A 56,897-nucleotide genomic window follows, 5' to 3' on the forward strand; every position below is an offset into this window, starting at 1 on the left:
GACCGCTTCGCCCCCGCGCGGGTTCACTGCCACCAGCGGTGATGTGATACTGCCGATTCCATCACTCATGTCGCTGTCCTCTTCAGAAGGAGAGGATGGCGCCCTCGCCATCCTCCCTCAACCAGAAGCCCGAGTGATCGAGCTTACTGCAGCAGGGCCAGCACGTTCTGCGGAACCGCGTTGGCCTGCGACAGCACCGAGGTACCCGCCTGCTGCAGCACCTGGGCGCGGGTCAGCTCCGCCGTCTCCGCCGCAAAGTCCGCATCCCGGATCCGCGAACGCGCGTCCGAAAGGTTCTCGGAACTCACGCTCAGGTTGTCGATGGTGGACTCGAACCGCACCTGCACCGCACCCAGCTCCGCGCGCAGGCTGTTCACCTGGGTCAGCGCACCGTCCAGCGCACCAATCGCCTGGGTCGCAGATTCACGCGTGATCACATCAATGTCGTTCAGGTTGACATCCTCGGACGTGGCGCCATCGAACAGATCGACCGTGGTTGGCGTAGTGCCGTCATCCAGGGTCACCAAGCCCCCGGTGACGCCCAAGTCTTCGGTCTCGAAGGCGGAGGTGATCGCAATGGTCGTCTCGCCGTCGTTTTTCACGCGCAGGGAGGCCTGCAGGTTGGCGTCGGCCACCTCCAGCGCGTTGGTATCGCCCTCCGCTACCACATCGGCAATCTCGCTGTTGATCGCTCGAATGGCATCTTCCAAGGTTTCCACGCCGCTCAAATCAACAACGATGTCAGCGAAGTTCTCCCCGGTTATCGTGATATCCCCGATGGAGGCAATGCCGTCGTCATTGATCTGCTCCTGACTCAGGCCGTTAGTACCCGCCACTTCGGTCACGCCCAACTCGGACGTCCGCGAGTCCACGCCGCTCACCGCAATGGTCTGACCCTGGTTCGCACCCACCTGGAAGAACAGGTCCTGCACACTGCCGTCCAGCACTCGCCCACCATTGAACTCGGTGCTGTTGGCAATCCGCGAAACCTCGGACATCAGCTGCTGAACCTCATCGTTCAGCGCCTGACGGTCCGAAGCCGAGTTGGAATCGTTCGCCGCCTGCACCGCCAGCTCGCGCGCACGCTGCAGCGCATCACCCACGGTACCCAGGGCCCCTTCCGCCGTCTGCGCGAAGGAAATCCCGTCGTTGGAGTTACGCACCGCCTGATTCAGACCGCGAATCTGGGTGCTGAAACGCTCGGAAATGGCCAGACCGGCCGCGTCGTCCTTGGCGCTGTTAATCCGCAAGCCCGAGGACAGACGCTCCAGACTCTGGGCCAGAGCCCCCTGCGAGTTCCCGAGGTTGCGTTGGGCGTTCAGGGACAGAACGTTGGTGTTAATCACTTGAGACATGGTCGCTCTCCTGTAGAGTCGTACTCGCCGCCTCGGGCGGTTCAGTCGACGGACTCAGCCCGCCTTCAGCACCGTTAACGACACCTCACCACCATCCTTTAGCCCCAAGCCGAAAATTTTTTTCTGACCTGCTGCTTCCTGCTCATCCACTCGCTGGGAACACCTTCGCTCGCGCCACGTCTACTGCGCGCTCGAACGCGGGTCGATAGGCCGCATACTGCTCGCCAATTCTTGCGAACGCCGGGTTCACGCGGCTGCGCCTCCCCAGGCTCCCTGATACGCCGAGCTTCGCCGGATCCGCAACCTCGCCCTCTGCGTCCGCACATTCCGTTTCCCATTCCAGCCCGTGAGACGACAACACACCCGCGATATTGCTATCGGGATCTTCAAGCATCGCTTCGTAACGGATACGCTCGACGCGATCGGGGAAAAGACCTTCCCAATGAGCAGCGAGTCGCCGATACAACATGACGTATTCGGCGATCGTATCGATCGCCCATGCGTACGGGAGCCGTTGCGCAAACCAGCGCATGTAAATCGCCATCGTGTTTTCTACCGGGTCGCGCTCACAGAAAACGACGCGAGTGCCCGGGTAGAGGCTCATAAACGTCCCGACGTGGAAGACGTTTCCAGGGTTGGTGACCAAATGGGTGCGGATACTTTCGTCCCTGGCTTCGCCCCACATCGAATCGACTCGAGCCCGCAACTGCGCTCGCCCCTCCTGCTCCAGTTCCCGGACAAACAACGGATATCGGTCCCGCACCTCCTTGGGGAGCTGGGAGAGGACTTCCTGAAGGACAGCCAGCTCGCCGTAGTGACGGACTTTCGAATGCCCTGATAGTGGCCCTTCCAGCAACGATTTGCCTGAGCGAGGGGGGCCGAGCACCAGGGTTAGGGGGCGCGGGGATTTTTCCGGATCATCGATACCCTCGGCCCAATCCGCCGTAAAGACTTTCTCCGTCGCCGCCACGCTCTTCCGGAGGGCACCTTTGCGCACCCGTTCGACCTGCGCGACAATTGCCTCAGCCTGGCGCTCATTCCCTCGCTCGAATGCCGAGAACGCCCGATCGATATCGCCGGCATCCTGATGAAGTTTTGCCAACGCAAAATACAGGCGCCCCTGATCCCGCAGGTCGAACTTTCCCTTTTTGATCACCTTTTCCAGGTCTTTCCGCGGCGATTCACTCGCAGGGAAATGCCGCGAATGCGCCAGCGAGAACCAGAGCTTGGCACTAGTCGGGTCGGCCGCCACCAGCGACTCCAGGATCTCAGTCGCTTCCTCCCAACGACCTTCCGCCTGGAGAACACGCGCGTAATTGTCCAGCGCCAGGCGCATATTGGGGTCCAGCCGCAAAGCCTCGCGCAGTGCGGCGCCCGCGGCATCGAAGCGGTCCCTGAGAATCAGGACCCCCGCAAGTGCGTTGTAGCTGGCAGCGTCCTCCGGGCACATCTGCACCAGCTTCGATGCATACAAGGTGGCCGTGCTGTACTGATGCCGGTCAAACGCCGCCTGGATCAGCAACCGCAGCGCATCGGTACTGTCGGGCTCGATCCCGAGCACTTCCCCACACAGGGTTTCCAACTCTTCGAATGCGCCGTCATCCAGCGCACGCCGGGCCTTCTTGAGCAACCCTCCGACCTTCGAGGGCTTCGCTTTCGTCTTTTTTCCTGCCTTCCCCGCCGCCATACGACTCCCGGTCATCCATTCGTTTCCGGCCAGTATAGCGGTGCGCGCGCGTACCGACGCGAGACCCCGAACAGCCGCCTCCCCAGCACCGCCAGTCCGCCTCATCGATGATCTTTACCGGAGTCCTTCCCCGTCGTTGCGAGGAGCCGCAGGCGACGTGGCAATCGGCTGGTTGGGCGCAAGGCGTTTGAATGCAGCACCCTGTTCGTCACGAACGATTGCTTCGTCGCTCCGCTCCTTGCAATGACAGAGGTGGTGGGTGCGCCGTACTGGGCGTACTAGATCAGCCAGGTGGTGCCGATGCGGTGCTCGGGGGTGGCGCCAGGGATCAGGTCCATCAGGGCCCAGCCGAAGATGAGGGTGATGAGGACGCCGCAGAAGACCGTGGCCACGAACAGGCCGATGCGGTTGCCGCGGCGCAACCCGAGGATGCCACGCAGCGACCAGTACAGCAGCCACAGCGAATACAGGATCAGCAACAGTCCGATGCCGTTGCCCCACGGCCAGGGAAAGGCGGCGGCCACCTTGCCAACCCACGCCGGGAGCAGGCCGATACTGACCGCCAGCATGGCCCGGTCCGGGTCCCCGCGCCCCTGGAAGAGTTCGGCCAAGTAGTGCGCGGACCACGCCAGGCCCAGCACACCGATACTCATGGCGAGCACGCTGTAGACGCCAAACCCCCATACGCCGGGCATCGCCTCGGGCGGCAGACCGGTGGGAATGATCTGGTACAGGACCTGGCTGATCACCACGCTGAGCAGCAGGACCGGTAAGACAAGTCGCAGGAAGGTCTGCCACCAGGCCGGGGCGAGGCCCAGCGCACCGACCTCACGCACCATCCCCAAGGGATTGAGCAATGCGCCTAGGAGCAATCGGGGAAGATTCAGGCAACTGGGGTACCGGCTCATGCCGCGAGTATGTGGCAATTCTGTGACGTTCTCGTGACAACCTTCACGCGCCCTGGCGACACCTCAACCGGCGAGCGTCAGTACCAGAATCACGAACGTCAGGGTCTCCACCAGCTCCAGCGTGGCGCCGGCGGTGTCGCCGGTGAAGCCGCCCAGCCAGTGTTTCAGGAGGCGGGTGGCACCCCACAGCAGCGCCCCGGCGGCGAGGACGGCCACGATCACGCCCCACAGCCCCGACACCAGCCCCAGCACCAGTACCAGCAGGGCCGCGACACCGACCGTGCCCTTCGCGGCCCCGCGCGGCAGGTGTTGCGCCATCTCCGCGCCCAGGCCCACCGGGTTCACGTAGGGCGTAGTCAGAAACAGCACCGGCGGCACCAGGCGCGCCAGCACGATGGCGAGCAGGACGGCCATCCACGCGCCGGCTTCCACCACGGCCACCAGTGCCGTGCCCTTCAGCGCCAGCACCAGGATCATTGCCGCGACGGCCATGGGACCGCAGGCCGGGTCCTTCATGATCCCGCGGGCGCGCTCCGGATGGCGTTGCCCCCCGACCCAGGCATCCACCGTGTCCGCCAGCCCGTCCAGGTGCAGCGCGCCCGTCAGGGCCACCCAGAACGTCAGCACCAATGCCGCGACGAGGAGCGTCGGCGCGCCGGGAATGGCAGACAGCCCGATGCCGACGATCACCACGATCAGGCCCAGGATGAGCCCGACCAGCGGATAGGTCAGTACCGAACGCCCCAGATCCTCGGGGCGCGGCTCCAGCGCGGGGGTCGGCAGGCGTGTGAGGAACTGGATGGCCAGCCAGAGGGGCGCCATCACGGGGTTCATGCGACCCCTCCGCCATTCCTGCCGGTAGGCGGCCAGCCCCCTGGCCGATGGGGCGCTGGCATTTTCCCGATCGGCCAGAAGCGAGCCAATACCGAGTTCATACGGCCCCCTCCGTCACCCCTGCCTGTAGGAGGCCAGCCCCTGGCCGATGGGGCGCTGGCACGTTCCCGATCGGCCAGGGGGCTGGCCTCCTACATGTTTCGTACCCGATCACGCGGGCAGCGAAACGTCCGTCAGAGGCAGGCGCGGGCCGGGGCTTCGCGTGCAAGCACGCTCCCGCAGAACCGCACGCAAGTGCCCGGGCGCGGGTTGGCTCGGGGTCCTGTTGCAGTGCGGGATGGGTAATCATCAGTAGGCCTGCCATGGCTCGACAATATGCAGGGACGCGAGCGGGACGTCGATACTCAGGAGTTTTTCCAGCGGCCAGCCCTCGTGCAGGGCACGGATCAGGCGGATGACCCCGCCGTGGGCGATCACGAGCACGCGCTCCCCTTCGTTGGGCGCCAGTTCATTCCAGCCGGCGACCACACGCTCGCGAAACGCCCCAAGCGACTCGCCATTGGGCGGCGCATGATTCAGTGGATCTTCCCAGAAGCGACCCAGGGCATTGGCCTGCGTCTCCATCAGCGCTGCCGCCGTACGGCCTTCCCAGTCGCCGAAGTCGAGTTCGGCCAGCCGTTCGTCCACGGCGAGTGGCACGCCTGCCTGCCCGGCGAACGCCTCGGCAGGCCCGAGGCATCGCATCAACGGCGAGCAGACGACGCGATCCCAGTCGGCGTCACGCGCGAGTGTCTCGCGCATTGCGTGCCAGCCTGCTGCCGTCAGCGGGACATCGCTGCCACGCCCACAAAACCCCTGGCCCGTCGTCTCGCCGTGCCGCAGCAGGCCGATGCGTGTGGCGTCCGTGCTCAACTGCCCTCTCCGCTCACACCCGCCTCGGCGAAAGTCGCCATCCCCGAATGCAGCTCGCAGGCCAGGCGCAGCAGGGGCACGGCGGTGGCCGCCCCGCTCCCCTCGCCCAGGCGCATGCCGAGATCGAGCAGTGGCTCGGCCGCCAGCGCCTGCAGCAGTCGCTGGTGGCCCGGCTCCGCCGAACTGTGGGCGTAAAAGAACCACTCCGCGGTGCCCGGGCACAGGCGTTCCGCCACCAGCGCCGCCGAGGTGCTGATGAAGCCGTCCACCAGTACCGGCAACCCGATCTGTGCCGCGGCGATATAGGCGCCGGCCAGGCCCGCGATCTCGAAGCCACCCAGACAACGCAGGCTGCCCAGCGCATCGCCGCGCACATCGACGTGAGTGCTCAATGCCTGCTCGATCACCTCGGCCTTGTGGCGCACGCCATTGGCATCCAGACCCGTGCCGGGCCCGGCCAGATCGGCCGGCGGCAGGTCCAGCAATGAACAGGCAAGTGCGGCGGCCGCCGTGGTATTGCCGATGCCCATCTCGCCACCGATGAACAGTTGCGCCCCGCCCCTTCGGGCGCGCTCGGCGCACTGGCGGCCGGCGTTCAGCGCGCGCTCCAGCTGCGCCGGCATCATCGCCGGTTCGCGGGCCAGGTTGGCGGTGCCGGGACCCAGATTGAGTTGCTGCACGCCGCTGACGGCCGGTGGCTGAGCCACGGTACCCAGATTGATCACCTCGATGGACGCGCCCAGGTGCCGTGCCAGCACCGAGATTGCCGCGCCGCCGTTCGCGAAGTTCGCGACCATCTGCGCGGTCACCGCCTGGGGGAATCGCGAGATCCCTTCGGCGACCACGCCGTGGTCACCGGCGAACACCGCGATGTGCACCTGCTCCAGCGTCGGTTGGCCCACGCCCTGCATGGCGGCCAGGCGTTCGGCGATCGCCTCCAGCTGGCCCAGTGAGCCGGGCGGCTTGGTCAGTTGGGCCTGCCGCTCGGCCGCTGCCTGGCGCGCCTCGGCGCTCAGGGGCGCCGGCGGCACCTGCAGCCAGTCACAGTCTTCGGTCACATGTTCTCCCTATTCGATCCGTCTTCGCGGGCAAGCCCGCTCCCACAAACAAACTCGCTCCCACAAAGGCATGTGCGGCAGCCTTGTGGGAGCGGGCTTGCCCGCGAACCCTTGTCACCCTGGCTACAGCAAAGCCCGCCCTGGATCACAGAAGGTCACCCTTGAGCACATGCGGGAGACCGGCGACGGTGAGGACCACGCGGTCCATCTCGGGGGCCAGGCGCTGGTGCAGCCAGCCGGCCTCGTCGGCGAAGCGGCGGGACAGTGCATCCATGGGGGTAATGCCCATCCCCGTCTCGTTGGAGACGAAGACGAGCGTGCCCGGCAAGCCCGGGATCGTCTCGATCAGGGCCTCGCGCTCGCGTTCGATCCGGGCCTCGTCATCGGTGCACAGCAGCTGGGTCAGCCACAGGGTGAGGCAATCGACCAGCAGGCACTGGCCCGGGCCAGCGGCCTGTTCCAGTGCCCGCGCCAGCCCCGTGTCCGCCTCGACCAGGCCCCAGTCGCCGGGGCGGTCGGCGCGGTGGCGTTCGATTCGGCGCGCCATCTCGGCATCGTCGGCCCGTGCCGTGGCGACATAGGTGACCGGCAGGCCGGATTCCGCCGCCAGGCGTTCGGCCAGTCGGCTCTTCCCGGAACGCACGCCGCCCAGGACCAGGGTCTTCATGCCACCGGCTCTCCCGATTCCGCCCGCAGCAGGGTCAGTACACGCTTCATGTCCAGGTGTTCCTCCAGGGTATCCGCCAGGCGTGCAAGACCGCGTTCGCGCGCCGCGGCCAGGTCTTCTCCCTGTCCCGCACCGGGGCGCAGACCCGCCCAGTTCAGCAAGGCATCGGCGGCCTCCGAACGGTCGAATACGCCATGCACGTAGGTGCCGGCCACCGTACCGTCCTCGCTGCACGCGCCATCCGGCCCGTGCGCCAGATGCAGCAGCGGCCGCTCCAGTCCGGGCCCGGTCGTGATGCCCGCATGAATCTCGTAGCCTTCCACGCCTGCCTCCCGGCCCAGCACACGATCCCCGTGAACACGCTCCAGACGCTTTTCGGGGGCCAGGCGGGTCTCGATATCGAGCCAGCCAAGCCCCGGCGCGGAACCGGGCCGGCCCTCGACGCCGTCGGGGTCGTGCACGGCGCGCCCCAGCATCTGGAAGCCCCCACAGATGCCCAGCACCTTGCCACCGTAGCGCACATGCCGTTGCAGCGCGGCCTCCCAGCCCTGACCGCGCAGCCAGGCGAGGTCGTCGCGCACCGACTTGGAGCCCGGCAGGATCACCAGATCCGCCGGCTGCAACGACTCGCCGGGCCCGACAAAACGCAGATCCACCGCCGGGTGCAGGCGCAGCGGGTCGAAATCAGTGTGGTTGGAGATGCGCGGCAGGGCCGGGACGACCACCTTCAGCGCATCCGTAGCCTTCTCCGGCACCGCCTCGCGCGGAAGGGCGTCCTCGGCATCGAGATACAACCCCTGCAGGTACGGAATCACGCCGAGCACCGGCTTGCCGGTCTCCTGTTCCAGCCAGTCCAGCCCCGGCTGCAGCAGGCTGATATCGCCGCGAAAGCGGTTAATGACGAAGCCCTGAACCCGCGCACGCTCGGTCTCGCTCAGAAGCGCCAGCGTGCCCACCAGATGCGCGAACACCCCGCCCCGGTCGATATCCGCGACCAGGATCACCGGGCAGTCCACCGCCTCGGCGAAGCCCATGTTGGCGATATCGCCCGCGCGCAGGTTGATCTCCGCCGGCGAGCCCGCGCCTTCCACCAGCACGTGGTCGTACTGATCGGTCAGGCGCCCGTGCGACGCCAGTACCGCCTCGCGGGCCACCGGCTTGTAGTCGTGATAGGCCCGCGCATCCAGTTCCGCCGCGGGCCGCCCGTGGATGATCACCTGCGCGCCCTGGTCCGAGCTGGGCTTGAGCAGTACGGGATTCATGTCCGTATGCGGTTCCAGGCCGCAGGCGGCGGCCTGCAGGGCCTGGGCCCGGCCAATCTCGCCGCCATCGGCGGTGACGGCGCTGTTCAGCGCCATGTTCTGCGGCTTGAACGGCACCACCGACAGTCCACGGCGGTGCAGCACCCGCGCGAGCCCCGCCACCAGCACGCTCTTGCCGGCATCCGAGGTCGTCCCCTGCACCATCAGCGTCGTGCCCGTCATGCCCGCTGCAGCCCCGCTTCGAGACGCTGCCACTCGGCCGCGTCACCCGGCAGGCCAAACCGAAGACTCCCGGGCGCATCGAATCGACGCACCAGGATGCCCTGCCGGCCCAGATGGTCCTGCCAACCCGCGGGATCATCCACCCGGCACCACTGGAACAGCGCGGTGCCGCCGGTGGGCGCCAGCCCGTGCGCACGCAGCCGTTCCGCCAGGCGCTGGCCGCGCGCCTGCAGCTGGCTCCGAGTCTCGGCTTGCCAGGCGCGGTCGGTCAGCGCCCGGGTAGCAATCCAGCGCGAAGGTCCGGCAAGACCCCACGGACCCAGCCGGGCGGCCAGCTGCGCGCGCATCGCGTCGTCGGCGATCACGAACCCGACCCGCGCGCCCGCCAGCCCGAAGAACTTGCCGAGAGAACGCAGCACCACCAGGCCTTCGCGCGGTGCGTCCTGCGCGAGACTGGCCCCCGGCGTCACATCCATGAAGGCCTCGTCCACGATCAGCCAGCCACCACGCGCCGCCAGTTCCGCATGCCAGGCCAGCAGGTCCGCACGCTCGAAGCACTGCCCGGTCGGGTTATTCGGGTGGACCAGCACCAGCACGTCCAGCTCGGGCAGCGCCGCGGCGATCGCCTCGCCGTTTAGCGGGCGTACCGTGTGTCCGGCCTCCCGCCAGGCCCGGGCGTGCTCGTTGTAGCTGGGTTCGAGGATGCCGACGCGCGCCGTACCCGAGCGCAGCGCCGGCAACAACTGGATCGCCGCCTGCGAGCCCGCGACGGGCAAAGGCGCCGCGGTGCCGTAATAGTCAGCGGCCGCGGCCTCGAGCCCGTCCTCCGGTTCCGGCAGCCGCGCCCAGACCCGCTGCGGGACCTCGCCCACGGGATAGCCATGCGGGTTGATGCCGGTGGAAAGATCCAGCCACTCTGTTGCCGGAATGCCGTAGCGCGCTGCTGCCTGGCGCACACCACCCCCGTGCACTTGCACGAGCGCCCGGGGTTCGGGCATGGGAGCCTTCTGCGGATCAGAACAGGACAACGACAATCACCCCCACCACGATGAATGCCATCCAGATCGCCAGCGCCCGGTCCACCAGCGCCACCGCCTGACGAATGCCCGCGGCATCGGCCAGGCGGCCCATGCCCAGGCGCGGGCGCCACTCGCGCTGGCCGCCATAGGGCGCCGGGCCGCCCAGCACCACGCCCAGCGCACCGGCCCCAGCGGCCATCACCGGCCCGGCATTCGGGCTCTTCCATCCGGCGGCCTGTTCACGCCAGCACTGCAATGCGTCCCGCCCGCGCCCCGCCAGGGCATAGGCCAGGGCCGTCAGACGCGCCGGGATCAGGTTCATGGCGTCATCCAGCCACGCGGCCGCCCAGCCGAACGTGGCATACCGCTCGTTACGGTACCCCCACATCGCATCCAGGGTGTTGACCAGCCGGTAGGCCACCACGCCCGGTGCCCCGGCGACCAGGAACCAGAAGATCGTGGCAAACAGCGCATCGTTGCCGTTCTCCAGGACCGACTCGATGGTCGCCCCGCTCACCCCGCGCACGTCCAGGGCCTCCGTGTCCCGACTGACCAGCATCCCCACGCCCGTGCGGGCACCGTGCAAATCATCCGTCTCCAGGGCCCGCGCGACCACCTCTGCGTGTTCGTCCAGGCTGCGCCAGCCGATCGCCAGGGTCAGGATCGCCAGCGACAGCAGCCAGCCCCACGCCAGCGACGCCCCCAGAGCGGCCAGCGCCACCCATGGCAGGACCAACGCCGCGAGCAGCAACGCCCCGCGCAGGCGACTGGGCGCATGCCAGCGCGCCTCGGCCCAGGCCGCCAGCCGACCGAACCCGGCCAGCGGGTGGAATCGCCGCGGATCGCCGAACAAGCGATCGAGGATCAGGGCGCCTATCAGGATCAGGAAAGCGCTCATGCGCTGTCGGATCCGGTCCGTTCGTCCGCCCCGTTTCCGGCGCCTGCCGCATCCGGGGCGGCTGCCAGCTCGCCGCGCACGCCCCAGCGATCCTGAAAGACCAGTTCTTCCAGGGGCCGCCGGCGATCCCAGCCCGCGGTCTCCAGCATCGGCCGCTCGTAGAAACGCTCCACATGGCCGAGGCACAGCACCGCGATCGGATAGCCGCCCTCCGGCATGTCCAGCTGCCGCGCCAGCCAGTCCGGATCGAACAGCGAGACCCAGCCCATGCCCAGCCCCTCCGCGCGGGCCGCCAGCCACAGGTTCTGAATCGCGCAGGCCGCCGAGCACAGGTCCATCTCCGGTAGCGTACGCCGCCCCAGCACATAGCGTTCGCGGCCGTCGGTCAGGGCCACGACCAGCAACTCCCCCGCCTCGCGGATCCCTTCCAGCTTCAGGCGGTGCACCTCCGCCGCGCGCTCCCCGCAGGCCTCGGCGGTGCGGGCCTGCTCGTCCGCGGCGTGGGCATGCAGGGCCTCGCGCAGGGCCGGGTCGGTTACCCGCAGGAAGCGCCAGGGCTGCATGTACCCGACGCTAGGCGCGCGGTGGGCGGCCTCCAGCAGCCGGCGCAGCGTAGAGCCATCCACCGGATCCGGACGGAAATGGCGCATGTCGCGGCGTTCCCCGATCACGCGATAAACCGCCTCGCGCTCGGCCGAGGCGAACGCGTTCGGATGCTCTGCTGTCGGTTTGGGGTCTGGGTTCGTCATGCGTTTCCGTCGGGGCGACGGCACGGCGAAACCACGAAGGAACGGGCACCGCAGATGGTGCCCGTGCCCTCGATCGTTGCCCGCCGCACGATCGCAGGATGCGTCATCACCAGGCCGGTCTCCGGGCTTGCGAGCGTCGGCGGCTGCCGATGCCACAGACGCCTTCCCGTGACCCGTGGGGGCACAGTGGCCAAGCCTGCGGTGTGGTTCGCCGCTCACTTACCGTTGCGGGGGCAGCGCCGGATTTGCACCGGCTTCCCGTTTCACCTGCGCATTGCAGGCACCTGATTCAAGCCGCCGTATGATACGCGTTCGGCGCGCCCCCGACCAATTTGGGCACCAAACCATCTTGCCCATGCTGCTATGATGAAACGCTTTTGCGGCTTGCGCGCAGTACCGCGGCCACCCTCGATTCCACCTTCAATCAATTCCACAACCTTCGGATTTTCAATGGATTACAAGGCCCTCGGACGTTACCCCGCGATGCTCGTCGCGATGTTGCTGTGCACCGCGCCCGCACTGGCCGACCCGATCTCGGTGACCGACGACGACGGTCACGAGGTCCGGCTGGAACAACCCGCCGAGCGCATCGTCAGCCTCGCCCCGCATATCACCGAGGTCCTGTTCGCCGTCGGGGCTGGCGACAAGCTGGTGGGCGCGACCCAGCACAGTGACTTCCCGCCGGAGGCGGAGATGCTTCCCCGCGTGGGCGGCTACAGCCGCATCGATATGGAGCGCGTCGTGCAGCTCGATCCGGACCTGGTCGTTGCCTGGCGCAGCGGAAACTCGCAATCCCAGATCGAACACCTGCGCGAGCTCGGCTTCCACGTCTACGTGTCGGAGCCCCGCAGCTTCGATGGCGTGTCCGCCAGCATGCGCCGCATGGCACAGCTCGCCGGCACCGAGACGCAGGGCGACGAGGCGGTGCGAAGCTTCGAGGAGGCGATCGACACCCTTCGCCAGGACTACGCCGAGCGCGACCCGGTACGCCTGTTCTATCAGGTGTGGGAACAGCCCCTGATGACGGTGAACGACGACCACCTGATCAGCGAGGCGATCCGCCTGTGCGGCGGGGTGAACGTGTTCGGCCACCTGGACCGGCTGGTCCCGCGCATGGATCGCGAGGCGGTCATCGAGGCCGACCCGGAGGTTATCATTGGCGGCGGCATGGGCGAGGATCGGCCCGACTGGGTCATCGCCTGGACGCAATGGGAGGACATGACCGCGGTCCAGCGCGACAACCTGTTCTTCATCCCGCCGTCCCTGCTGCAGCGCCATACCCCGCGCATCGCCGAGGGCACCCGCCTGATGTGCGAGGAGCTCGAGCGGGCCCGACTCCGCCGGGTGGACTGACCCCTCGTGACCCGCGCCTTCCTCCTTGCCGCCGCGGTCCTGCTGCCGGCGTCGCTGCTGGCGGTGCTGATCGCGCTGGCCTTCGGCAGTGTCGCGATCGCGCCCGGCGACCTGCTGGCGGTGATGCTCGGCGAGGGCAGCCGCCTGCACGACACGCTGGTGCTGGAGCTGCGCCTGCCGCGCGCCCTGGCGGCCTTTGCCGCAGGCGGGTTGCTGGGTCTGGCCGGCGCGCTGATGCAGGTGCTGCTGCGCAACCCGCTGGCCGATCCCTACGTGCTGGGCCTCTCCGGCGGCGCCTCCGTCGGCGCCCTGCTGGCGATGCTCGCCGGCCTGTCGATGTTTTCCGTCTCCCTGGCCGCGTTCGCCGGTGCCCTGCTGTCCACGGTGATCGTGTTCGGCCTGGCACACGGTACCGGCAGCTGGACCCCCACGCGCCTGCTTCTGACGGGCGTGGTGGTCGCGGCGGGCTGGGGCGCCATGATCAGTTTCCTGCTCGCAGTCAGCCCGACGGCCGAGCTACCGGGCATGCTGTACTGGCTGATGGGCGATGTGTCCCACGCGCGCAACCCCTATCCCGCCTGGATCCTGCTGGTGCTGGTCGTGTTCCTCGCCCTGCCGCTGGGCCGCACGCTGAACGTGCTCGCGCGCGGCCCGATGCAGGCCGCGGCACTCGGGGTGGCGGTGCGCCCGGTGGAATGGAGCATCTATGTCGCCGCCGCGCTGATCACCGCGACCGCAGTCATGCAGGTCGGCGCGGTCGGCTTTGTCGGGCTGATCGTGCCGCACATGCTGCGCCTGGTCTTCGGCAACGACCAGCGCGTGATCCTGCCGGCCTCCGCGCTGGGCGGCGGCATCCTGCTGACGCTGGCCGACACCCTCGCCCGCACCATGATCGCCCCGGAGCAGTTGCCGGTCGGCGTAATCACCGCGATGCTGGGGGTCCCCGTGTTCCTGTTCCTGCTGTACCGGAGCCGCTGATGGCACCCCGTCCACCCATCGCCCCCGCCCACAGCCGGCCGCATGAAGCCCCGGGCCTGGGCGCGCGCAGCGTCCACCAGAAGCCGGGCCCGGATACGCTGCTTGCCACCCGCGACCTGGTGATCGACATCCCGGGGCGCGCACCCGGCGCCCCGCTGGAACTGACCGTCGACCCCGGGCAGTGCTGGGGCATCCTGGGCCCCAACGGCGCGGGCAAGAGCACGCTGCTGCAAACGCTCGCCGGCCTGCGGACCGCACGCGCCGGCACCATCGAGGTCCGTGGCCAGGCAATCACCCGCCTGCCCCGCGCGGAACTGGCGCGGCGCATCGGCCTGGTCTTCCAGACCCACCACGACGGCTTCCCCGCGACGGTGCTGGAGACCGCGCTGATCGGTCGGCACCCCTACCTGCGCCCCTGGGACATCGAGACCTCCGAGGATTACGCCCGCGCCCGGGCCGCCCTGGCGGAGATGGACCTCTCCGACCTGGAGCACCGCATGGTGGACACGCTCTCCGGGGGCGAGCGGCAGCGCCTGGCCATCGCCACCGTGCTGACCCAGGACCCCAGCCTGCTCCTGCTGGACGAGCCCACCAGTCAGCTGGACCTGCATCACCAGGTCGCCGTGCTGAACCGCGTGCAGGGCATCGTTGCCCAGGCGCACCGGGCCGCCGTACTGGTCCTGCACGACGTCAACCTGGCCGCGCGCTACTGCGACCATCTGCTCCTGCTGTTCCCCGACGGCCAGGCATGCTGGGGCCCGACCGCCACCATGCTCGTGCCCAGTGCCCTGGAACGCCTCTACAACCAGCGCCTGAGCGTAGGCGAGGTCGACGGCCTGCCCGTGTTCCTGCCGCGCAACGAGTGACCGCCATGGAATTCTTCCGCAATCTGCCCGCGACCCTGGATGCCGAAACCTTGCAGCGGCGGCTGAACGTCCCCGCCCTGCCCGCTCACAGTGATGCCATCGACACGCTGATCCAGGACGACGGTCCCGATGCCGGCGTGGTCTACTGCCTGTGGGGCGAGTTCCGGGTGCACCGCGAGGTCATCAACGGTGGCGTGCGCCTGTCCCTGCCCGACTGCCCCAACGGCCTGGCCTGGACGCTGACCACCGGGCACCCGCCCGACCCGCAGGCCGTCGTCCTGCACCTGACCATCAACCGTCAGGAACACGATCCCGATTTCATCGAGAGCCTGGAGGCGTTTGCCGATTCCTGGGATCTGTCCACCGCCTGACAAAAGGCCCCATGACGGGAAACGATGCAATTTTCTTTTCGTTTCATGGTCGGTATGGTGCAGACCTGTTGCGAAGGAGAACGCCATGAACCCGACACCGCCGGACAGCGTGAAGACCTCCCATCCCACCCAGGACGGGGCCGGGGTGAAGATTCGGCGCATCCATGACTTTCGTGGCGGGCTGGACCCCTTCCTGATGCTGGACGAGCTCAAAGCGAGCGCGCGCGAGGACTACATCGGCGGCTTTCCCGCCCACCCGCATCGCGGCTTCGAGACCCTGACCTATCTGGTCCATGGCGGCCTGACCCACGAGGACTCCATGGGCAACCAGGGCCGCGTGGAGGCCGGCGAGGCCCAGTGGATGAGCGCCGGCCGCGGTGTGATCCACTCCGAGATGCCCCTGCTCGACAGCGAGGGCCTGCACGGCTTCCAGTTGTGGGTGAACCTGCCCGCCCGGCGCAAGATGGACCCGCCGCGTTATCGCGACGTGCACGCCGACGCAATGCGCCACCTGCCGGAAGACGACGATCCGCTGCGCTTCAAGGCCATTGCCGGATCCTGGCAGACCAGTGCCGGGGATACCGAGGGCCCGCTGGCGCAGATTGGCGAAGGCGCCGCGATGGCCGACCTGACGCTGCCCGCCGGCTATCGCCTGTCGCTCGCCGTGCAGCTCGAGGACCGCGTGCTGGCCTATGTGTTCGACGGCGAGCTCATCGGCCTGCAAACCGGCCAGATGGGTGTGTGGAGCGGCCAGACCCAGATCCACCTGATCGCCCAGCAGGATGCCCGCGTGCTGCTGTTCAAGGGGCGGCCGCTCGGCGAACCGATCGCGCATTACGGCCCCTTCGTGATGAACACCTCCGACGAGATCGAACAGGCCATCAGCGACTACCAGTCCGGCCAGCTCGCCGCCGAGCCGGCCAGCATGGACTGAGCCCCGGGCCCAATCCGGGCCTGGCAGGGGCTTCGCCGCCAAGGCGGCCCCCACAGGGGGCTGCAGATGGGCCGATGCCTTCGACAGGCAGCCCGGCCCAGATCACCGTCGGAGCGGGCTTGCCCGCGAAGCCCCCGCCCGCGTCGGCAAGGCCCCAGACCATCACCCGCTACGGCGTCGAGTCGCTGTCGTCCTCGCGCGCCCAGCCCATCGTGCGCTTCACGGCCTTCTTCCAGCCCCGGTAGTAGCGATCGCGCGTGGCCGCCTCCATCTGCGGCTCGAACACCCGGTCCAGGGCGCCCTTCTGCCTCAGTTCGTCACGGGTCCAGAAGCCGACCCCCAGCCCCGCGAGCCAGGCGGCCCCCAGCGCGGTGGACTCGGTCACCGCCGGGCGCTCCACCCGCACCCCGAGCATGTCGGCCTGAAACTGCATCATCAGGTTGTTGGCCACGGCCCCGCCGTCGACCCGCAACGCCTTCAGCCCGATCCCGGCATCCTGCGCCATGGCATCGATCACATCGCGCGTCTGGTAGGCCAGCGCATCCAGCGTGGCGCGGGTAATGTGCTCCTTGCGCGTACCGCGGGTCAGGCCGAAGATGGCGCCGCGCGCGTACATGTCCCAGTACGGGGCACCCAGCCCGGCGAACGCGGGCACCACGTAGACCCCGTCGGCGTCGGGCACCTTGCCCGCGTAGTACTCGGAATCCTCGGCCGCATCGATCAGGTGGAGCTCGTCGCGCAGCCACTGGATCGCGGCCCCGGCGATGAAGATCGAGCCCTCCAGCGCGTATTCCACCTGGCCATCCAGCGACCACGCGAGGGTAGTCAGCAAACCGGACCGGGACTCCACCGGCGTATCGCCCGTGTTCATCAGCAGAAAACAGCCAGTCCCGTAGGTGTTCTTGGCCATGCCGGGCTCGAAACAGCCCTGGCCGAACAGGGCCGCATGCTGGTCCCCCGCCACGCCGGCGATCGGGACCTCCGCGCCGCCGAACATCTCGGCGCCGGTCACGCCCAGCACGCCACTCGAGTCCACCACCTCGGGCAGCATCGCGCGCGGGACCCCGAACCGCTCCAGCAGCTCGGAATCCCATTCCAGGGTGTGAATGTTGAACAGCTGGGTGCGCGCGGCATTCGTCACATCGGTCACGTGACGTTCCCCGCGGGTGAGGTTCCAGATCAGCCAGCTGTCCACGGTGCCAAAGGCGAGTTCGCCCCGTTCCGCGCGCTCGCGCGCCCCGTCCACGTGATCCAGGAGCCAGCGCAGCTTGCTGGCCGAGAAATAGGCATCCACGACCAGACCGGTACGCTCGCGCAGCAGGCCCTCGAGGCCCTGCGCCTTCAGTCCGTCGCAGAACGCGGCGGTACGCCGGTCCTGCCACACGATCGCATTGGCGATCGGCTCCCCCGTGGCGCGGTCCCATACCACCGTGGTCTCGCGCTGATTGGTGATGCCGATCGCCGCCAGTCGGGAGGGCTTGATGCCGCGCGTCTCCAGTACTTCGCGCGCCACGCCGATCTGGGTACCCCAGATCTCCATCGGGTCGTGTTCCACCCAGCCGGGCTGCGGATAGATCTGGGCGAAATCCTTCTGCGCCACGCCGACGATCGTACCCGCGCGGTCGAACAGGATGGCCCGGCAACTGGTCGTGCCCTGGTCCAGGGCGAGGATGTAGCGCGCGTCGCTCATGAGGCGACTCTCTCTGGCCGATTCAGGCACCGTCCTCGATCAGCTCGATGGCGTTGCCGTCGGGATCCCGTACGAATGCCGCGGGGCGGCCGGAGCGACTGCGTTCCACCGCAAACCCCGCGGCCTCCAGCCGCGCGGCGAAGGTCTCCAGCTCATCCACGCGCAGCGCCAGGTGGCGGTCCTGCCCACACCGTACCGCACGCTCGGTCGGGTCCGGGTTCGGCACCCGCAGCAGGTGCAGGGCCTGGCCGTTGCCGAGGTCGTACCACAGCCCCGGAAATCCGAGTTCGGGCCGCTCCAGCGGCGCCAGCCCAAGGTGGTGCCCGTAGAACTCGCGCGCGGCCTGAACGTCCGCAATGACCAGGCTGGCGTGATGCAGGCCGAGGACTCCCGCAGTTCCGCGCCCGGCCCCGGTCATACCCGCAGCATCCCCGAGGCCGGTTCCAGCAGCACGATTGCCTGCGCCGCCACGCCCTCCTTGCGCCCGGTGAACCCGAGATGTTCGGTCGTCGTGGCCTTCACGCTGACGGCCTCGGGCACCAGGCCGGTATCCGCGGCGATATGATCGCGCATGGCGGGGACGTGCGGCGCCAGCTTCGGCGCCTGCGCGATCACGGTGGAGTCGATGTTGACCGGGCGCCAGCCGGCCGCCGCGACGCGCTGGAGGACCTCCCGCAGCAGGGCGCGGCTGTCCGCGCCGCGGAACGCGGGATCGGTATCCGGAAAGTGCTGCCCGATATCGCCCAGCGCAGCGGCGCCGAGCAGGGCATCGCAGATCGCATGCAGCAGCACGTCGCCGTCCGAATGCGCGACGAAGCCACACTCGAACGGGATATGCACGCCGCCGAGGACCAAGTGATCCCCTTCGCCGAAGGCGTGCACGTCGAAGCCCTGGCCGATGCGCAACCCGCTCATGCGCTGAACCGTCCTTCCAGCCGGCCCTGCTGCATCAGGTAGAGACGGGCCAGCTCCAGGTCCTCCGCCCGGGTGATCTTGATATTCATCGCCGAACCCTCGATCAGCCGCGGGGCCTGCCCCAGAAACTCGATCGCGCTGGCCTCGTCAGTCACCGCATGACCCGCATCGCGTGCGCGCGCATTCGCTTCTCGCAGCATCCCCAGCCGGAACATCTGTGGGGTCAGGGCGCGCCAGACCCGCTCCCGGTCCAGCGTCCGCTCCACGCGGCCGCCGCCATCGCTCCACTTGATGGTGTCGGTACTGGGGCTGGCCAGCAACCCGCCCACCGCGTCATCCCGCAACTCACGCAGCAGGCGGTCCACATCCGCCTGCGGCAGACAGGGACGGGCCGCATCATGGACCAGCACCCAGTCGTCCTCGTGCGCCCGGTCGGCCAGGAAATCCAGGCCGTTCTGCACGGAATCCACCCGCTCCGCTCCGCCGGCGGCACGGAACAGCCGCCCGCCCGCCAGCGGCAGATCCAGGGCGTCGGGATCCACGTCGGGTCCCAGCACCAGCACCACGCCGCGAATGCGCGGATGCTCGAGGAAGATCGAGAGGGTATGCGACAGGATCGTCCGCGAACCCAGCGTCAGGTACTGCTTGGGACGGTCGGACCCCATGCGCCGGCCAATGCCGGCCGCCGGGATCAGTGCCCAGAAGGCCGGTTCGCGCGCCGCTGCGCCCCCGGTGTCAGCCATCAAAGGGATCCTCCGGTGGCAGGGTGTCGGTGGCCGGCTCGGCCTCCTCGGGCACCCGTGAGTCGGGACCGGGCTCGGTCTGCCCGGCCGATCCGGGGAGCGGCTCGATGTCCAGCGTGGCGGGTTCGTCCTCGCCCACCACGAAGAAGAAGACCTCGTCCTCGCGGATCATCCCCAGGTCGCGCCGGGCCCGTTCTTCCACCGCCTCGGTTCCGCCGCGCAGGTCCCGCACCTCCGCCTCCAGGGCCTGATTGCGCTGCTCGAGTTCGGCGTTCGAGGCCCGCTGGCGCTCGACCTGCTCGCGCAGGTCGCGCACGTCGCGCCAGCTCCCCTCGCCCAGCCACAGGGGCCATTGCAGTGCCAGCAGCACAAGCGCCAGCCCGATCAGCAGGCCGCGCATCACCCGCACTCCATCGACTTGAACCCAAAGAAAAGCCCTCGCCCGCGCACCGCGCCGAGCGCGGGTACAACGGAACGAGGGCTTTTACGAGTGGCCGGCATGCCCGGCATTCTACGAGGCCCGGACGCCCCGGGACAGGAACCGCGCCGCAGGCTGCGGACTGCATCCTCGACACGGCCGCCCCGCAACCGCCTCAGCGCCCGAAGGTGAACGCCGACATACCCGGGTAGCTGGCCCGGCTCCCCAGGTGTTCCTCGATCCGGATCAGCTGGTTGTACTTGGCCACCCGGTCGGAACGCGACAGCGAACCGGTCTTGATCTGGCCGGCTCGAGTGGCGACCGCCAGGTCCGCGATGGTGACGTCCTCGGTCTCGCCCGAGCGGTGCGAGATCACCGCTGTGTAGTTGGCCTTGCGCGCCAGTTCGATCGCTTCCAGCGTCTCGGTGACGGTGCCGATCTGGTTGAGCTTGATCAGGATGGAGTTCGCGATGTCCTTGTCGATGCCTTCCTGCAGGATGCGCGTATTGGTGACGAACAGGTCGTCGCCCACCAGCTGCACGCGCTTGCCCAGGCGCTCGGTCAGGGTCTTCCAGCCATCCCAGTCATCCTCGGCCATCCCGTCCTCGATGGTCAGGATCGGGTACTGGTCCACCCAGTGCGCGAGATAGTCGGAGAATTCGTCCGCCGAGAAGGCCTTGCCCTCGGAGTCCAGGTGGTAGCGGCCGTCGCGGTAGAACTCGGAGCTGGCGCAGTCGAGGCCGATCCAGATGTCCTCGCCCGCCTTGAAGCCGGCATTGTGGATGGCCTCCAGGATCACCTCGATCGCCGCGGAATTGGACGGCAGATCGGGGGCGAAGCCACCCTCGTCGCCCACCGCCGTGGCCAGGCCGCGCTTGGCCAGGACCTTCTTCAGCGCATGGAAGACCTCGGCGCCGTAGCGCACCGCCTCGCGCACCGAGTCCGCGCCCACCGGCAGGATCATGAACTCCTGCATATCCACGCTGTTGTCCGCGTGGGCCCCGCCATTGATGATGTTCATCATCGGCACCGGCAGCAGCGTGGCGTCTTCCCCGCCCAGCGTCTCGAACAGCGGCTGCTCGCGATCGGCCGCGAGGGCATGCGAGGTCGCCATGGAGACGGCCAGCAGGGCGTTCGCCCCCAGGCGCGACTTGTTCTCGGTGCCGTCCAGTTCCAGCATGCGGCGATCCACCGCGGTCTGGTCGAGCTCCATGCCGCGCAGCGCGTCGCGGATCTCGCCGTTCACGTGGCTCACCGCCTTCAGTACGCCCTTGCCCCCGTAGCGCTTCTCGTCATCGCGCAGCTCCAGGGCCTCGCGGGCCCCCGTGGAGGCACCGGACGGGACCGCCGCGCGCCCCATGGCGCCGGAATCCAGGACAACATCGGCCTCGACCGTCGGGTTGCCCCGGGAGTCGATGATCTCGCGGGCGTGAATCTCCGCAATCTGGGACATGCTCTCTCCTTGAAAAGTACCCGCCCGGACGGAGCCGCCCGGGACGCATTATCGAAAAATCGGGGGTCAGCCGAGGCCGTATTCCGCCTCCGCGAACGGCTGCGCCTTGGTCGCGGCGTCCAGCGCCTTCAGCGTCTGCAGCAGCTCGGCCATCTTTGGCAGCGGCCACGCATTGGGGCCATCCGACAGGGCCCTCTCGGGATCCGGGTGGGTCTCCATGAACAGCCCGGAGACCCCGGCCGCCACCGCGGAGCGCGCGAGCACCGGTACGAACTCGCGCTGGCCACCGGAGGACGCGCCCTGCCCACCCGGCTGCTGCACCGAATGGGTCGCGTCGAAGACTACCGGGCAGCCGGTCTGGCGCATCTGGGCCAGGCCGCGCATGTCGGAGATCAGGGTGTTGTAGCCGAACGAAACCCCGCGCTCGCAGACCATGATCTGGTCATTGCCCGCCTCGCGCGCCTTGTCGACGACATTGCCCATGTCCCAGGGTGCGAGGAACTGGCCCTTCTTGATATTCACCGGACGCCCCTGGCGCGCCACATTCTGGATGAAGTTGGTCTGACGGCAGAGGAACGCCGGCGTCTGCAATACATCCACTACGCTGGCGACCTCGTCCAGCGCCGTGTCCTCGTGCACGTCAGTCAGTACCGGCACGCCGATCTCCGATTTCACCTTGTCGAGGATGCGCAGACCCTCGGCCATGCCCAGGCCGCGGAAGCTCCGGGTGGACGACCGGTTGGCCTTGTCGAACGACGACTTGTAGATGAACGGGATGCCCAGGTCATCCGCCATCGCCTTCAGGGCCCCGGCCGTCTCCAGCGCCATGGCCTCGGACTCGATGACGCAGGGTCCGGCAATCAGAAAAAAGGGCCGGTCGAGGCCGACTTCAAAACCACAAAGCTGCATGTCCTGTCCTGTACGGCGGCCGCCACCCTCCGGGCGCGGCCGCGATAAATCGTGTGTCGGCGCCCTATTCCGTCAGCGCCGTGGTGGTTTCGGGTTCGCGCGCTTCCTGGTAGTCCCGGGCGGCACGCACAAAACCGGTGAACAGCGGGTGGCCATCGCGCGGCGTGGAGGTGAACTCCGGGTGGAACTGGCAGCCGACAAACCACGGATGCCCCGGGAGTTCCACGGCCTCCACCAGTTCGCCGGATTCCGACACGCCCGAGATGCGCAGCCCGGCCGCCTCCAGCCGTTCGCGGTAGGCGTTGTTGAACTCGAAGCGATGGCGGTGGCGTTCTTCCACCTTTTCGCGACCATAGGCCTCGGCAATGCGCGAACCACACGACAGCCGCGCACTCTGGGCCCCCAGGCGCATGGTGCCGCCCAGGTCGCTGTCGGCATCGCGCCGCTCGATACGGCCTTCCTGATCCTGCCACTCGGTAATGAGCGCGATCACCGGATGCGGGGTATCGGGCGCGAATTCGGTGCTGTGCGCGCCTTCCAGGCACGCGACATCGCGCGCGAACTCGATCACCGCGACCTGCATGCCGAGGCAGATCCCGAGATAGGGCACGTCGTGTTCGCGTGCGTAGCGCACCGCGGCGATCTTGCCCTCCACGCCGCGCTCGCCGAAGCCGCCCGGCACCAGGATGGCATCCAGGCCCTCGAGTTCCCGTGCGGCCTCGTTCTCGGCGCCTTCCAGTTTCTCCGAGTCGAGATAGCGGATCCGGACCCGAGTGCCGACCTGGACTCCGGCATGGGTCAAGGCCTCGTTGACGGACTTGTAGGATTCGGTCAGGTCCACGTACTTGCCGATCATGCCGACGGTGATCTCCGACTCCGGGAACTCCATGGCATTGACCACGTGTTTCCAGTCCGAGAGGTCCGCCTGCGGCGCCTCGATATGCAGCTTGCGCAGCACGATCTCGTCGAGCTTCTGCGAATGCAGCCAGAGCGGGATCTTGTAGATGTTGTCCACGTCCACCGCCGAGATGACCGCCTTCTCCTCGACGTTGGTGAACAGCGCGATCTTGCGCCGCTCGCCGTCCGGGATTGCCTGGGTCGAGCGGCACAGCAGGATATCCGGCTGGATCCCGATGGAACGCAGTTCCTTGACCGAGTGCTGGGTTGGCTTGGTCTTGATCTCGCCCGCGGCCTCGATATACGGGACCAGCGTCAGGTGCATGAACAGGGCATTCTCGTGGCCGAGTTCCACGCCCATCTGGCGGATCGCCTCGAGAAACGGCAGGGACTCGATGTCGCCCACGGTACCGCCGATCTCGATCAGCGCGATGTCGGCATCGCCCGCCCCTTCGTGGATGGAGCGCTTGATCTCGTCCGTGATATGCGGGATCACCTGCACGGTACCGCCGAGGTAGTCCCCGCGGCGTTCCTTGCGGATCACGTTCTCGTAGATCTGGCCGGTGGTGAAGTTGTTGCGCCGCGAGGTACGGATGCGCACGAAGCGCTCGTAATGCCCCAGGTCCAGGTCGGTCTCGGCGCCGTCGTCGGTGACGAAGACCTCGCCGTGCTGAAACGGGCTCATGGTGCCCGGATCGACGTTGATGTACGGATCCAGCTTGAGCAGGGTCACCTTGAGCCCGCGGGCCTCGAGGATCGCCCCCAGCGAGGCGGATGCAATACCTTTGCCCAGAGACGAGACCACGCCTCCGGTGATGAAAACAAAACGCGTCATGCGGGAAACCTGGCTGGGAGCTGACAAGCGCCCCGTCCCGGCGCGAACCTGGCACGCGGGGTGGGCGGAAAACGCCTGAAAGAGTACCAGAGCACCCGCCCCTGCTCAATCGGAAGGCGGGGGCAACACCTCGTTCCGGGAACCCCGTGCCAGCGGGCGGAAGGCCACCAGGGTCATGTCGTCGCGCCGGGGTTCTCCGTCGCGATAATCCTCCAGCACACGCACGACAGCGTCGATCTTGGCGGACAGATCGCGGCCACTCTTCTCGGCCAGGACCTGGCGCAGCCGACGGCGCCCGAACAAGCGTGGCGGCTCGCCCCCGACATGATCATGCGCACCGTCGGTGATCAGGAAGAATTCGGTTCCCGGCTCCACCGGCACCTCGTGGTCGACCGGCTGCGCGGGCTCCAGGCTGCGGTAGCCGAGCCCCCCGCGCACGCCGCGGATCTCCTCGATCTCGCCGCCGCGTTCGATCATCAGGGGCAGCCCGACCCCGGCGAAGGCCAGCATCCGGTCTTCCGGCCGATAGACGCATACCGCGGCCTCCAGCCCGTCATCCGAATCCGAATCCTGACCGTCCTGACGCAGCCGTGAACGCACCAGCCGGTCCATCTCGCGCAGGATCGCGGAGGGTTCCAGCAGACGGTGTTCGTGCAGGATCCGGTCCAGCGCCGACGCCACCACCAGCGTGATGAACGCCCCCGGGACGCCATGCCCGGTACAGTCCGCCACCACCAGGATGCTGTGGCCGTCGATGGCCTCGACCCAGAAATAGTCCCCGCCGACCAGGTGCAGCGGCTCCCAGTAGATCTGCACCTCGTCCAGATGTCCGTCCAGGGCGTGCTTGTCCGGCAGCATCGCGGTCTGGATGCGCCGGGCATAGCGAATGCTCTCCACCACCAGGCGGTTACTGCGTTCCAGTTCCCGGTTTGCCTCGTCCACCTGGGCCATCGCCCGTTCCGTCTCGGCCTTTTCGTCTTCCAGCTGCCGGGTGCGCTCCTCCACGCGGCGCTCCAGATCGGCGTTCAGCGCCTTCAGCTCTCCGCGGGCCCCGTCGCGCGCATCCAGCCCCTCCTGGAAGGCGCGCAGCAAGCGGTCCAGCGAGCGCCCCAGGGCCCCCAGCTCGTCATTCTCGTGATGTCCCAGGCGGGGCATGGGCCAATGGGCTGGCTGGTCCGGATCAGTATCCGCCACGGCGCGGGAGATCTTCAGCATCGGACGCAGCATGAGGAAGTAGAACAGCACCACGACGACCAGCGAGACGATCACGGCCTGGGTCACGCTGGTCACGACCCCGGTCTGCAGGCGCGCCACGAAGATCCGCCCCAGGACACCGGGGTCCAGCTCCATGCGCAGCTGCCCCACGCCCTGAACGTTGCCCCGGGTTCCCGGATGTGTTAGTTCAAGCTCGTGTGCCCGCAGGTCGCCAAAAAGCCACTGCGCCCAGTCCCCGGACGCGGCCTCCGCCGCCCGTTCGTCCTCGGCCAGGGTATTGCCAAAATCGTCGAGGATCTCCACCCGCCGGATCTCGTCGAAGACGAGCAGGCCCTGGACCAGCGAGTCGGCCTGATCGGCGCTCAACTGAAAGGCGGCCTCCGCCGCGGGCGGCTCGACCAGACGCTGCAGACGATCGACCTGGGCCTGGGTCTCGGCCCGGAAGGCATTCCAGTCGGAGGCAATGACGTAGGCGCTACTGAGGAGGCTGAGCGCAAGCGCAGCAAGCAGCGTGGCGACCGCCAGCTTGGCAACGAGGCTCCGGTTGCGGCGCCGGGTCTCCGGCATCATCCGTGGTCGCCGTGCGTCTGCACGATGACACGGTTGCGCCCCTCGTTCTTGGCGCGATACAGCAGGTCGTCGGCGAGCGCGACCAGTTCGCCGGCATCCGGCCAGGGGTTCGTGGTCACCACCAGCCCGATCGATACCGCCAGGGACAGCGGCTCGTCCTTCCAGTGCAGGCGGGCGTTCTCCACCGCCGAGCGGATCCGTTCCGCCAGGGCCAGGGCGGCCTCGACGTCCAGATCCGCGGCCACGACGAGGAATTCCTCCCCGCCCATGCGCCCCGCGTATTGTTCCGCCCCCAGTTCGCCGCGCAGGATCTCGGCGAAGCTTTCCAGCGCGAAGTCCCCGGCGGCATGGCCATGGGTATCGTTGAGGGTCTTGAAGTCGTCGAGATCCAGCATCATCACCGCGAGCGAGTGCGACGCGTCACCCACGCTGTCGGCCATGCCCTCGACACAGTCGATCACGCGGCGGCGCGAGAACAGGCCGGTCAGGGCGTCCTCCAGCGCCAGGCGCTCCAGCTCGGCCGTCAGGCGCTCGCGTTCGCGGACCTCGTCGGACAGGGCATTGTTGAGCTGGGCCAGGTGTTCGGCCTGTTCGCGCAGCTGCCGGTTGGCATCCTGGAGATCCGCCTGCATGCGATCGCTCATGCGCATCATGCGCCGCTGCGCGCGGTAGCTCTCGGAATAGGCCTTGGCGAGCACCTTCACCCCGTCGGCCACTGCGTCCAGCGCCTCCAGCATCTGCTCGGAACGCTGCATGATGGCCTTTTCCTGCTCGAACAGGGAAAAGTCGGCCAGGCCCTCGTCCATCTCCTGCCCGTCGCGGGGCCGGCTGGAGGCGTTCATGGAGTCGTCACGAGAGGGGGCAGTCATGTCAGCGGACACATGCGGTAGTCGGCGTGCTCGAAGTCCTCGGAGAAATCCTCGCCGAACTCCTCCATGGTTTCGTCATCCTCGTGATAGCACCAGTTGATACGGACCTTCAGCCCGGCCTCCGCCCCGTCTTCCAGGATCTGGAACATGTTCATCAGGGCCTTCGCGGTGGACGAATTGAAATAGATCATTTCCACCGTGAATTCCACCTCGTCGCTGGCGCGGTCCTCGATTGCCTGGCGCAGCCCCTGGGTCAGTGGGCCGTAGAAGTTCGCCGCATCTTCCGGATACGACTCCCCCGACAGTCGGTACTGCCCGGCCGCGAAATCGAACTGCACCGCGGGGGTCCGGTCGGTTGCCTCGTGTTCAATGGTCTCGACGACTGCCATCAGATGTAGGCCTTCAGGACAAAGTAGGATTGGGCATCGGAAATATGCTGAAAATCGAACTGGATCGGTTCGCTCGCCCGCCGTGCGATCTCGATCAGGCCGATACTGCCGCCCTTGCTGCCCTCGTCCGGCGGCTCGCGCAGTTTTTCCTTGTAGAAGCGACGCAGCTCGTCGCTGTCCATCGCGGCCAGTTCGCGCAGGCGCGCCGCCAGGGTGTCGGCGTCCTTGCGCCCGATGACATTGCCGCAGATGACGAAGAAGCGGCCGTTCTCCGAACCGACCGTGATCATCCCGGAACTCAGCTCGACGGGGGGCTCGTCATCGTGCTCGATGCGTTCGGCCGAATACCGGATGATGTTCTGCACCTGCTCGACAAAGACCGAAAAGACCCGGTTCACGGTCTTCGTGTCGGTGGATTCGAGCCGGATCTTCTGGCGCAGCGCATCGCCCAGGGCCTTCAGGATGCCCTCGGAGATGTAACCGGTGAACGAAAAGATGATGCCGCGCCGGGTCATGTTGCGCTGAAACCCCAGCACCTCTTCGGCAATCAGGGTCGATGACGCCGCCTGCGCCTCGGCTGCCTCACTCATCTCGCTCTCCATTGCTGTTCAGTACGGCCTCGACGATCGCCGCGTAGCGTCCGTCGGTGCGCATCGCATCCAGTTCTTCCTGCATGCGGTCCAGCGGTCCGCGCTCGGTCTCCGGGTGGCAGGCGAGCGACATCACCGTATCGTTGAACGCGAACAGGGATTCGAGTTCCCCGATCCCTTCCAGGCGCGCATACCAGGGCGCGAGGTGCTCACCGCTCACCCAGACATCGATCCGGTTGGCCGCCAGCTTGCGCGCGTTCAGCCGATCATTGGGGGCGGTATCCACCGGAATCCCCTGACGTTCGACATGTAGGGCCACGGCATCGTCGCGATAGCCGCCGACGCGGTAACGCTCCAGTTCTGCCAGGGACGAGGCATTTACGTCCGATCCCTCCAGCACGAATGCATGCCACTGGTTCTCGACCAGAGGCCCGACCCAGGTAAAAAGATCCTCGCGCTCCTGCGTGCGCGTCGTTGAAAAGACGCAGGTACCGGGGACCGACTGGGCCTCGGCATAGGCGCGGCTCCAGGGCAGCAGCCGGATCTCCGCGTCCACTCCCGCGGCCTCCAGGAGCTGATCCATCACGCGGATGGAGATCCCGTCCAGCTCCCCGGATTCGGTCTCGAAATTGAAGGGGGGGTAGCTCTCGGTGGTCAGCGTTAACGTATCCGCTGCCAGCGGCGCCGCCAGAAGCGCCGCGGCCGCCAGCAAGGCCGTGCCCGTACGTCGCCCGCACTGTGCCGCGAAACCTGTCACGTGCCGCTCACCCGAAACCCATGAAGACGGCCCAAGAATTGTCCGATTCGGCCGGCTCCGTCAACTCCGCGCGTTAGCTCGGTCCGGCCAGAGGACTGCGACAATTACGCCATCCGCCTGACGCAACAACGGAATCCGCTGACGCGCCCAGGGCGGGATCCCGCGCTCCTGCATCAGCTTCTTCAGCGGGCGGTGGCCGGCCGGCGTCGCGACCCGCTCGCCCCCACGGCGATAGCTAACGGTCAGGGGGGCATCGGGCGCGACGCCGAGCTCCCGCAGGCCCGAACGCGTCAGGCGCCGCCCGTCCGCGAGCCGCAGTTCCGGCTGGTCCGCGGGCCACTCCTGATCGGGCGGAGGCTTCTGCCCTTCGCGCCCCTCCTGCCGCGGCCCGGCCCATAGCTGATCGCGGTAGCGGCGCATCCAGCCGTCTTCCCATTCCACCCGCGGGCTGGCGTCGGGGTTGTCCGCCACCACCTGGCGCAGGAATTCCCCCAGGCGTGCGTGACCCGGCGGCCGCAGCCCCTGTGCCTGCAGCCAGTGCCGCACCAGCCCGCGGGCGGACCCGTTATCCAGCCTGCGCACGTGAGCAAGGTCCAGCCCACCGGACTCCGGGTCCCGTGCCGCCTCCATGTGATCGGCGAAATGCGTCCGCAGCTGACCGGCGACCTCCCGCTGCCAGCCGGCGGCCCGCGCCAGGCCGGTCACACTCCCGAAGCGTTCGCGCAACAGCGGCAGGACCGACTGGCGCAGGAAATTGCGATCAAAGCGCGCATCGCGATTGCTCGGATCGTCGTACCAGTCGAGACCCTCGCGCCGGGCATACTCGACCAGCGCCGCCCGGGGAAGGTCCAGCAGCGGCCGGCCCAGCCAGGTGGCCCCTTCCCGTCGCTGTGGGCGCATCCCCCGCAACCCGTCGGGTCCACTGCCGCGCAGGGCCGCCAACAGGAAGGTCTCGGCCTGATCGTCCGCGTGCTGCGCGGCGAGGAGGATATCCGTCTCCTCCAGCCCGTCGCGCAATGCTATGTAGCGCGCCTCGCGCGCGGCGGCCTCCAGCCCCGACGGGCGCGGATCAAGCGGTTCCAGCCTGCAGGTCCGGAACGGGCAGTTCAGCGCCCGGGCCACCGCACGGCAATGCTCGGCCTGGCGCCCGGAGTCGGCCCGCAGACCGTGGTCCACGTGCATGGCTTCGAGACCGGGAATGCCCAGACGCACCGCCGCGTGCAGCAGGACGGTGGAGTCCAGGCCGCCACTGAAGGCAATGCGCACCCGCCGGCGGGCAGGAGGGGGTTCGAGAAATGCCCGCAGCGCGGTGGCTACGGGATCGGGCGCCGGGGCGCCCCGCTCAGGAAGCGGCTTCCTGGAAGGCACCGTAGTCCATCAGGCGGCGATAGCGCCGCTCGAGACGCTTGCCCGGATCCAGTCCCTCGAGGCCGTCCAGGGTCTCCAGGAGCGCGGTACGCAGGCGCGTCGACATCGCCTCCGGGTCGCGATGGGCACCGCCCAGAGGTTCCGGCACGATCCGGTCCACCAGCCCCAGCTCCTTCAGGCGCTCGGAGGTGATTCCCAGCGCCTCGGCCGCTTCCGAGGCCTTCTCCGCGCTCTTCCAGAGGATGGAGGCACAGCCCTCGGGCGAGATGACCGAATACGTCGAATACTGCAGCATCAGCGTGGCGTCCCCGACGCCGATGGCCAGCGCCCCGCCGGATCCGCCCTCGCCGATCACCGTGGCGATGATGGGCGTATCCAGGCGCGCCATCACCCGCAGGTTGCGCGCGATGGCCTCGCTCTGCCCGCGCTCTTCCGCACCGACGCCCGGATAGGCGCCGGGGGTATCGATGAAGGTCAGCACCGGCATGCGGAAGCGCTCCGCCATCTCCATCAGACGCAGGGCCTTGCGATACCCCTCCGGCCGCGGCATGCCGAAGTTGCGGTACACCTTGTCCCGCGTCTGGCGCCCCTTCTGATGTCCGATGAGCATCACCGGGCGACCATCCAGACGCGCCACCCCGCCCACGATCGCCGGGTCGTCGCCAAACGCGCGGTCCCCGTGCAGCTCCTCGAACTCGTCGAACAGATCGGGGATGTAGTCCAGCGTGTAGGGACGCCGCGGATGCCGCGACATCTGCGCGACCTGCCACGGCGTGAGCTTGGCGAAGATGCTCTCGGTCAGCGACCGGCACTTGTCCTCCAGGCGCTGGATCTCTTCCTGGATGTTGACCTCGGCGTCGTCGCCGACATAGCGCAAATCGCCGATCTTCGCCTCCAGTTCGGCAATGGGCTGTTCGAAGTCGAGAAAGTCCGGATTCATGCAGAGTCCCGAAGGCTTGTTGGTGGAGGCCAGCGAAAGACGCGAATTGTAACCAATCGCGGCGCGCGCCGCTCCCGTGCCGATGCGCAGCGGTCTATCGACCGTACAGCACCTGCGCCTCGCAGTCCGGCCCCAGCGACTGCTGGATGCCGCGCAACAGGCGTTCGTCCGGCCGAATCGTCCAGCCCTCCGGCAGGCTGATATCGGCCTCCAGCCCATCCCGGCGGTAGCACATGTGCACACGGCAGGGCCCCTCGCGATGCGCCTCCATCAGCCCTCGCAGGTGGGCGACCTGTTCCGGCACCACGCCCTCCAGGCACAGGTGCAGCGCCCGCGCCCACTGCGCGCGCGCCTCGTCCAGGCTGTAGACGGCCCGCGCCCGCATGCGGGTACCCCCGGCATAGTCGTCCAGCGTGACGGTGCCTTCCGCGACCAGCAGCGCGTCCGGTTCCAGGCGGTCCTTGTACTGGGTGAAGTCGTCGTTGAACAGCACCACCTCGGCCCGCCCGCTGCGGTCATCCAGGGTAACGATCCCCATGCGCCCGCTCTGCGTGTTGCGCACGCGCACGCCGACAATCAGGCCCGCTATGCGCACGGTCTCCTGCTTGCCGCGCCATTTCTGGCCCTGCGTCTCGTCAGGGCGATCCTCCAGTTTGGCCTCCAGGGCCTGCAGGGTGGTCCCGGTCAGGCGCAGCAGCTCCGCCCGATAGCGCTCCACCGGGTGGCCGGTCAGATAGAGCCCCAGGGTGTCCTTCTCGCCCCGCAGGCGTTCGTCATCCTCCATCTCCTCGAGGGTCGCGCTCTCCGGGATGACGGCCGCGGCCGGGTCGCCGAACAGGTCGACTACCCCCAGGCTGGCGTTGCGCTCCGTTTGCTCCGCGGCCGCCACGGCCATGGGGATATCGTTCAGCAGCGTCGCGCGATTCGCGCCCAGACCGTCCATGGCCCCGGCACGCACCAGCGTCTCCAGCACGCGCTTGTTCAGCTTGCCCAGATCCACCCGCTGACACAGGTCCACCAGCCCGTGGAAGTCGCCGCCCTGCCCGCGCGCCTTCAGTAGCGTATCGATCGCGGACTCGCCCACACCCTTGATCGCCCCCAGGCCGTAGACGACGGTCTGCGCGTCGCGGCAGGTAAAGCGGTAATCGGACTGGTTCACGTCCGGCGGCAGGACTTCCAGCCCCATGTTGCGGCATTCCTCGATCAGCCCGACGACCTTGTCGGTGTTGTCCATGTCCGCGGACAGCACCGCCGCCATGAAGGGCGCCGGATAATGCGCCTTGAGCCACGCCGTCTGGTAGGCGACCAGGGCATACGCCGCCGAGTGCGACTTGTTGAAGCCGTAGCCCGCGAACTTCTCCATCAGATCGAAGATGTAGGTCGCGACCCCTTCGTCGACCCCGCGTCCGAGTGCGCCCTCGAGGAAGATCTCGCGCTGCTTGGCCATCTCCTCGGGCTTTTTCTTGCCCATCGCGCGCCGCAGCAGGTCCGCGCCGCCCAGGGTGTAGTTGCCCAGCACCTGGGCAATCTGCATCACCTGCTCCTGGTACAGGATGACGCCGTAGGTCGGCTTCAGGATCGGTTCCAGATCCGGATGCGGGTACTCGACCTGGGCACGACCGTGCTTGCGGTCGATGAAGTCGTCCACCATGCCCGACTGCAATGGCCCCGGCCGGTAGAGCGCCACCAGCGCGATGATCTCCTCGAAGCTGTCGGGCTGCAGACGCTTGATCAGATCCTTCATCCCGCCGGATTCCAGCTGGAACACCGCGGTGGTCTGGTAATCCTTCAACAGGCGGAAGGTGTCCGGATCATCCAGCGGGATCGCGTCCAGGTCGACCCGCTCCTCGGCATCCATCTTGCGGACGTTCTCGACCGCCCAGTCGATGATGGTGAGCGTGCGCAGGCCTAGGAAGTCGAACTTGACCAGGCCGACCGCCTCGACATCGTCCTTGTCGAAGTGGGTCACCAGCGATCCGCCATCGTCTTCGCAGTACAGCGGCGAGAAATCGGTGAGCGCGGAGGGTGCGATCACCACCCCGCCCGCATGCTTGCCGGCGTTGCGGGTCAGGCCCTCGAGCTTCTGCGCGAGGTCGATGATCGCGCGGACCTCCTCGTCCTCGTCGTACAGCGCCTTCAGGTCCTCGCTCTCGGTCAGGGCCTTTTGCAGGGTCATGCCCAGTTCGAACGGGATCAGCTTGGCGATCCGGTCGACGAAGCCATAGCCATGGCCCAGCACGCGCCCGACATCGCGCACCACGGCCTTCGCGGCCATGGTCCCGTGGGTGATGATCTGCGACACCTTGTCGCGACCGTAGCGTTCGGCGACGTAGTCGATCACGTCGTCGCGCTTCTCCATGCAGAAATCGACATCGAAGTCGGGCATGGAGACGCGTTCGGGATTCAGAAACCGCTCGAAGAGAAGCTCGTAACGCAATGGATCCAGGTCGGTAATACCCAGCGCATACGCCACCAGCGAGCCGGCGCCCGAGCCACGCCCCGGGCCCACGGGGATGCCGTTGTCCTTGGCCCACTGGATGAAATCCGCCACGATCAGGAAGTACCCGGGGAACCCCATCTGGCAGATCACGTCCAGTTCCCGCTGCAGCCGCGCCTCGTAGTCCTCCTGCGGCGCGAAGCAGAAGCGCTCCAGGCGGGCGGCCAGTCCCTTCGCCGAGGTCTCGCGCAGGTGATCCTCCACCGTGTACCCCTCGGGCACCGGGAAGTCCGGCAGCACCGATTCGCCCAGGGTCAGACTGACCGAACAGCGCCGCGCGATCGCGACGCTGTTGGCCAGGGCCTCGGGAATATCCGCGAACCGCTCCGCCATCTCCTCCGGCGAACGCAGGTACTGCGCCTCCGAATAGCGCCGCGGCCGCCGCGGATCATCGAGGGTCACGCCGTCGTGAATGCAGACCCGGGCCTCGTGGGCCTCGAAATCTTCCGGACGCAGGAAGCGGACATCGTTGGTCGCCACCACCGGCAGGTCGAAGGCCTCGGCCGCGGCCAGGGCCTGCTCGATCCAGGCCTCCTCGCCCGGCCGGTCCGAGCGCACCAGCTCGAAATAGAATCGCCCCGGGAAGCGCCGCATCCAGGGTTCCAGATCCTCGGCCAGCAGGGCGCGGGCGGTCCCTGAACCGTTCACGAACAACCCGTCGATGCCCCCCGACAGCGCGATCAGGCCCTCGGCCGCCGCGTCCAGCCAGGCACAGTCCACCCGCGGGATCCCCTTCTCCTGGCCTTCCTGCCAGGCCCGCGAGATCAGCCGCGTCAGGTTGCGGTAGCCGGGATCGTTCTGCGCCAGCAGCGTCATCCGTGCCAGGCTGCCGTCGGCGCGCGCATCGCGTACCAGCACGTCCGCCCCGATAATCGGCTGCACGCCCTGTGCGATCGCGGCGCGGTAGAACTTCACCAGCCCGAACAGGTTGCAATGATCGGTGACCGCGACGGCCGGCATGCCGCCATCGACGACGGCCTTCACCAGCGGCTTCAGCCGCACCAGGCCGTCGACCAGAGAGTACTCCGAATGCACCCGCAGGTGCACGAAGCCGGGATGGGCTTCGCTCATGCCCCGGCCTCCTGCTCCCGCGCGGCGATGGCACGCGCTACGGGCCCGAAGCTGCGCCGGTGCTGGGGACACGGACCCAGGCGCTCCAGGGCCTCGCGATGGGCCACCGTCGGATAGCCCGAGTGCCGGTCAAAGCCGTACTCGGGGTAGTCGCCGTGGAGTTCACGCAACCAGCCGTCGCGGGCCACCTTCGCGATGATCGAGGCTGCACTGATGGCCGCCACCGAACCGTCCCCGCCGACGATGGCCTCGGCCGTCCAGGGCCCCTCGGGGGTAAAGCGCCCGTCGACCAGCAGGTGCGCGGGTGCCAGGGCCAGACCGGCCACGGCTCGCTGCATCGCCAGCAGAGTGGCGCGGTGGATATTCAGTGTGTCGATCTCCGCGGCCTCGGCCCGCCCCAGCGACCACGCCAGCGCGTCCGCGCGGATCTGTACGTCCAGCGCCTCCCGGCGCCGGGCACTCAGCTTTTTGGAGTCGGTCAGGCCGGGACAGGCGTAGTCCTGCGGCAGAATCACGGCCGCCGCGACCACCGGCCCGGCCAGCGGCCCGCGCCCGACCTCGTCCACGCCGGCGACGTGGCGCTGCGCTGCCTCTGTCATGGAGTCTCCACCACGGTGAACTGCGGGCAATCATCCGAACACGACCATGCGCCGCGCCGGGGATCCGTTACAATAGCGCCGAAAATCCTAGCACACCCCCTCCGGATCCGAGCCTACCCATGTCCCAATCCCCGTTACGCTGCGCCGCCATCGGCGTGGGCCACCTCGGCAGATGGCATGCCGCCAAGTACGCTGCGCTGCCGGATACCGAGCTGGTGGCCGTGGTCGACGCCGACCCCGAAACCGCCCAACGCGTGGCGGCCGACAACGACTGCCGCGCGGAGACCGATCATCGCGCCCTGATCGGGCAGGTCGATGCGGTCTCCATCGCCGCCCCCACCACCCTTCACTACGACATCGCCCGCGATTTCCTCGAGGCCGGCTGCCACGTGCTCGTGGAGAAGCCCATCACCGCGACCCTGGAGCAGGCCGAGGCCCTGAACCGGATCGCCGAGAAGCAGGGCGTGGTACTCCAGGTCGGGCATCTGGAACGCTTCAATGCCGCCCTGCGCCGACTGACCGAGAGCCCGCTGCATCCCCGATTCATCGAGTCCCACCGCCTGGCGCCCTACAAGCCGCGCGCCACCGATGTCTCGGTCGTCCTGGACCTGATGATCCACGACATCGACATCATCCTGTCGCTGGTGGACGCGCCGCTGACCGAGATCCGCGCCTCCGGTGCCCGGGTGCTGACCGGCGACATCGACATCGCCAACGCCCGCCTGGAGTTCGCGAACGGCTGCGTCGCCAATGTCACCTCCAGCCGCATCAGCACCAAGTCCGAGCGCCGCATGCGCATCTTCCAGTCGCATGCCTACGCATCCGTCGACTTCCAGAATCGCATCCTGTCGCTGAACCATATCGGTGACCCCGATCCGGAGACCGGCGCCCCGGCCATCCATCGCGAGGAGAGCGTGTTCGACGAGGCCGATGCCCTGCTCGCCGAGATCCAGGCTTTCGTGGCCGCGGTCCGCGGCCAGGGTCCGGTCGTCGTCAGCGGCCGCGACGGCCAGCGCGCTCTGGAGACGGCCAGCCGCATCACCGACCTGGTCTATGAAAACCTGAACATCATGAGCCGGGCCGACGGCCCGCACAGCCACCTCGATGCGAACCCCACAGGAGTCAAGCCGTGATCCCGATGGTCGACCTGCAGCGCCAGTACCAGAGCCTGCGCCCCGAAATCGATGCCGCCCTTCAGGACGTGCTGGCCGGCGCCCGTTTCATCCTGGGCCCCAATGTGCAGACCCTGGAACAGGAACTGGCCGACTACCTCGGCGTCGAGCACGCGATCACCTGCGCGTCGGGCACCGATGCCCTGCATCTGGCCCTGGCCGCGGCCGGGATCGGCCCGGGTGACGAGGTCATCACCACCCCGTTCACCTTCATCGCCACGGCCGAGGCCATCCGCTACGTCGGGGCCGACCCGATCTTTGTGGACATCGACCCGCGCACCTTCAACATCGATCCGGATCAGGTAGAGGCTGCGATCACCGAACGCACCCGGGCGATCCTGCCGGTGCACCTGTTCGGCCAGCCAGCCGACATGCCACGCCTGCAGGCCATCGCCGAGAAGCACAAGGTGATGATCGTGGAGGACTGTGCGCAGTCCTTTGGCGCGACGGTCGACGGCGTGCAGACCGGTGCGGGCAATGCCTTCGGCTGCTTCTCGTTCTTCCCCAGCAAGAACCTCGGGGCCTTCGGCGACGGCGGCCTGGTCACCACCAGCTGCCCGTCGTCCGCCGAGGCCCTGCGCCGTCTGCGCAATCACGGTTCCAGCGAGCGCTACTACCACGACGAGATCGGCTACAACAGCCGGCTGGACGAGATGCAGGCCGCGATCCTTCGGGTGAAGCTGCCGCACATCGATACCTACAACGCGGAGCGCCGCCGGGTCGCCGCGCGCTACCGCGACGGCCTGGCCGGCCTGCCCGTGGAGGTGCCCTTCGAGGACGGTATCGGGACCCACGTCTACCATCAGTACACGCTGCTGACCGATCACCGCGATACCATCATGGAGGCCCTCAAGGCCGCCGAGGTCGCCTGCGCGATCTACTACCCAGTGCCCCTGCACCAGCAGAAGGCCTTCGCCGACCTGAAGAATCGCCCGGAATCGCTGCCCGTCACCGAAGACATCGCCGCGCGCTGCCTGTCGCTGCCCGTGTTCCCGGAACTCGAGGACGCGACCATCGACATGATCTGCGGGAAGATCCGCGAAGCCCTCGCATGACGCCACCCCGCCCCGCGCCGACTGGAGCCCCGCTCCGGCAATGACGCAGCATGTGGTGATCTGCGCCGGCGAAAGCTCGGGAGACGCCCTCGGGGCGGGGCTGGTCCACGAGCTCTCCGCGCTCGAGCCCGGACTGCGCTACTCGGGCATGGGCGGGACACAGATGCGGGCCGCCGGCGTCGACACGCTGATCGACGTCTCCGAGCTCGCGGTGGTCGGCCTGGTCGATGTGCTGGTGAACTACCCGCGCCTGCGCCGGCTGTTCCGGCGCATGAGCCGCCATCTCGAAACCGAGCGTCCGGACCTGCTGGTCCTGGTCGACTACGTGGAGTTCAACCTGCGCCTGGCGGCACATGCCCGCCGCCTCGGGATTCGCGTGCTGTTCTACGTCAGCCCGCAGCTTTGGGCCTGGCGCTCCGGGCGCATCAAGCGCATTCGCAGCTGCGTCGACGCCATGGCGGTCCTGTTCCCGTTCGAGACCGAGGTCTACGAGAACGCCGGCGTACCGGTGCGCTATGTCGGCAACCCGTTGGTGGACCGGGTGCAACCGCCGCAAACACCGATTCGGGAAACGCTGGACCTGCTGCCCGAGACGCGACTGGTCGGCCTGTTGCCCGGCAGCCGGAGCGGCGAACTGAAGCGCCACTGGCCCATGCTCGTAGACACGGTCCGGCGCATCCATGCCGCGCATCCGGATGTACGGTTCGTGGTTTCGATGGCACCCGGGGTAACGACCGATCGCTTGACCGAGCTCGCGGCCTGGGACGACCTGCCCCTGCAGTTCGTGGGAGGTGATGCGCAGACCCATTCCCTGATGGCCGGGGCGGATCTCCTGCTGATTGCCTCCGGCACAGCCACGCTCGAGGCCGGACTGCTCCAGGCCCCGATGCTGGTCTTCTACCGGATGGGGGCCGTGAGCCATGCTGTGTTCTCGCGCCTCGTTCGCCTCGAGAACATCGCCCTGGTCAATATCGTCGGGGGCGAGCGCCTGGTACCCGAGTACCTGCAAGAAGATGCCAGCCCCGAGCGCCTCGCGCGGGATGCCATGAGCCTGCTCACACACCCCGAGGAACGGTTGGCCATGCGTGAACGGCTGGCCCGCGTGCGAGAACGCCTGGGGGATGGTGGGGCCGACCGCCGCGTCGCCGAAATGGCGCAGGAACTCCTCCAGCACGGCCATCTGTTGACTAGGGAGACGCTGATTTAATCACAGAGGACACGGAGTGCACGGAGAAGGGAAAGGTCAAAGGCGGTATACAGGAAGCTGGGAAGGCAGGAAGGGGTTACAGGGGTGAGGCGCCGGTGGGCTCGGGGGCATCTGGGAGCTCCTGAGGGAGCGTGGCTGCGAACGTAGCGCGACTATGTTCCGTGAGACGGGGCGCCCTCGCCGTTCGCCACGTCGCTTTGTGACCCAAAATGACGAATGGGTCGCCCCCGGATCACATACCGGTGATGGCCCATTCACTTTGCGGTTACAGCAACGGCCCGCCAGAAAGGCCCGTTTACTGAAACCATCTGAATCGGAATTTCTTCGCCCCTTCCGACCTTCCTGTGAATCGCCTTTGCCCTTCTCCGTGCACTCCGTGTCCACTGTGGTTCCATGACCGAGGGAGTTGGAGCGCAAAGGTCAGTGGGGGCGGCCGCCGCGCAGGATGCCGCGCCGGCTGCCACGGACGAACCCGATCAGGTTGCGCACCTCGGGGACATCGGTCTCCTCGAACATCGTGTCGAGGTGGCTCTCGCGGCCGGCCCGGCCGCGCATGCCCTGAATGAATACCCGATGGAGCGCCTGGATGGCCTCGTTGGAAAAGCCATTGCGCTTGAGCCCCACCTTGTTGATCCCGATCAGACGCGCGTAGTTTCCGCTCGCCAGGCAGTACGGCGGCAGGTCACGGTTGAGGGCCGCCCCCATGCTGGTAAAGGCATAGGTCCCCACCCGGCAGAACTGATGCACCAGGGTGAACCCCCCCAGTGTTGCGTGATCCTGGATCTCCACATGCCCGGCCAGCGAAGTGGCGTTGGAGAAGATGATGCTGTTGCCAATGGTGCAGTCGTGGGCGATGTGCACGTACGCCATGATCAGGTTGTCGTGCCCGATCACCGTTTCGCCCAGCCCCTTCTCGGTGCCCCGGTGCAGCGTCACCGATTCGCGGATCACGTTGCGGTCACCGATCACCAGCCGGGTCGGCTCGCCGCGATAGCTGGTGTCCTGCGGCTCCTCCCCGAGCGAGGAGAACTGGAAGATCCGGTTGTCGCGCCCGATCTCCGTGGGCCCGTTAATCACCACGTGCGGCCCGACCCGGGTCCCGGCGCCGATCTTCACGTTGGCACCGATCACCGAGAACGGTCCGATCTCCACCGAGGAGTCGATCTCGGCACTGGGGTGGACGTCGGCCCGCGGATCAATCACGCCGGAATTTCCTGGCCGGAACACATCAGTTGTGCGGTGGCGCAGACATCCTCGCCGACCTTCGCTACCGCATCGAAGCGCCAGATCCCGCGCACCGTCCGCTTGAGTTCGACCCGCAGGTGAAGCTGATCGCCGGGCACCACCTGACGCCGAAAACGTGCCTCGTCGATGCCGACGAACAGGTAGAGCTGCTGCTTGTCCTGATTCTCGTTGCGCGCCTCTTCCGTCTTGAATGCCAGGAGCCCGGTCGCCTGGGCCAGGGCCTCGAGGATCAGGACCCCCGGCATCACCGGCTTGATCGGGAAATGGCCCTGAAAATACGGCTCGTTGATGCTGACATTCTTGATCCCCGTGAGATAGCTGCCCGCCTCCCACTCCAGCACCCGATCCACCATGAGGAACGGGTAGCGATGCGGCAGGTAGCGCATGATCTCCTGGACGTTAAAGTCATCCACGCCGGTGTCCTTTTTCTGATTCTTGAGATGCCGCATACGGACCGCTGCGCGGACGTGCAATACGACGTTCGATCGGTTCTCCGCCCGTACATGGGCCAGAACCGGCTGTTCCCGGGACGGGATCGTCCCCCCTAACGTGCCAGGCGTCGCAGCCGTGCCAGCATGCGATTCCACAGCCGCGCCTCCTGATGCGGCACCCCGGACGCGTAGTGACCCGCCCGGTCGATGGAGCGCGTAACCAGCGTCATCGCGTGGATCGTCACGTGATCCGCAATGGAAAGATGCCCCAGGATCCCGGCGCCGCCCCCAATCGCGCAATGGGCCCCGATACGGGCACTCCCCGCAATGCCCACACAGCCGGCAATGGCAGTATGGTCGCCAATCTCGACGTTATGGGCAACATGAACGAGGTTGTCGATCTTCACACCGGTGCCGATGCGCGTCGCCTGCAGCGCCCCGCGATCAATGGTGGTATTACCCCCGATTTCCACATTCGAGCCGATCACGACGCGGCCCAGCTGCTCGATCTTCTCCCAGCCGTTGCCGCCGGCCGATGCGAAGCCGAAGCCGTCGGCGCCGATCACGCAGCCGCTGTGCAGGATGCACCGTTCCCCGACCTCCACCCCATCGAGCAGCGTCACGCGCGGGTGCAGGAAGGTGCCGGCCCCGATGGTGACGCCCTCACCGACCACACAATGCGCGGACACCACGGCCCCCGCGCCGATCACCGTCCCGGCACCAATCACGGCGCCAACCGCGACGCTTGCATCGGCCGCCACCGAAGCACCGGGATCGACAAACGCACCCGGATGTACGCCCGCGGGCCGCAAGCGGCGGCGAGCGCCGAGGCACTGACTCGCACGCGCATAGCCCAGGTAGACATCCTGCAGCACAATCAGGGACCGCCCGGGAAACACAGGCAGGTCCGCGGTTGCGGGCACCAGGATCACGCCCGCGGCACAGTTCTCGATTTCTTCGGCATGCCGGTCGGGGTCGGTGACGAAACTCAGATCCCCGGGTCCGGCTGCGGCCAACGGGGCCAGCCCCGCAACCCGCCGCTCACCCTCGCCGACAAGCCGCCCGCCCAGGGTTTCCGCCAGCTCCCGGGCGGTATACCCGCCGTCAGTCGCGCTGCATTGCGGCAAGGATGTCGTCCGTGATGTCGATGCGATCACTGGCGTAGAGCACGTTACGCTCGGTGAGGATCAGGTCGATGTCGCGTTCGCGGGCGAGGTCGACGATGGCATCGTTGATACGCCGCTGGAGCTTGGCCAGCTCCTCGTTGCGACGCACGTTCAGGTCCTCGCTGAAGCTTTCCTGGGCCCGCCGGAACTCGCGCGAGCGCTGCGAGAACTCGCGCTCCAGATCTGCCCGTTCCGACGGATTCATCAGGTCCCCGTCGCGCTCCAGCCGGTCCCGCAGGCGCTGCAGCTCCTCGCGCTCCGCCACCAGCTCGGAATCGCGCGGCGAGAATTCGCGCTCCAGTTCGCGCATCGCCTCCTCGGCCTGCGGCGAATCCTCGAGGATCCGGTTCATGGTGACGAAAGCCACGTTCTGCGCGCCCGCCGCCGCCGGCAGCACCAGCCACCCGCTGACGACCATCATCACGATCACCCACCAGGCGAGCCCGGATCTCATACCGCCTCCCGATGCCCTGGCATCGTTTGCATCGACCATCTTCAGAAACTGGCCCCCAGCAGGAACTGGAAGCGCTGCAGATCATCACCCGGCTGGTCGTTGAACGGCTCGGCCACACTGAAGCTCAACGGCCCCACCGGGGAGAACCAGGTGACCGCGACCCCGGCCGACGCGCGCAACTCGCTACTATCGAAATCCGACACCTGATCGAACACGTTCCCGGCATCCACGAAAGTACTCATGCGCACCGCGTCGTTGTCGGCGGCAAACGGCATCGGGAAGAACAGCTCCGCGGACAGCGTGGTCCGGAAGCGACCCCCGTAGGGGTCGTCGTTCGAATCACGCGTCGCGGGCTGGCCATCCCGCAGCGGGCGCAGGTCGCCCAGGCGGTTGTCCTCATACCCGCGCACGGAGCGAATGCCGCCGGCGAACAGCCGTTCGTAGAACGGCACCTCGTCGCCCCCGTAGCCATCCGCATAGGCCAGCCCGGCCGACAGACTGAAGGAATAGCGATCGGACAGCCGGAAGATCTCCTGGCCCGAGTACGTCAGCTTGTAGAACTCGCGGTCACTGCCCGGAATCGCCACTTCCAGTCCGACCCGGTGCCGCCGACCTTCCGAGGCGAAGGTCGTGCTGTCCCGCGTGTCATGGACGTAGCTGGTCTCCAGCTTGTAGAGATTCGCCGAGTCACCGAACTCGTCCAGCTCGTCAATGATCTCGTCCGGCGTCCCGATGCGCGTCTCCGACGCCTCGACCGTCTCGATTTCGATGTTCTCGAAACCGGGCCGGACCTGGATGCGGTCGAATTCCGACAGCGGGATGCCGTAGGTCACGTCGAAGCCAAAGCGATTCGACGAGTACCGCGAGATGTTCGCCTCCTCGGCATCGATCTTCCGGTAGAACACGGAGAATCCGCGGCTCGCGCCGGACGGCGTGAAGTGCGGATTGGTCACGCTCATCCGGAACAGCTGGTTGACCTTGCTGGTACTGACCTCGGTCGAGAAGCGGTTCCCGGTCCCGAGAAAGTTGTCCTGGGTCAGACTGGCGGTCAGCAACAGGCCCTGGTTCTGCGAGAACCCGGCCCCCAGGGACAGGGCCCCGGACTGCTGCTCGGTCACGGTGATGTTCAGGTCCACCTCGTCATCCGTACCGGCGACCCGCTCGGTCTCCACGTTCACGCTCTGCACGAACGGCAAGCGCTGGATGCGCACCCGCGAGCGCTCGATCAGCGCGCCGTTGTACCAGGCGCTCTCCATCTGGCGCAGCTCGCGGCGATAGACCCGCTCCTCGGTGTTCTGGTTGCCGGTAATGCGGATGTTACGCACATACACGCGCGGCCCCGGGTCAACGAAGAAGGTAATCGCGACCTCACGGTTGTCCTCGTCCACATCGGGGACCGGGTTCACGTTGGCGAAGGCATAGCCCTCGCGTGTCAGCCGCTCGCTGATGCGCTCCGCCGACTCGGTGATCTGGCTGCGCGAGAACGGCGCGTCGATATCCACCTCGATCAGGTCTTCCAGCTCCTCGCGCGGGATGACGAATTCGCCGGCCAGATCCACGCCAGTCACCGTGTAGCGCTCGCCCTCGTCCACGTTGATGGTGATGAACAGGTCCTTGCGATCGGGCGTCAGGGTGACCTGCGTGGAGTCGATGTCGAACTCCAGGAACCCCTGGTCGAGGTAATGCGAACGCAACTGCTCCAGGTCTCCGGAGAGCTTTTCGCGGGAGTAATTGTCGCGGCGACTGAAGAATGCCCACCAGCGGGGCACCCCGGATTCAAAACCGCGGGTCAGCTCGCGCGTGCTGTAGCTCTCGTTGCCGACCACGTTGACCTGGCGGATCTTCGCCACCGGCCCCTCCGCGATGTCGATCTCCACGTCCACGCGGTTGCGCGGCAGCTCGACGATCTCGACGTCGATCTGGACGTTGTAGCGGCCACGGGCGAAGTACTGCTGGCGCAGTTCGCTCTCGATACGGTCCAGCATGGTCCGGTTGAACACTCGCCCCGAGCGCAGGCCCGCGGAGTTCAGGGCCTCGCGCAGCCCGTCGTCCGGGATGTCGCGGTTGCCGGAGAAGTTGATCTCGTTGATGGCGGGGCGTTCCGAGACGATCACCACCAGCACGTCACCGCGTCGCGCGATCTCGACGTCGTCAAAGAAACCGGTCTGGAACAGCTCGCGGATCACCTCCGGACTGCGACTGTCGTCGAAGGTATCGCCCACCTGCACGGGCAGATAGCTGAGCGCGGTGCCGGCGGTGATCCGCTCGAGCCCCTCGATCTCGATGTCCTCGATCTCGTACGCCTGCCCCCAGGCCGTCCCCGCCAGGCCCAGCAAGCCGATCAGGGCCATTCCTCTCAAGCTGTTTCGCGCCATGCTCTCCGCCAGAAAAAGGCCGCTCGGCAGACCCGTCGAAGACCCCCGATCCGGAGGGGCCCGTCGCCACGCCTAGCCGAACAGTCGTGTCAAATCATTGTACAGGGCCAGTGTCATCAGGCCCGCGATCGCCAGGAGCCCCACCTGCTGTCCGATGATCTGGGTACGCTCCGACACCGGGCTGCCCTTGACCGCCTCGGCGGCGTAATACAGCAGATGTCCGCCATCCAGCATCGGGATCGGCAGCAGGTTGATGATCCCGAGGGACACACTGACCAGCCCCAGGAAACCCAGGAACGCCGAGACCCCGATCAGCGCCGAGACCCCCGCGAACTCGGCTATGGTAACCGGTCCGCTGATATTTTTAACCGACGCATCCCCGGTGATCATTCGCCACAGGATGCCGAGCGTCAGGACCGAGACATCCCACGTGCGCTGGACACCGGAAACAAAGGCCGACACCGGGCCCTGACGCACCAGGACCGCCATCTCCCGCGCCGCCGGCTGATCCGGGTCCACCCCGGCACCGATCCGGCCGATGCGCGTGCCCTCATGATCCACAGCCTCCGGCGTCATGCGCAGCTCCAGGGTTCGGCCATCCCGCTCGACCGTCACCTGCAAGTCCGTCTCCGGACGGGCACGCACGCGCTCGACCCAGTCGTTCCAGTCGGTCACCGCGTCGCCATCCACGGCCAGCACGCGATCACCCGGCTCCAGCCCCGCCGCCGCGGCGGGGCTCCCGGCCTCGACCGCGCCGATACGCGGTTCCAGCGCGGGGCGATACGGCCGCAAGCCCAGCTTGTCGAGGAACTGCCCCTCGCCCAGCAGCGCCTGGCGATCGCGCAGATCCACCTCGCGCTCGAACTCGCGACCCTCCACATCCCGCACCAGCAGGGTCACGGCCTCGCCGCGCACGGCATGATCCAGCAGCCGCAGGTTGGCCTGCTCCCAGTCCACGACCGCGCGATCCCCCACCCGCAGGATCTCCTGCCCGCGCTCGAGCCCGGCCTCGGCGGCCGGCGTCTCCGGCGCCACCTCGCCCAGAATCGGCTTGACCCCTCCCACGCCCACCATGAACATCACGGCGTACACCACGATGGCCAGGAGGAAATTCGCCGCGGGTCCCGCCGACACCACAAAGGTACGGGCCCCGAGACCCTTCTGGTTGAAGGCGCGCGGGACCTCCTCCGGCGCGACGGCCCCCTCGCGCTCATCCAGCATCTTCACGTAGCCGCCCAGGGGCAGCGCGGCGATCACGAACTCCGTCCGATCCCGTCCGAAGTAGCGCTTGTACAACGGGCGCCCGAAACCGACCGAAAACCGCAGCACCTTGACACCCATCAGGCGCGCGGCCAGGTAATGTCCATACTCGTGCACGGTCACGAGCACGCCGATCGCCACCGCAAATGCCAGCAGGCTCGTCAGAAAGGTCATGACACCACTTGCCGTGCGTTCGCCACCTGCTCCCCGGCGATCGCGCGTGCCTTCCGGTCAGCGCTCAACACCCGCTCCAGCGAGTCCACCGGCTCGGCCTCGATGGCATCGAGAGTGGCGGCGATCACCACTGGGATCTCGCTGAACGCCAGGCGTTCGGCGAGAAACGCCTCCACCGCCACCTCATTCGCCGCGTTCAGCACCGCCGTCGCCGTCCCCCCGCGCTCCAGGGCCTGATAGGCCAGCCCCAGCGCAGGGAAGCGCGCCGCTTCCGGTTCGGAGAACTCCAGCCGGCCCATGGTCAGAAGGTCCAGGGGCTCGACCCCGGATTCCATGCGCTCGGGCCAGGCCAGGGCATGGGCAATCGGTGTTCGCATATCGGGATTCCCGAGTTGCGCGAGCACAGAGCCGTCGTCATAGGCCACCATCGAGTGCACGATACTCTGCGGATGCAGCACCACCTGGATCGTCGCCGGCGGTACTGCGAACAGCCAGCAGGCCTCGATCACCTCCAGGCCCTTGTTCATCATCGTTGCGGAGTCCACCGAGATCTTGCGCCCCATCTCCCAGTTGGGATGAGCGCAGGCCTCGTCCGGGGTGATGCCGGCAAAGCTATCCAGCGGACGATCGCGAAACGGCCCGCCCGACGCGGTCAGCCAGATCCGGCGGGCGCCGTGCGGTGTCACCGGCTCCGCACAGACGTACCCGTTCGGCAGGCACTGGAAGATCGCGTTGTGCTCGGAATCGATGGGCAGCAGGCACGCCCCGGAGCGCCGCACGGCATCCATCAGCAAGGCGCCGGACATCACCAGCGCCTCCTTGTTCGCCAGCAACACCCGCTTGCCCGCCTCCGCCGCGGCCAGCGTGGGCAACAGCCCGGCGCCCCCCACGATCGCGGCCATTACCGCGTCCACCTGCGGCGCGCGAGCCACCTCGGCCAGGGCCTCCGAGCCCGCGCGCACCTGCGTGCGCGAACCGGACGCCGCCAGGGCCGTGCGCAGGGCATCCGCGGCATCCGCATCGACCATCACCGCGACGTCCGGCGCGTGCCGGAGGCACTGCTCGCGCATACGTTCCACATTGCGATGAGCCGTCAGGGCATGGACGCGGAACCGTTCCGGCTGACGCGCCACCACGTCCAGCGTGCTCAGCCCGATACTGCCGGTCGATCCGAGAATGGTGAGCTGCGTCGTCTTCATGAGTACCTGCGCCTGCGCGCGCTATCCCGTCACCGGCGAGGCCGGTATCAGCGCCAGCCACAACAGCCCGGCCAGGAACACCGGGGCGGCTGCAACCATACTGTCGAACCGGTCCAGAATACCCCCGTGACCCGGCAGCAAGGAACCACTGTCCTTGGCCCCGGCCTCGCGCTTCAGGATGCTCTCGAACAGGTCCCCGACCACCGACACCAGACCGATCAGTACCGACAGCAGAAGGAAGACCAGCGCGTCCATCGGGGCAAGCCCCCACCCGATCGCCACCACGGTCGCGAAGGCCAGTACCGTGAGCAGGCCGCCGAACAACCCCTCGCGGGTCTTTCCCGGGCTGATATGGGGCGCCAGCGGGTTGCGGCCGAAGGCCTTGCCGGCGAAGTAGGCGCCCGTATCCGCGAGCCCCACCAGCACCACCAGATACACCACCAGCAACGGGGCCAGTGCGTGCAACCAGACGAGGCCCATTCCGGCCGGCACCAGCGTGAGGATCGCCGCAACCGCAAACAGCGGTCCATGTCGGCCGCGCGCGCCCTCCTCGTGTTCCCGGTAGAACGGCAGCACCAGCAGGATCACCAGCCACCACAGCAGGGCCAGGCCCAGAATCAGGTAGTGCAGCGCCCCTGCGGGGGCAGTTCCAAGCGCCAGCACGGGGGCGCCCACGGCCGCGACCAGCGCGGCGCGGGCACCGTGGCCCACCAGTCCCGCCAGGCCGCCCCATTCCCAGGTGGCCAGCCCGAGCACCAGCACCACCAGGAGCAGCACGGCCCAGTTGGGGCCCCAGGCCACCAGGGCCAGGGCCGGCAGGCCCAGGGCCGACGCCGTCAGGATCCGTTGCCTAAGCACCCGTCGCCTCCCCCGGCGCGGCCGCGTCGCCCGCGGCCGGCACGCGCCCGAAGCGGCGCTGGCGGCTTGCGTACCAGGTCAGCCCTTCCTCCAGCTCCGTATTCGTCACATCCGGCCAGAAGGTCTCGATGAACAGCAGTTCGGCGTAGGCCGCCTGCCACAAGAGGAAATTGCTGACCCGGTGTTCACCCCCGGTGCGGATCAGCAGATCCACGTCCGGCAGGCCGGCCGTACTCAGATATCCGGAGAAGGCGGCCTCGGGGTCCGCTCCGCGATCGCTGTCGGCCACCCAGCGGCGGGCCGCCTGCAGGATGTCCCAGCGCCCGCCATAGCCCAGTGCGACCACCAGGCACATCCGATCATTGCCGGCGGTGGCGTGCTCGGCCTCGGTCATGCGTGCCTGAAGATCGGACGGGAACGTCGCGCGATCCCCGATAAAGCGCAGCGCGATACCCCGCTCGACGAGCTCCGGAAGCTCCGCCTCGATGGCGGAAACAAACAGGTCGAACAGGGCCTCGACCTCTTCCCGGGGGCGGGCCCAGTTCTCGCTGCTAAAGGCAAACAGGGTGAGGGTGCCAACGCCCTGTTCGGCAAAGAAGCGCACGGCGTTGCGCGTCGCCTCCAGCCCGGCGCGGTGGCCTTCGGATCGGCTCAGACCGCGCGCCTCGGCCCAACGGCCGTTGCCATCCATGATGATGGCGACATGCGCGGGAAGCCCATCGCGGGGTTTGGCGATAACCGGCATCGTGCGCGCCGGTCAGACTTCCATCAACTCGGCTTCCTTGTCCGCCAGCATCGCGTCGATCTTCGCGATGTGGTCGTCGGTCAGCTTCTGGACCTGCTCCTGGGCCTTGTGCTCGTCGTCCTCGGACATCTCCTTGTCCTTGACCAGCTGCTTGAAGGCATTGTTGGCGTCACGCCGGATATTGCGCACGGCCACCCGTGCGTGCTCGGCCTCCGCCTTCACCACCTTCACCAACTCGCGGCGGCGCTCTTCCGTCAGCGCCGGCAGCGGCACCCGGATCACGGTCCCCATGCTCGCCGGGTTCAGGCCCAGGTCGGAGGTCATGATGGCCTTCTCGACCTTCCCGACCATGTCCTTCTCGTACGGCACCACGGCCAGCGTGCGCGCATCCTCGGCCGTTATGTTCGCGACCTGGTTGATCGGCACTTCCATGCCGTAGTACTCCACGTGCACGTGCTCGAGCAGCGTGGGGTGCGCCCGCCCCGTGCGGATCTTCGACAGTTCGTTGCGCAGCGCTTCCAGGCTCTTGTCCATGCGCTCGCGCGCGTCCTTGATGGTGGCGTCACTCATTGCGGGATCCCTCGACCAGGGTACCCACCGCCTCGCCCATCACGAGCCGCTGCAGGTCGCCCCTGGCAAACATGTTCATTACACGAATCGGCAGGCCGTTGTCGCGGCACATCACCAGGGCCGTGGTATCCATCACGCCCAGGCGCCTTTCCAGCGCATCATCGAACGTCAGGCGTTCAAAGCGTCGGGCATCCTTGCTCTTGACCGGGTCGGCATCGTAGACACCGTCGACCTTGGTCGCCTTGATCATGATATCGGCGTTGATCTCGATCGCCCGCAGACTGGCCGCAGAGTCCGTCGTAAAGAACGGATTACCGGTCCCGGCCGCGAACACCACGATCCGCCCCTTCTCGAGATGGCGCACCGCACGGCGCCGGATGTAGTCCTCGCAGACCTGGTTGATCCGGATCGCCGACATCACGCGGGAGAAACGCCCGGCCCGCTCGATCGCATCCTGCAGCGCCAGCGCGTTGATCACCGTCGCCAGCATGCCCATGTGATCACCGGTCACCCGGTCCATGCCGCCCTGCGCCAAACCCGCACCGCGGAAGATATTACCGCCACCGATCACGATGCCGACCTCTACCCCCATGCGGGAGAGCTCCGAGACCTCTTCGGCCACCTGCGCCAGGACATCCGGGTCCACCCCGTAGGATTGCTGGCCCATCAGGGCCTCCCCGCTCAACTTCAGAAGGATGCGCCGGTACGCGGGCTGGCTGTCCTGACTCATGGAGTTCCTTATCTCGGGCTCGTTATTCTCGCTTGCCAGTTTTTTCTGGCCCTCTTATCCGGAAACGGCCGCTTCAAGCGGCCGCCCCGGGATCCTGCTGGATCAGGCGCCGCGCGCCTGAGCCATGACCTCTTCGGCGAAGTTCTCGGTCTTCTTCTCGATGCCCTCGCCCACCTCATAGCGGATGAATCCGGACACCGACGCACCCTTGCTCTCCAGCAACTGGCCGACGGTCTGATCGGGGTCCTTCACGAACGGCTGGCCGACCAGGGTAATCTCGCCCAGGTACTTGCGGATCCGGCCCTCGATCATCTTCTCGATGATGTTCTCGGGCTTGCCGGACTCCTCGGCCTGCGCCTTGAAGATCGCGCGCTCCTTGTCGAGCATTTCGGTCGGCACCTGGCTTTCGTCCACGCACACCGGGTGGCTGGCTGCGATATGCATGGCAATGTCCTTAGCCAGCGCCTCGTCTCCGCCGTTCAGGCCGACCAGCACACCGATGCGGGCACCATGCTGGTAGAAGCCCAGGGCCCCTTCCGCGCTCATCCGCTCGAAGCGACGCACCTGGACGTTCTCGCCCACCTTGGCGATCAGCTGGGTGCGCTGCTCTTCCAGGGTCTGGCCATCCACGGTCTCGGCCATCAGACCCTCGACGGAATCGGCTGCGGTGTTCAGCGCTACCTTGGCGCAGGTGCCGGTGAAGGCGCGGAAATTGTCGTCATTGCCAACAAAGTCGGTTTCGCAGTTGATCTCGACGATCACGGCCTGCGAACCCTCGCAGGCGATCTCGACCCGGCCCTCGGCCGCAACCCGATCCGCCTTCTTGTCGGCCTTGGCCATGCCGGACTTGCGCATGGCTTCCACGGCCGCTTCCAGGTCTCCCCCGGTCTCGGTCAGGGCCTTCTTGCATTCCATCATGCCGGCGCCAGTGCGCTCGCGCAGTTCTTTCACTTGTGCAGCAGTAATCTGCATCGTTGGTGCTCCTGAATCATGCTCGGACCGGCCGCCTCGGGCGGCCGGTCCCGGTTATCAAGCGGGGTTGGCAGGCGACGCGGTATCGTCGGAACCTTCGGCCGCGGCCGGCTCGGCGAACTCTTCTTCGCTCACGCCACCGGTGCTCACGGCGCCCTTGGCCTCGATGATCGTGTCGGCGATCGCGGCCACGTAGAGCTGGATGGCACGCATCGCGTCATCATTGCCCGGGATCACGTAGTCCACGCCTTCCGGGGAATGGTTGGAATCGACCACGGCCACCACCGGGATGCCGCGCTTCTTCGCCTCGGCCACGGCAATCTTTTCGTAGCCCACGTCGATCACGAACATGGCGTCGGGCATGCGGTTCATGTCCTTGATACCGCCCAGGCTGCGATCCAGCTTTTCCTTCTCGCGGCGACGGCTCAGGGCCTCGCGCTTGTTCAGGACCTGGAAGCTGCCGTCGGCGTCCATCGTCTCGAGATCCTTCAGGCGCTTGATCGACTGCTTGACCGTGTTGAAGTTGGTCAGCATCCCGCCCAGCCAGCGGTGGCTCACGTGCGGCATGCCGCAGCGACGTGCCTCTTCCGCGACCACGTCGCGCGCCGAGCGCTTGGTGCCGACAAACAGGATCTGGCCGCCGTCGGCGGCGAGCTTGCCGAGGAAGTTCAACGCGTCGTTGAACATCGGCAGGGACTTCTCGAGGTTGATGATATGAATCTTGTTGCGTTCCCCGAAGATGTACGGGGCCATCTTGGGATGCCAGTAACGCGTCTGGTGGCCGAAGTGCACGCCGGCCTCCAGCATCTGTCGCATAGTCACGAGGGACATGAGGTTTCTCCTGTAACGGGTTGAGCCTCCACGTATCCCGATCTGAAACCCGAACCGAATCTTCTTCGCGAGCGGGCACCCGACAGACCGTGCCGATACGTGTGTGGATTAAGGTTTCGAACACCGGCCCCGCAAAGGGCGGCATCCGGCCCCGCCGAATTGCCAGCGAGGCGCGCGCTTTATAGCATAGGACACTTACCCGAACCAAACGCCGAGCCCCTGCGGGCGCCGCGGCGGGAGCCCCCATGTCCGTTTCCATCAAGACCCCCGAAGAGATCGAACACATGCGCGTCGCCGGCCGCCTGGCGGCCGAAGTCCTCGAGATGATCGAGCCCCATGTGCAGTCCAGCGTAACCACCGGGGAGCTGGACCGGATCTGCCACGACTACATCGTGAACACCCAGGACGCGATCCCGGCCCCGCTCAACTACCGGGGCTTTCCCAAGTCGATCTGCACCTCGGTGAACCACCAGGTCTGCCACGGCATCCCGGGCGACCGGAAGCTGAAGAACGGCGACATCCTCAACATTGACATCACCGTCATCAAGAACGGCTTTCACGGCGATACCAGCCGCATGTTCGTGATCGGCAAGGCCGGCATCCAGGCCCAGCGGGTGATCGACGTGGCGCGCACCAGCATGTACCTCGGCATCCAGCAGGTCCGCCCCGGGGCCACGCTGGGCGACATCGGACACGCCATCCAGGAGTACGCCGAGGCCCGGCGCTGCTCCGTGGTGCGCGAATTCTGCGGTCACGGGATCGGGCGCGGCTTTCACGAGGACCCACAGGTCCTGCACTACGGCAAGCCCGGCACCGGCATGACGCTGGAGGAAGGCATGTGCTTCACCATCGAACCCATGATCAATGCCGGACGCCGGCATACGCGCATCCTCGCGGACGGCTGGACCGCCGTGACCAAGGATCACAGCCCCTCGGCCCAGTGGGAGCACACCATCCTGGTGACCGCGGATGGCTACGAGATCCTGACCCTGCGCAAGGACGAAACCCCGCCCCAGGAGATCGCGGCCTGATCCGGGCTTTTCGCCTCCCTTACCCGCCGATTCGCACCAACAACGCCACGGAGTTGCAATGAATCCTGCGGGCAGCACCCCCGGCGAACTCGATACCCCGGCCTTCACCGCCGACTGGGGCGAGGACTACCAGCGCCTGAGCCGCAACCCGGGGAACATCGCCCTGTTCCGGGACCGCCGCCGCGCCATCCTGGAGCAGCAGTACCAGGGCTTTCGCGACGGCATGCCCATCGCCGAACTGATCCATGGCCATGCCCGGCGCATCGACGAGCTGCTCAAGCTGATCTGGGCGCAGAAGGGTCTGGCCGATGACGACCGGCTGTGCCTGATTGCGGTCGGGGGCTACGGGCGCGGCGAACTGCATCCCGCCTCCGACATCGATATCCAGATCATCCTCGAGGGCGAGCACGACCGTGCCCGCTTCGACCGCATCAGCGATTTCGTCACCTTCCTCTGGGATATCGGCATCGAAGTCGGACACAGCGTGCGCAGCATCGAAGACTGCACCCGCGAGGCGCGCGACGACATCACCGTTGCGACCAACCTGATCGAGGCCCGCTACCTGGCCGGTCATCTGGGTCTGTTCAACGACTTCCGCCAGGCCATCGAACCCGATCGCATCTGGGACTCGCGCAGTTTCTACGCCGCCAAGCTAGCGGAACAGCAGGCCCGGCATCGCCGCTTCGGCGAGACCGCCTACCGCCTGGAGCCAAACGTCAAGGAAGGCCCTGGCGGGCTGCGCGACATCCAGATGATCGGATGGGTCACCAAGCGCCACTACGGCGCCGAGCGCATCGAGGAACTGGTCTCGCTGGGCTTCCTGCGCGAGGGCGAATTCCGCGAGATGATGGAGGGCCAGAACTTCCTCTGGCGCGTGCGCTTCGCCCTGCACATGCTGGCCGGCCGCCGCGAGGACCGCCTGCTGTTCGACCTGCAGCGCCAGCTGGCCAACACCTTCGGCTTCGTCGACCAGAACCACAACCGGGCGGTCGAGCAGTTCATGCAGCGCTACTTCCGCACCATCAACGACCTCGAGCGCCTGAACGAGCTGCTGCTGCAGCACTTCAACGAGGCCATCCTGGACGACCCCGAAAACCTGCAGGAACCGGTGCGCATCCATCAGCGCTTCCAGCTCCGGGGTGGCTATCTCGAGGCCGCGCACGACCAGGTCTTCATGATCTACCCGCCGGCCCTGCTGGAGGTCTTCCGCCTGTTGCAGGAACACCCCGAGATCCAGGGCATACGGGCCTCCACCATCCGCCTGATCCGGGCCCACCGCCACCTGATCGACGGTCACTTCCGGCGCAACCCGGTCTGCCGCGAGCTGTTCATGGACATCCTGCGCGCGCCGCGCGGCATCACCAGCCAGCTCCGCCGGATGAACCGCTATGGCGTGCTGGGCAACTATCTGCCGGCCTTCGGCCGCATCATCGGGCGCATGCAGTATGACCTCTTCCACGCCTACACCGTGGACGAACACACCCTGAACGTGGTGCGCAACGCGCGCCGGCTCGCGCTGCCCGAGTTCGCCCACGAACAACCCCTGGCGCACCGCATCCACGCGAGCCTGGAACGGCCGGAACGCCTGGTCCTGGCCGCGCTGTTTCACGACATCGCCAAGGGTCGCGGCGGCGACCACTCCGAGCTGGGCGCCCACGACGCCCTGCACTTCTGCCAGCAACACGGGCTCTCGGACGCCGATGCCGGGCTGGTCGCCTGGCTGGTGCGCTCGCACCTGCTGATGTCCCTCACGGCCCAGCGCAAGGACATCTCGGACCCCGAGGTGGTCCTCGGCTTCGCACGGGAGGTCGCCACCGGCGAACGCCTGGACTTTCTCTATCTGCTCACGATTGCCGATATCCGCGGCACCAACCCGGAGCTATGGAACAGCTGGAAGGATGCCCTGCTCCAGACCCTCTACCACGCCACGCGCAACGTCCTCGATCGTGGCCTGGACACCCCGCCGGACATGGACGAGCAGATCCGGCAGACGCGCGTCGAGGCGCTCGAGCGGCTACAGCAACAGGGCTTCGATCCGGAACAGGCGCGTCGGCTGTGGGATGAACTCGACGACGAGTATTTCCTCCGCCATTCCGCCGACGAGATCGCCTGGCATGCCCAGGCCCTGCTCCCGCTGGAACCGGACGCGCTCCCGCTGATCCTGGTACGCCCCAAGACCTCGCGCGGCAGCACCGAGATCTTCGTCTATGCCGAGGATCACCCGCAGATCTTCGCCCGCATCACCAGCGCATTGACCCAGCTCGGGCTCGACATCGTGGACGCCCGCATCATCACCACGGCGGGTGGCCGCACCCTGGATACCTTCCTGGTCCTGGAGAGCGGCGGCGGCCAGACCGTCGATGCCGGCTATCGCGCCGACGAGATCCGCCACGCTCTGGAGCACGAACTCGCCCGCCAGGGCCGCACCCCCAACCCCGCCACGCGTCAGCTACCGCGACGCCTCAAGCACTTCGACGTGGACACCCGCATCGAATTCGAGCCGGCGCCCGGGGGCCACGCCACGCGCATGCGCCTGCGGGCCCTGGATCGACCGGGCCTGCTGTCCACCATCGGGCATATCCTTGGCGAGCAGGGTATCGACGTCCGCACCGCCCGCATCGCCACGGCCGGCGAACAGGTCGAAGACAGCTTCCTGCTGAGCCGACCCGGGCGCACCCCGCTGGACGCCGAGGCACAGACCCGACTGCGCGAGGCCCTGCTTCAGGCCCTCTGACGCCGAGGGCAACACTGATTACGTGTTCCCCTTACGATCAGCGCCCGCGCGCCTCCAGCGGCAAGGGGTCCGGCGCCGCCGGCGAGGCCTCGCCCAGCAGGCGCGTTTCAAAGTCCGTCAGCACGCTGAATTCGACCCGTCGGGAGGCGCGGCGGTCCTCCTCGCCCTGTGCATCCAGCACCCGCCGCGAAGATGACAGGCCCACGGCGGCGACCCGCGAGCGAAACCAGTCCGCCTCCTGCAGGGGTTCCAGCTGGTAGGCATATTCCAGCACCGCCCGCGTGCGCCGCTGGCTAAGATCCATGTTGCCGAAATAAGCCCCCAGGGGATCGTCGCTCCCGGCCCACTCACTCGAGGTGTGGCCTTCGATTCGCACCTCCCGGATCACGTCGGCGAACGGGCGCAGCTGTTCGGCATAGCGCGGCATGAAATCCGCCAGAATCGCTTCGAATCGCGGCCGGATGGAGGCCGAACTGCGCTCGAACAGGACCTCCGGCTCACGGAAACGCAGCGTCAGGCTGTCGCGATCCAGCTCCGCGTTCCAGCGCGGCAGATCCTCCCGGAACTCCTCCTCGAGCACCGAATAGATCGCCGCGCGCAGCGCGGCCGCCTCGTTGCGCACCTCCGTGTGCGCGGCACTCTCGCGCTCCACCTGCACCATATGCAGCAGGGCGAGGAACAGAAAGATCATCATCAACGCCGCCATCAGATCCGCCACGGCGAGCCAGTGCGAGCCCTGGTCCGCCTCGCTGCCGGGGCCCTCGGCCCGGCGTCCGCGCCGCGCCATCCACGCAAACATCAGTTACGCCCGCCCGCTGATGCCACCGGCCGGCTCCAGCGCTGCTCGGCCGCGTGTCCGGCCTGAACGGCGTTCTCGATGCTCTCGAGCATCGCCTCCAGGCGGGCATCCATGGCGGGGAAAGCCTCGGTTGCGCGATCGCGCAGGGCGGCGATGCTGCCCAGCAGCGCCTCCAGTTCGACCGTCTCGCGGCGCAGGCTGGAGAGCGTCGACTCCTGATCCTCCACGTGACGCGTGATCTGCAGGGCCTGGCCCGTCATGCGCTCCAGCGTCTGCTCGGTCTGCTCGACCCCGCTGCGCGCCTGATCAAAGGCACGCTGCAGGGTTTCCATCTGCTGACGGTACTGATCCTGCCACTCCAGCAGTCTCGCGACCGAGTCATCCAGGCGGCGGAAGTTCTCCCCGAACTGCTCGCCAAGACGATGGTTGAAATCGTGGATCACCCGCTCCAGCGCCTCGACGAGATGCGTGCTGCTCATTTCGGTGATGCGCTCGGCCATGCCGTCCAGCGCCCCGGTCAATTCCCGGTGCTGCCGCTCCAGCCGGGCATCGAGGCGCTGGTCCAGAGTCCGCACGGCCTCGACCATCGCCAGCGCGGCATCGCGTTGCTGTTCGGCCAGTTGCGCCGGATCTTTGGTGCCGTTTGTCGCCTCGGCGGGAACCTCGCGCTCCGCTAGAGCCGCGGTGGGCGTCAACACCTGCACCATGCGCAGCACCGCCGAGAGGAGGATGCCCACGATACTGGTCACAAAGGCCAGCTTGAGCCCCTCCAGCAACGCGGGGATGCTCGCCTCCACACGTCCCGCATCGAAGTCCAGCAGGCCAATCGCCACCCCCAGGAACGTCCCGAGGATCCCGAGCGTGGTCAGCAACGCGGGCGCGGCCCCCTGCAGGGCCTTCGCGCGCCGCAGCGCCGTCGCGCCCAGGGCCACCAGGAACAACGCGAACAACACCAGCGCGAACAGGCCAATCACCGTCAGCGGGCTGAGCCCCTGTAGTGTCGCCAGCAAGGCCTCTGCGATCCTGTCCAATACTCCCATCCTGAATTCTCCTGCCGCACCCCGGGCACGCTTGTGTACTGCCGGTTCAAA

At 67.4% G+C, this 56,897-nt stretch carries 53 protein-coding genes and 1 riboswitch; of the genes, 10 read left to right on the forward strand and 43 right to left on the reverse strand.

Features of this window, described 5'->3' with window-relative positions:
* Positions 1–143: 143 nt before the first annotated feature.
* The 11 genes from D106_RS0112170 to bluB all read right to left on the reverse strand — a co-directional run bounded on the left by D106_RS0112170 (position 144) and on the right by bluB (position 11,571).
* Positions 144–1,355 (reverse strand): flagellin, encoded by a 1,212-nt coding sequence (locus D106_RS0112170; protein ID WP_018880198.1) that lies wholly within the window; start codon positions 1,353–1,355, stop codon positions 144–146.
* Positions 1,356–1,497: 142 nt separating this feature from the next.
* Positions 1,498–3,042, reverse strand: coding sequence for a sulfotransferase (locus tag D106_RS0112175; RefSeq protein WP_196994417.1), 1,545 nt, complete (start codon positions 3,040–3,042; stop codon positions 1,498–1,500).
* Positions 3,043–3,320: 278 nt separating this feature from the next.
* Positions 3,321–3,950, reverse strand: coding sequence for a YIP1 family protein (locus D106_RS0112180; RefSeq protein ID WP_026280661.1), 630 nt, complete (start codon positions 3,948–3,950; stop codon positions 3,321–3,323).
* A gap of 63 nt (positions 3,951–4,013) precedes the next feature.
* Positions 4,014–4,784, reverse strand: coding sequence for an adenosylcobinamide-GDP ribazoletransferase (cobS, locus tag D106_RS0112185; RefSeq protein ID WP_018880201.1), 771 nt, complete (start codon positions 4,782–4,784; stop codon positions 4,014–4,016).
* A gap of 348 nt (positions 4,785–5,132) precedes the next feature.
* Positions 5,133–5,696 carry a histidine phosphatase family protein gene (locus D106_RS0112190; RefSeq protein WP_026280662.1) on the reverse strand — a complete coding sequence of 188 codons (564 nt, stop codon included), beginning with the start codon at positions 5,694–5,696 and terminating at the stop codon, positions 5,133–5,135.
* Complete coding sequence (gene cobT, locus D106_RS0112195) at positions 5,693–6,754, reverse strand: nicotinate-nucleotide--dimethylbenzimidazole phosphoribosyltransferase (protein ID WP_018880203.1); 1,062 nt, start codon at positions 6,752–6,754, stop codon at positions 5,693–5,695. The genes D106_RS0112190 and cobT overlap by 4 nt, the downstream gene beginning before the upstream one ends.
* A 145-nt stretch (positions 6,755–6,899) precedes the next feature.
* Complete coding sequence (gene cobU, locus D106_RS0112200; RefSeq protein WP_018880204.1) at positions 6,900–7,421, reverse strand: bifunctional adenosylcobinamide kinase/adenosylcobinamide-phosphate guanylyltransferase; 522 nt, start codon at positions 7,419–7,421, stop codon at positions 6,900–6,902.
* Positions 7,418–8,905, reverse strand: a complete 1,488-nt coding sequence (locus D106_RS0112205) for a cobyric acid synthase (protein WP_018880205.1) — start codon at positions 8,903–8,905, stop codon at positions 7,418–7,420. Before D106_RS0112205 ends, cobU begins: the two co-directional genes overlap by 4 nt.
* Positions 8,902–9,903, reverse strand: a complete 1,002-nt coding sequence (cobD, locus tag D106_RS0112210) for a threonine-phosphate decarboxylase CobD (RefSeq protein WP_026280663.1) — start codon at positions 9,901–9,903, stop codon at positions 8,902–8,904. Before cobD ends, D106_RS0112205 begins: the two co-directional genes overlap by 4 nt.
* A 16-nt stretch (positions 9,904–9,919) precedes the next feature.
* Positions 9,920–10,822 carry an adenosylcobinamide-phosphate synthase CbiB gene (gene cbiB, locus D106_RS0112215; protein WP_018880207.1) on the reverse strand — a complete coding sequence of 301 codons (903 nt, stop codon included), beginning with the start codon at positions 10,820–10,822 and terminating at the stop codon, positions 9,920–9,922.
* The gene (bluB, locus tag D106_RS0112220; RefSeq protein ID WP_018880208.1) at positions 10,819–11,571 is read right to left on the reverse strand and encodes a 5,6-dimethylbenzimidazole synthase; all 753 of its coding nucleotides are present in this window, start codon (positions 11,569–11,571) and stop codon (positions 10,819–10,821) included. The genes cbiB and bluB overlap by 4 nt, the downstream gene beginning before the upstream one ends.
* A gap of 94 nt (positions 11,572–11,665) precedes the next feature.
* A riboswitch (cobalamin riboswitch) is annotated at positions 11,666–11,874 on the reverse strand.
* Positions 11,875–12,021: 147 nt separating this feature from the next.
* Here bluB and D106_RS0112225 point away from each other — a divergent pair.
* The 5 genes from D106_RS0112225 to D106_RS0112245 all read left to right on the forward strand — a co-directional run bounded on the left by D106_RS0112225 (position 12,022) and on the right by D106_RS0112245 (position 16,073).
* Positions 12,022–12,924 carry a cobalamin-binding protein gene (locus D106_RS0112225; protein WP_018880209.1) on the forward strand — a complete coding sequence of 301 codons (903 nt, stop codon included), beginning with the start codon at positions 12,022–12,024 and terminating at the stop codon, positions 12,922–12,924.
* Between the two features lie 6 nt (positions 12,925–12,930).
* On the forward strand, positions 12,931–13,902 hold the full coding sequence (locus tag D106_RS0112230; RefSeq protein WP_018866960.1) for an iron ABC transporter permease: 972 nt from the start codon (positions 12,931–12,933) through the stop codon (positions 13,900–13,902).
* The gene (locus D106_RS0112235) at positions 13,902–14,768 is read left to right on the forward strand and encodes an ABC transporter ATP-binding protein (RefSeq protein WP_018877451.1); all 867 of its coding nucleotides are present in this window, start codon (positions 13,902–13,904) and stop codon (positions 14,766–14,768) included. The genes D106_RS0112230 and D106_RS0112235 overlap by 1 nt, the downstream gene beginning before the upstream one ends.
* A 5-nt stretch (positions 14,769–14,773) precedes the next feature.
* Positions 14,774–15,139 (forward strand): hypothetical protein, encoded by a 366-nt coding sequence (locus D106_RS0112240; RefSeq protein ID WP_018875541.1) that lies wholly within the window; start codon positions 14,774–14,776, stop codon positions 15,137–15,139.
* 85 nt (positions 15,140–15,224) lie between these two features.
* On the forward strand, positions 15,225–16,073 hold the full coding sequence (locus tag D106_RS0112245; RefSeq protein WP_018866963.1) for a pirin family protein: 849 nt from the start codon (positions 15,225–15,227) through the stop codon (positions 16,071–16,073).
* Between the two features lie 169 nt (positions 16,074–16,242).
* Here the strand turns inward: D106_RS0112245 and glpK are convergent, their stop codons facing one another.
* The 17 genes from glpK to rnhB all read right to left on the reverse strand — a co-directional run bounded on the left by glpK (position 16,243) and on the right by rnhB (position 34,798).
* Positions 16,243–17,763 (reverse strand): glycerol kinase GlpK, encoded by a 1,521-nt coding sequence (gene glpK / locus D106_RS0112250; protein WP_018880210.1) that lies wholly within the window; start codon positions 17,761–17,763, stop codon positions 16,243–16,245.
* Between the two features lie 22 nt (positions 17,764–17,785).
* Complete coding sequence (locus D106_RS0112255; protein WP_018875543.1) at positions 17,786–18,181, reverse strand: VOC family protein; 396 nt, start codon at positions 18,179–18,181, stop codon at positions 17,786–17,788.
* Complete coding sequence (gene ispF, locus D106_RS0112260; RefSeq protein WP_018880211.1) at positions 18,178–18,678, reverse strand: 2-C-methyl-D-erythritol 2,4-cyclodiphosphate synthase; 501 nt, start codon at positions 18,676–18,678, stop codon at positions 18,178–18,180. The genes D106_RS0112255 and ispF overlap by 4 nt, the downstream gene beginning before the upstream one ends.
* Positions 18,675–19,421 carry a 2-C-methyl-D-erythritol 4-phosphate cytidylyltransferase gene (ispD, locus tag D106_RS0112265; protein ID WP_018866967.1) on the reverse strand — a complete coding sequence of 249 codons (747 nt, stop codon included), beginning with the start codon at positions 19,419–19,421 and terminating at the stop codon, positions 18,675–18,677. Before ispD ends, ispF begins: the two co-directional genes overlap by 4 nt.
* Positions 19,414–19,821 (reverse strand): cell division protein FtsB, encoded by a 408-nt coding sequence (gene ftsB, locus D106_RS0112270; protein WP_018866968.1) that lies wholly within the window; start codon positions 19,819–19,821, stop codon positions 19,414–19,416. Before ftsB ends, ispD begins: the two co-directional genes overlap by 8 nt.
* Positions 19,822–20,014: 193 nt before the next feature.
* Entirely contained in the window at positions 20,015–21,292 is a 1,278-nt protein-coding gene (eno, locus tag D106_RS0112275; protein WP_018866969.1) for a phosphopyruvate hydratase, read from the reverse strand.
* A gap of 66 nt (positions 21,293–21,358) precedes the next feature.
* Complete coding sequence (gene kdsA, locus D106_RS0112280; RefSeq protein ID WP_018875546.1) at positions 21,359–22,201, reverse strand: 3-deoxy-8-phosphooctulonate synthase; 843 nt, start codon at positions 22,199–22,201, stop codon at positions 21,359–21,361.
* A 64-nt stretch (positions 22,202–22,265) separates the two neighbouring features.
* A complete protein-coding gene (locus D106_RS0112285; RefSeq protein WP_018880212.1) occupies positions 22,266–23,933 on the reverse strand; it encodes a CTP synthase in 1,668 nt (555 codons plus the stop codon).
* Positions 23,934–24,038: 105 nt separating this feature from the next.
* Positions 24,039–25,715, reverse strand: a complete 1,677-nt coding sequence (locus D106_RS0112290; RefSeq protein WP_018877455.1) for a SpoIIE family protein phosphatase — start codon at positions 25,713–25,715, stop codon at positions 24,039–24,041.
* On the reverse strand, positions 25,715–26,524 hold the full coding sequence (locus D106_RS0112295) for a GGDEF domain-containing protein (protein ID WP_026280664.1): 810 nt from the start codon (positions 26,522–26,524) through the stop codon (positions 25,715–25,717). The genes D106_RS0112290 and D106_RS0112295 overlap by 1 nt, the downstream gene beginning before the upstream one ends.
* Positions 26,525–26,583: 59 nt before the next feature.
* Positions 26,584–26,976: a DUF1987 domain-containing protein gene (locus D106_RS0112300; protein ID WP_018875550.1), complete on the reverse strand. Its 393-nt coding sequence runs from the start codon at positions 26,974–26,976 to the stop codon at positions 26,584–26,586.
* On the reverse strand, positions 26,976–27,566 hold the full coding sequence (locus D106_RS0112305) for a SiaB family protein kinase (RefSeq protein WP_019583900.1): 591 nt from the start codon (positions 27,564–27,566) through the stop codon (positions 26,976–26,978). The genes D106_RS0112300 and D106_RS0112305 overlap by 1 nt, the downstream gene beginning before the upstream one ends.
* Positions 27,559–28,278 (reverse strand): ABC transporter substrate-binding protein, encoded by a 720-nt coding sequence (locus tag D106_RS0112310; RefSeq protein ID WP_018880215.1) that lies wholly within the window; start codon positions 28,276–28,278, stop codon positions 27,559–27,561. The genes D106_RS0112305 and D106_RS0112310 overlap by 8 nt, the downstream gene beginning before the upstream one ends.
* Before the next feature lie 105 nt (positions 28,279–28,383).
* The gene (gene tilS, locus D106_RS0112315; RefSeq protein ID WP_018880216.1) at positions 28,384–29,589 is read right to left on the reverse strand and encodes a tRNA lysidine(34) synthetase TilS; all 1,206 of its coding nucleotides are present in this window, start codon (positions 29,587–29,589) and stop codon (positions 28,384–28,386) included.
* Between the two features lie 76 nt (positions 29,590–29,665).
* On the reverse strand, positions 29,666–30,631 hold the full coding sequence (locus tag D106_RS0112320) for an acetyl-CoA carboxylase carboxyltransferase subunit alpha (protein WP_018866978.1): 966 nt from the start codon (positions 30,629–30,631) through the stop codon (positions 29,666–29,668).
* Positions 30,632–30,725: 94 nt separating this feature from the next.
* On the reverse strand, positions 30,726–34,199 hold the full coding sequence (dnaE, locus tag D106_RS0112325) for a DNA polymerase III subunit alpha (protein WP_018880217.1): 3,474 nt from the start codon (positions 34,197–34,199) through the stop codon (positions 30,726–30,728).
* On the reverse strand, positions 34,196–34,798 hold the full coding sequence (rnhB, locus tag D106_RS0112330) for a ribonuclease HII (RefSeq protein WP_018866980.1): 603 nt from the start codon (positions 34,796–34,798) through the stop codon (positions 34,196–34,198). The genes dnaE and rnhB overlap by 4 nt, the downstream gene beginning before the upstream one ends.
* 119 nt (positions 34,799–34,917) lie before the next feature.
* Here rnhB and D106_RS0112335 point away from each other — a divergent pair, with 119 nt between their 5' ends.
* Genes D106_RS0112335 through lpxB form a run of 3 tightly spaced genes read left to right on the forward strand, consistent with a single transcriptional unit; the run spans position 34,918 to position 38,232 of the window.
* A complete protein-coding gene (locus tag D106_RS0112335; protein ID WP_018866981.1) occupies positions 34,918–35,931 on the forward strand; it encodes a Gfo/Idh/MocA family protein in 1,014 nt (337 codons plus the stop codon).
* Positions 35,928–37,025, forward strand: coding sequence for a DegT/DnrJ/EryC1/StrS aminotransferase family protein (locus tag D106_RS0112340; protein ID WP_018866982.1), 1,098 nt, complete (start codon positions 35,928–35,930; stop codon positions 37,023–37,025). The genes D106_RS0112335 and D106_RS0112340 overlap by 4 nt, the downstream gene beginning before the upstream one ends.
* Before the next feature lie 40 nt (positions 37,026–37,065).
* Positions 37,066–38,232, forward strand: a complete 1,167-nt coding sequence (gene lpxB / locus D106_RS0112345) for a lipid-A-disaccharide synthase (protein WP_018880218.1) — start codon at positions 37,066–37,068, stop codon at positions 38,230–38,232.
* 420 nt (positions 38,233–38,652) lie between these two features.
* On the opposite strand, the gene lpxA is transcribed toward lpxB, so the two are convergent.
* The 13 genes from lpxA to rpsB all read right to left on the reverse strand — a co-directional run bounded on the left by lpxA (position 38,653) and on the right by rpsB (position 51,242).
* On the reverse strand, positions 38,653–39,435 hold the full coding sequence (gene lpxA / locus D106_RS0112350; RefSeq protein ID WP_018866984.1) for an acyl-ACP--UDP-N-acetylglucosamine O-acyltransferase: 783 nt from the start codon (positions 39,433–39,435) through the stop codon (positions 38,653–38,655).
* Complete coding sequence (gene fabZ, locus D106_RS0112355) at positions 39,432–39,926, reverse strand: 3-hydroxyacyl-ACP dehydratase FabZ (RefSeq protein WP_018880219.1); 495 nt, start codon at positions 39,924–39,926, stop codon at positions 39,432–39,434. Before fabZ ends, lpxA begins: the two co-directional genes overlap by 4 nt.
* Positions 39,927–40,021: 95 nt before the next feature.
* Positions 40,022–41,035 (reverse strand): UDP-3-O-(3-hydroxymyristoyl)glucosamine N-acyltransferase, encoded by a 1,014-nt coding sequence (gene lpxD / locus D106_RS0112360; RefSeq protein ID WP_018866986.1) that lies wholly within the window; start codon positions 41,033–41,035, stop codon positions 40,022–40,024.
* Positions 41,013–41,528, reverse strand: coding sequence for an OmpH family outer membrane protein (locus D106_RS0112365; protein ID WP_018866987.1), 516 nt, complete (start codon positions 41,526–41,528; stop codon positions 41,013–41,015). The genes lpxD and D106_RS0112365 overlap by 23 nt, the downstream gene beginning before the upstream one ends.
* A gap of 41 nt (positions 41,529–41,569) precedes the next feature.
* Positions 41,570–43,903, reverse strand: a complete 2,334-nt coding sequence (bamA, locus tag D106_RS0112370) for an outer membrane protein assembly factor BamA (protein ID WP_369772453.1) — start codon at positions 43,901–43,903, stop codon at positions 41,570–41,572.
* A gap of 72 nt (positions 43,904–43,975) precedes the next feature.
* Positions 43,976–45,337, reverse strand: a complete 1,362-nt coding sequence (gene rseP / locus D106_RS0112375; RefSeq protein ID WP_018880220.1) for an RIP metalloprotease RseP — start codon at positions 45,335–45,337, stop codon at positions 43,976–43,978.
* A complete protein-coding gene (gene ispC / locus D106_RS0112380; protein WP_018880221.1) occupies positions 45,334–46,536 on the reverse strand; it encodes a 1-deoxy-D-xylulose-5-phosphate reductoisomerase in 1,203 nt (400 codons plus the stop codon). Before ispC ends, rseP begins: the two co-directional genes overlap by 4 nt.
* Before the next feature lie 21 nt (positions 46,537–46,557).
* Positions 46,558–47,394 (reverse strand): phosphatidate cytidylyltransferase, encoded by an 837-nt coding sequence (locus tag D106_RS0112385; protein WP_018875562.1) that lies wholly within the window; start codon positions 47,392–47,394, stop codon positions 46,558–46,560.
* Positions 47,387–48,139, reverse strand: a complete 753-nt coding sequence (uppS, locus tag D106_RS0112390; RefSeq protein WP_018880222.1) for a polyprenyl diphosphate synthase — start codon at positions 48,137–48,139, stop codon at positions 47,387–47,389. The genes D106_RS0112385 and uppS overlap by 8 nt, the downstream gene beginning before the upstream one ends.
* Before the next feature lie 12 nt (positions 48,140–48,151).
* Positions 48,152–48,709, reverse strand: a complete 558-nt coding sequence (gene frr, locus D106_RS0112395; protein WP_018866993.1) for a ribosome recycling factor — start codon at positions 48,707–48,709, stop codon at positions 48,152–48,154.
* Positions 48,702–49,439, reverse strand: a complete 738-nt coding sequence (gene pyrH, locus D106_RS0112400; RefSeq protein ID WP_018866994.1) for a UMP kinase — start codon at positions 49,437–49,439, stop codon at positions 48,702–48,704. Before pyrH ends, frr begins: the two co-directional genes overlap by 8 nt.
* A gap of 102 nt (positions 49,440–49,541) precedes the next feature.
* Complete coding sequence (tsf, locus tag D106_RS0112410) at positions 49,542–50,411, reverse strand: translation elongation factor Ts (protein ID WP_018880223.1); 870 nt, start codon at positions 50,409–50,411, stop codon at positions 49,542–49,544.
* Between the two features lie 57 nt (positions 50,412–50,468).
* Complete coding sequence (gene rpsB / locus D106_RS0112415; protein WP_018866996.1) at positions 50,469–51,242, reverse strand: 30S ribosomal protein S2; 774 nt, start codon at positions 51,240–51,242, stop codon at positions 50,469–50,471.
* Between the two features lie 245 nt (positions 51,243–51,487).
* On the opposite strand from rpsB, the gene map reads away from it, so the two are divergent.
* Together map and glnD are read left to right on the forward strand one after the other, a co-directional pair.
* Positions 51,488–52,273, forward strand: coding sequence for a type I methionyl aminopeptidase (gene map, locus D106_RS0112420; protein WP_018880224.1), 786 nt, complete (start codon positions 51,488–51,490; stop codon positions 52,271–52,273).
* Between the two features lie 58 nt (positions 52,274–52,331).
* Complete coding sequence (glnD, locus tag D106_RS0112425; RefSeq protein WP_018877466.1) at positions 52,332–55,007, forward strand: [protein-PII] uridylyltransferase; 2,676 nt, start codon at positions 52,332–52,334, stop codon at positions 55,005–55,007.
* 37 nt (positions 55,008–55,044) lie between these two features.
* Here the strand turns inward: glnD and D106_RS0112430 are convergent, their stop codons facing one another.
* Both D106_RS0112430 and D106_RS0112435 read right to left on the reverse strand, forming a co-directional pair.
* Entirely contained in the window at positions 55,045–55,806 is a 762-nt protein-coding gene (locus D106_RS0112430) for an OmpA family protein (RefSeq protein WP_018880225.1), read from the reverse strand.
* Entirely contained in the window at positions 55,806–56,846 is a 1,041-nt protein-coding gene (locus tag D106_RS0112435) for a hypothetical protein (RefSeq protein ID WP_038032684.1), read from the reverse strand. Before D106_RS0112435 ends, D106_RS0112430 begins: the two co-directional genes overlap by 1 nt.
* Positions 56,847–56,897: the final 51 nt, after the last annotated feature.

This window comes from Thioalkalivibrio sp. ALE9, assembly GCF_000377445.1.
In the GTDB taxonomy this organism is placed as follows: Bacteria; Pseudomonadota; Gammaproteobacteria; order Ectothiorhodospirales; family Ectothiorhodospiraceae; genus Thioalkalivibrio.

Excerpts from the sequence above, each read along its gene's own strand:
- D106_RS0112320 (WP_018866978.1), bottom strand. The coding sequence starts at position 30,631 with ATGAATCCGGACTTTCTCGACTTCGAACAGCCCATTGCCGAACTGGAG.
- ftsB (WP_018866968.1), bottom strand. The coding sequence starts at position 19,821 with ATGCGCGGCCTGCTGATCGGGCTGGCGCTTGTGCTGCTGGCACTGCAA.
- ispC (WP_018880221.1), bottom strand. The coding sequence starts at position 46,536 with ATGAAGACGACGCAGCTCACCATTCTCGGATCGACCGGCAGTATCGGG.
- D106_RS0112235 (WP_018877451.1), top strand. The coding sequence starts at position 13,902 with ATGGCACCCCGTCCACCCATCGCCCCCGCCCACAGCCGGCCGCATGAA.
- rseP (WP_018880220.1), bottom strand. The coding sequence starts at position 45,337 with ATGACCTTTCTGACGAGCCTGCTGGCATTTGCGGTGGCGATCGGCGTG.
- bluB (WP_018880208.1), bottom strand. The coding sequence starts at position 11,571 with ATGACGAACCCAGACCCCAAACCGACAGCAGAGCATCCGAACGCGTTC.
- dnaE (WP_018880217.1), bottom strand. The coding sequence starts at position 34,199 with ATGAGCGAAGCCCATCCCGGCTTCGTGCACCTGCGGGTGCATTCGGAG.
- D106_RS0112170 (WP_018880198.1), bottom strand. The coding sequence starts at position 1,355 with ATGTCTCAAGTGATTAACACCAACGTTCTGTCCCTGAACGCCCAACGC.
- uppS (WP_018880222.1), bottom strand. The coding sequence starts at position 48,139 with ATGCCGGTTATCGCCAAACCCCGCGATGGGCTTCCCGCGCATGTCGCC.
- ispD (WP_018866967.1), bottom strand. The coding sequence starts at position 19,421 with ATGGCTGACACCGGGGGCGCAGCGGCGCGCGAACCGGCCTTCTGGGCA.
- eno (WP_018866969.1), bottom strand. The coding sequence starts at position 21,292 with ATGTCCCAGATTGCGGAGATTCACGCCCGCGAGATCATCGACTCCCGG.
- D106_RS0112365 (WP_018866987.1), bottom strand. The coding sequence starts at position 41,528 with ATGAGATCCGGGCTCGCCTGGTGGGTGATCGTGATGATGGTCGTCAGC.
- D106_RS0112205 (WP_018880205.1), bottom strand. The coding sequence starts at position 8,905 with ATGACGGGCACGACGCTGATGGTGCAGGGGACGACCTCGGATGCCGGC.
- tsf (WP_018880223.1), bottom strand. The coding sequence starts at position 50,411 with ATGCAGATTACTGCTGCACAAGTGAAAGAACTGCGCGAGCGCACTGGC.
- D106_RS0112305 (WP_019583900.1), bottom strand. The coding sequence starts at position 27,566 with ATGAGTGAGGCAGCCGAGGCGCAGGCGGCGTCATCGACCCTGATTGCC.
- D106_RS0112295 (WP_026280664.1), bottom strand. The coding sequence starts at position 26,524 with ATGGACGAGGGCCTGGCCGACTTTTCCCTGTTCGAGCAGGAAAAGGCC.
- ispF (WP_018880211.1), bottom strand. The coding sequence starts at position 18,678 with ATGAGCGGGTTGCGCATCGGCCAGGGCTTCGACGTGCACGCCTTCGGC.
- D106_RS0112245 (WP_018866963.1), top strand. The coding sequence starts at position 15,225 with ATGAACCCGACACCGCCGGACAGCGTGAAGACCTCCCATCCCACCCAG.
- D106_RS0112285 (WP_018880212.1), bottom strand. The coding sequence starts at position 23,933 with ATGACGCGTTTTGTTTTCATCACCGGAGGCGTGGTCTCGTCTCTGGGC.
- bamA (WP_369772453.1), bottom strand. The coding sequence starts at position 43,903 with ATGGCGCGAAACAGCTTGAGAGGAATGGCCCTGATCGGCTTGCTGGGC.
- glnD (WP_018877466.1), top strand. The coding sequence starts at position 52,332 with ATGAATCCTGCGGGCAGCACCCCCGGCGAACTCGATACCCCGGCCTTC.
- cbiB (WP_018880207.1), bottom strand. The coding sequence starts at position 10,822 with ATGAGCGCTTTCCTGATCCTGATAGGCGCCCTGATCCTCGATCGCTTG.
- D106_RS0112300 (WP_018875550.1), bottom strand. The coding sequence starts at position 26,976 with ATGGCAGTCGTCGAGACCATTGAACACGAGGCAACCGACCGGACCCCC.
- cobS (WP_018880201.1), bottom strand. The coding sequence starts at position 4,784 with ATGAACCCCGTGATGGCGCCCCTCTGGCTGGCCATCCAGTTCCTCACA.
- rnhB (WP_018866980.1), bottom strand. The coding sequence starts at position 34,798 with ATGACAGAGGCAGCGCAGCGCCACGTCGCCGGCGTGGACGAGGTCGGG.
- D106_RS0112180 (WP_026280661.1), bottom strand. The coding sequence starts at position 3,950 with ATGAGCCGGTACCCCAGTTGCCTGAATCTTCCCCGATTGCTCCTAGGC.
- map (WP_018880224.1), top strand. The coding sequence starts at position 51,488 with ATGTCCGTTTCCATCAAGACCCCCGAAGAGATCGAACACATGCGCGTC.
- D106_RS0112255 (WP_018875543.1), bottom strand. The coding sequence starts at position 18,181 with ATGACCGGGGCCGGGCGCGGAACTGCGGGAGTCCTCGGCCTGCATCAC.
- lpxB (WP_018880218.1), top strand. The coding sequence starts at position 37,066 with ATGACGCAGCATGTGGTGATCTGCGCCGGCGAAAGCTCGGGAGACGCC.
- glpK (WP_018880210.1), bottom strand. The coding sequence starts at position 17,763 with ATGAGCGACGCGCGCTACATCCTCGCCCTGGACCAGGGCACGACCAGT.
- D106_RS0112175 (WP_196994417.1), bottom strand. The coding sequence starts at position 3,042 with ATGGCGGCGGGGAAGGCAGGAAAAAAGACGAAAGCGAAGCCCTCGAAG.
- D106_RS0112335 (WP_018866981.1), top strand. The coding sequence starts at position 34,918 with ATGTCCCAATCCCCGTTACGCTGCGCCGCCATCGGCGTGGGCCACCTC.
- D106_RS0112290 (WP_018877455.1), bottom strand. The coding sequence starts at position 25,715 with ATGCCGGAGACCCGGCGCCGCAACCGGAGCCTCGTTGCCAAGCTGGCG.
- fabZ (WP_018880219.1), bottom strand. The coding sequence starts at position 39,926 with ATGCGGCATCTCAAGAATCAGAAAAAGGACACCGGCGTGGATGACTTT.
- frr (WP_018866993.1), bottom strand. The coding sequence starts at position 48,709 with ATGAGTGACGCCACCATCAAGGACGCGCGCGAGCGCATGGACAAGAGC.
- rpsB (WP_018866996.1), bottom strand. The coding sequence starts at position 51,242 with ATGTCCCTCGTGACTATGCGACAGATGCTGGAGGCCGGCGTGCACTTC.
- D106_RS0112240 (WP_018875541.1), top strand. The coding sequence starts at position 14,774 with ATGGAATTCTTCCGCAATCTGCCCGCGACCCTGGATGCCGAAACCTTG.
- D106_RS0112430 (WP_018880225.1), bottom strand. The coding sequence starts at position 55,806 with ATGTTTGCGTGGATGGCGCGGCGCGGACGCCGGGCCGAGGGCCCCGGC.
- pyrH (WP_018866994.1), bottom strand. The coding sequence starts at position 49,439 with ATGAGTCAGGACAGCCAGCCCGCGTACCGGCGCATCCTTCTGAAGTTG.
- kdsA (WP_018875546.1), bottom strand. The coding sequence starts at position 22,201 with ATGCAGCTTTGTGGTTTTGAAGTCGGCCTCGACCGGCCCTTTTTTCTG.
- cobU (WP_018880204.1), bottom strand. The coding sequence starts at position 7,421 with ATGAAGACCCTGGTCCTGGGCGGCGTGCGTTCCGGGAAGAGCCGACTG.
- D106_RS0112225 (WP_018880209.1), top strand. The coding sequence starts at position 12,022 with ATGGATTACAAGGCCCTCGGACGTTACCCCGCGATGCTCGTCGCGATG.
- cobD (WP_026280663.1), bottom strand. The coding sequence starts at position 9,903 with ATGCCCGAACCCCGGGCGCTCGTGCAAGTGCACGGGGGTGGTGTGCGC.
- D106_RS0112435 (WP_038032684.1), bottom strand. The coding sequence starts at position 56,846 with ATGGGAGTATTGGACAGGATCGCAGAGGCCTTGCTGGCGACACTACAG.